We start from the raw sequence: 54592 nt of genomic DNA on the forward strand, positions 1-54592 counted from the left end.
TCATCGCTGGAGAAGCTGGCCGCGATGCGGGCGCACATGCGGGCCATCAACCTCGGTGACGAGCCGCCCGGTTCGGTGGCCGGGGCCGTGGGCATGTCGGGCCGGGAGATCGAGGAGATGTACCGGCTGCTCGCCGTCGCGAAGTACGAGGACCGGTACGTCATCCCGACCGCGGCCGTCGCGGACGCGCGGCGCCTGGAGGAATCGGCGCTCCCGGACTCGTGCAGCCTCGACTACGAGGGCGGGCCCGGCATGGGCGCCGACGGTCCCTTCGGGCAGGACTCCGGCCGCAGGCAGCTGCCCCTCGTCACCATCGAGAACTTCCACACGCTGCGGGCCCGGCAGACCGCCGACAAAGAACCCAGCGCGGCTCAGAAGGCCCACGCGGCCAAGGAGGAGGACGACAAGTGACCCGCAACGCCCTGCTCTACCAGGCCGCCGCCCTCTGCCTGGCCTACCCCGACGACGAGTTCCGCGAGCGGCTGCCCCTGCTCACCGCTGCCGCGCCCCCCGAACTCGGCGGCTTCCTCAAGTACGCCGCGGCCACCGCCCCGCGCGAGCTCGCCGCGCACTACGTCCAGGTCTTCGACTTCAAGAACCGCCACAGCCTGTACCTGAGCTGGTGGCGGGACGGCGACACCCGGCGGCGCGGCATGGCCCTGGTGCGCTTCAAGGAGGTCTACCGCGAGCACGGCCTGGAGTTCACCGGCGAGGAGCTGCCGGACTTCCTGCCCGCCGTCCTGGAGTTCTCCGCGCAGGCGGGCCCGGTGCTGCTCACCGAGCACCGCAGCGGCCTGGAACTGCTGCGGATCGCACTCACCGACTGCGGCACGCCGTACGCCGCGGTCCTCGACGCGCTCTGCGCGACGCTGCCGGGCCCCTCTCCCAAGGACCGCGCCGAAGCGCTGGCCCTCGCCCGGTCGGGACCGCCGCGCGAGGACGTCGGCCTTCAGCCCTTCGCACTCACCGGGGAGCGGCCGTCATGACCACGCTGCTGTGGGGCGTGCTCCCCTACGTCGCCTTCGTGCTGCTCGTCGCGGGCACCGTCTGGCGCTACCGCTACGACAAGTTCGGGTGGACGACCCGTTCCTCACAGGTGTACGAGTCGAAGCTGCTGAACATCGCCTCGCCGATGTTCCACTACGGCATCCTCTTCGTGCTCGTCGGCCACCTGGTGGGGCTGTTCCTGCCGCAGTCGTGGACGGACAAGGCGGGCCTGAGCGAGCACATGTACCACCTGTTCTCGCTGTACGGGGGCACGGCGGCCGGTGTCCTGCTCGTTCTCGGCATCCTGCTGCTGCTCTACCGGCGGCGCACCAACACGCCGGTGTTCCGCGCCACGACCGCCAACGACAAGCTGATGTACCTGGTGCTGTTCGCGGCGATCGTGCTCGGCATGGTCGCCAAGCTGACGCACGCCTCCGGCGACGGCTACCACTACCGGGAGTCCATCGCCCCCTGGGCGCGCAGCCTGTTCACGCTGCGGCCCGACATCGACCGGATGACGGGCGTGCCACTGCTGTACGGCATCCACGCGGTGGTCGGGATGCTCCTCATCGCACTGGTGCCCTTCACCCGGCTCATCCACATGTTCAGCGCACCCGTGCAGTACCTCTTCCGGCCGTACGTGGTCTACCGCGCCCGGGACCCGAAGCGGGTCGGGGCGCGGCCCGAGCGGCGGGGCTGGGAGCGGACGGGGTCATGAGTCCCGCCCGCCCCCGCGGCACCTACTGGGCGCCGCCCTTCTCCCCGGCACTCTTGTCGTCCTCGTCCACGATCTCGGCGTCCACCACGCTCTCCTCGGCGGGGGCCTCCGCGGCCGTCTCCTGCTGGGCGCTCCCGCCGGCATTCTCGTACATCGCCTGGCCCATTTTCTGGCTCACCGCGGCCAGCTTCTCCGCGCCGGTCCGCAGCGCCGCCGTGTCGTCGGCCCGGTTCTTGAGCAGCTCCTTCAACTCGTCGGCAGCCGACTCCACTTCGGCCTTCGTGTCGGCGGGCACGTTGTCGCCGTTCTCCCGCAGGAACCGCTCGGTCTGGTAGACGAGCTGCTCGGCCTGGTTGCGGGTCTCGGCCGCCTCGCGCCGCTTGCGGTCCTCCTCGGCGTGCTCCTCCGCCTCCCGCACCATGCGGTTGATGTCGTCCTTGGGCAGCGCGGAACCGCCCGTCACCGTCATGCGCTGCTCACGTCCTGTGGCCTCGTCCTTCGCGGAGACGTGCATGATCCCGTTGGCGTCGATGTCGAAGGTGACCTCGATCTTGGGGACGCCGCGCGGGGCGGGCGGCAGGCCTGTCAGGTCGAAGACGCCGAGCTTCTTGTTGTACGCGGCGATCTCCCGCTCGCCCTGGAAGACCTGGATGCCGACGGAGGGCTGGTTGTCCTCCGCGGTGGAGAAGGTCTCCGAACGGCGGGTGGGAATCGTGGTGTTGCGCTCGATGAGCTTGGTCATGATGCCGCCCTTGGTCTCGATGCCGAGGGAGAGCGGGGTCACGTCGAGCAGCAGGACGTCCTTGACGTCGCCGCGGATCACCCCGGCCTGCAGGGCGGCGCCGAGCGCCACGACCTCGTCGGGGTTGACGCCCTTGTGCGGGTCCTTGCCGGTGAGCTCCCTGACCAGGTCGGTCACCGCGGGCATCCGCGTGGAACCGCCCACCAGGATCACGTGGTCCACGGCGGAGAGTTTGACGCCCGCGTCCTTCACCGCCTGGTGGAAGGGCTCCTTGCACCGGTCGAGCAGATCCGCTGTCAGCTCCTGGAACTGGGCGCGGGTCAGCTTCTCCGCGAGGTGCAGCGGGCCCTCGGCCGACGCGGTGATGTAGGGCAGGTTGATGTCGGTCTCACTCGACGAGGAGAGCTCGATCTTCGCCTTCTCGGCCGCCTCGCGCAGGCGTTGCAGCGCCATCTTGTCCTTGCCGAGGTCCACCCCGTGCCCGTTCTTGAACTGGCGCACCAGGTACTCGACGATCCGCTGGTCCCAGTCGTCGCCGCCGAGCTGGGTGTCGCCGTTGGTGGCCTTCACCTCGATGACGCCCTCGCCCATCTCCAGGAGCGAGACGTCGAAGGTGCCGCCGCCGAGGTCGAAGACGAGGACGGTCTCGTCGTCACCCTTGTCGAGGCCGTACGCGAGGGCCGCCGCCGTCGGCTCGTTGATGATGCGCAGGACGTTGAGCCCGGCGATCTCACCGGCCTCCTTGGTGGCCTGGCGCTGGGTGTCGTCGAAGTACGCGGGCACGGTGACGACCGCGTCGGTGACGTCCTCGCCCAGGTAGGACTCGGCGTCGCGCTTGAGCTTCTGCAGGACGCGCGCGGACAGCTCCTGGGCGGTGTAGCGGGTGCCGTCCACGGAGCCGCTCTCCGGGAAGCGCCAACCGCCGTCGCCCATATGGCGTTTGACGGAACGCGCGGTGCGCTCCACGTTGGTGACCGCCTGCCGCTTGGCGACCTCGCCCACCAGGACGTCACCGTTCTTCGCGAAGGCGACGACCGAGGGCGTGGTGCGCGCGCCCTCCGCGTTGGCGACGACGGTGGGCTCACCGCCCTCCAGTACGGCCACCACTGAGTTCGTCGTACCGAGATCGATCCCGACCGCACGTGCCATGGTTCAGTCCCTTCCGCCGTGAGCTCACATCCCCCGTATCCAGGTCTACTCGGTTCTCCATCACAAAACTTGAGCGCGCTCTTGTCAATGCCGGGCGTGACAATGCCGCCACCCCTTTTCGGGGTGACGGCCTCGTCAACTCGGTCGCGCTCAGGCCAGCTTGGCCGAAAGCGTGATGGTGGTGCCCGACAGTGCCTGGCTCACCGGGCAGCCGCCCTTGGCCTTCTCGGCGGCCTCGACGAAGGCCGCCTCGTCGATGCCGGGCACGGTGCCCTCGACGGTGAGGTGGATGCCGGTGATGCCGGTACCCGGCTGCAAGGTCACGTCGGCGGAGGTGACCAGGCGGGTGGGCGGGTTGCCCGCGCCGGTCAGTGTGTGCGACAGCGCCATGGCGAAGCAGCTGGAGTGCGCGGCGGCGATGAGCTCCTCCGGGCTGGTCCTGCCGTTCGCCTCCTCGGCGCGCGACGGCCAGGACACCGCCTGCTCCCCGATGCCGGAGGAGTCGAAGGTGACGGTGCCCGAGCCCTCTGCCAGAGAGCCTTCCCAGACCGTGTGCGCGGAGCGCGTGGTTGCCATGATGCAGATCCCTTCAGTGCGGTTCCGTGATCGGAAGTTCCGTTGGCCCCATCCGATCACACTCCGGGCCGGAACGGGCCGCGCGGAGACGGTACGGATCAGGCCTTGCGTGCCACCGCCCCGTACATGGCGATGGCCCGGTCGTCGATGCCGTCCTGCAAGGGCCCCGGACGCCACGTGTGCACCTGGGTGACGCCAGGGTCGACGAGCTCCATCCCCTCGAAGAACGACGTGGCGGTCTCCAGATCGCGCAGCACCATGGGCATCCCCTGCTGCTCGTACTCCTCGGCCACCCGGCCGACCTCCTCGGGCGCGAAGTCCGCGGTGCCGATCGTCAGCGCGAGGAAGCTGCCCGACGGCAGCGGTTCGAGCAGCCGCCGCACCAGGCGCCGGTCGTCCGGCGGCAGAATGAAGTGCAGGATCCCGATGACCATCAGGCCGACCGGCTCGTCCAGGTCTATCAGCGCGCGGAACTCGGGGCTCTCCAGGATGGCTTCGGGATCGTGCATGTCGGCGTCGACGTAGGCGGTCGCCCCCTCCGGGGAGCTCTGCAGCAGGGCGCGGGCGTGGGCCAGCACGATGGGGTCGTTGTCGACGTAGACCACCCGGGACTCCGGCGCCACGCCCTGCACCACCTCGTGCAGGTTGGGGGCGGTGGGCAGCCCGGTGCCGATGTCGAGGAACTGCCGGATGCCCTGCTCCTGGGCGAGGTGGCGTCCGGCGCGGTGCATGAAGCGGCGGTTCTCCAGCATGTGCACCGGCAGCGCAGGCCAGTGCCGGCACATGGCGTCGCCCGCCTCGATGTCGACGAGGTAGTGGTCCTTGCCTCCCAGGATGTAGTCGTACACCCGCGCCGAGTGGGCCGTCGAAGTGTCAATACGATCACCCGCGTTGTGCATGTGCCGCTCCGCTCTTCACCGTTGTCAGTGGTTCCCAGAGGCTATAGCGGACCCGGGCCCGGCCCGCACGCGCGCGGCGCCGCGGTGAACCCGCGAGGGCCTCCCCCGGTGCCCGGGAGACCCTCGGGTGAAAACGGGCCGCGCGGGGCGCGGCCGGGTCACCGAGGTGTTCGAGCGGGGGCCGCAGGTGCGCGTCGGCCGATACGAACACGTTGTGTGCGCCGCCACGCCACAGGGGTCTCTGAGGTGCGGGAACGGGTGCGTGGCGGGGGTTCTATGGCCGGAAGTACAACTGTGCAAGACGCACCCGCGGTGACACTTTGAGGCCCCCTCGCGCACGTCAGCGAGGAGATCCTCTCAGGGGGTAAGGCCATGCGCATCAACTACTCGGACCGCGGTCCCTCTCCACTGGAACCGGAGAAGCCCGGAGCGGCCGGCGACCGGGACTCGACCTTCGGATGGTGGGGGGCCTTCAGCATCCAGAAGTTCGTCAACCAGGCCACGCTCTACCACACGCACGAGGACGCCACCGGCTGGCTGGCGTACCTCCAGCAGTTCTACGACCGCAACTTCTGGTTCGCCGACGGCGGCGCGCAGGTGTGGGCGTACGAGGAGACGTACGACAACTGGCAGGACCGCTACGGCATGGACGCGGTCGTCGCCGTCTACCACTCGGGCCACGGCGGCATGGACGGCAACGGCGTCTTCTTCGCGCCACTCGGCGCCGCCTGGGACGGCCGCAGCGACGCCGTCTCCAACCGGATGGCGCTCGGCAACGAGAAGGCGAACTACGTCTTCTGGTCCACCTGCGACTCGCTCAAGGTCACCGGCGGCCACTCCCCGATCCGCACCTGGGCCGGACCCAACGTCGGCTTCCGGATGATCTTCGGCTTCGAGACCACCAGCATCGACAGCGGAGACTACGGAAAGAAGTTCTGGGAGAAGTGGCGGGCCGGGCAGACGTACTGCGACGCCTGGCTGAACGCCAGCTGGGACATCTACCACGGTCAGGCGCCCTCGGTCTGCGCGGTCGGCTCCACCCAGGCGGAAGCCACCAACCGCCTCAACACCGAGCGCAACTTCTACCGCGACCACGTGCCGGACAACTGGTACGCGTGGCGCTGGTACTACGCCCGTGCGGGCATCAGGGAACTGCTCACCCAGCTCCCCGGACAGCAGCAGATCATCCAGCTCGCGCCCCGCGACCCGAGCGCCGAACTCGGCCGCCTCGGGCAGCTCGCCGACTTCCCGTCGGCGGCGCTCCAGGAGGTGCACGTCGAGCGGATGGGCGTGCTCAACGCGACCTCCGGCGACCGCATCATCTCCACCGCTCCGCAGGGCAACCGGTGGATCAAGCTCGCCGAGCCCAACCACCGCAACACCCAGCAGCTACCCACCGAACGCGCCGTCCAGACGGCGCGCGCGTTCGCCGAGCGGTACGCCGAGGGCGCCGAACTCGTCGTCGACAGCGTGCACGACCTGATGCAGAACTCGGGGACGAAGGACGGCTCCGAGGTCGGGCGCCCCGTCTCGCTGCAGACGCACGTGACGTTCCGGCAGGTCTTCGACGGCATCCCCGTCATCACCCCGGGCCGCGGCCTGATCCGCGTCGCCCTCGACAACGACGGCACGCCCGTGCAGGCGCAGATCGCCACGCGCCGGCCCACCGGCGTCACCCGCGAGCCGAGCACCGAGGTGTCGCCGCCCGCACCCAAGGGCGGCAGGGCCACGGCGGCGCCGCTGGAGCGCGACCCGCGCAACGCGCTCGACGCGGCGCAGCGCAGGCTCCTCGCCCACCTCGCGGCGGTCACCGCCGACGAGTCGGGCCGGGGCGCGGCGGCGGAGCGTCCGCCGCAGGTCAACGACGTCCCCGGCACATTCGAGGTCGGCTACGAGATGGAGGGCAACGAGGCGTACCCCGCCGCCCGCAAGCTGATCGAGATCAGCACACAGGGCAGCATCTTCAAGACCCGCCGCTGGGTCGTCGCGCCGCTGGCGCGGTAGGCGCGAGCGGCGGCGGACCGGGGAACCGGTTCAGCCGTTCACGGTGGCGGCCCGCTGCTTGCGGGCCGCCATCAGCGCGTACACGAGCACGCCCACGAAGAGGAACAGCACGCCCTGGTAGACGGCCGCGTAGCCGGACCCGGCGACCAGCCACATGGAGAACGCGAAGGCGACGCCCGCGAGGACCGCGTCCCGCACCAGGCGCCCGCGGTCGACGCGCTCGCGCTGCCCGGAGACCAGGAAGTAGATCTGCGCGACGGTGGCCAGGAGGTACGGCACGGTCGCCGTGAACGTGGTGATCAGGACCAGGGACTCGAAGACGCCGCTCGAACCCGCCGTGTAGTTGTAGACGGTCAGCAGCGAGGCGAGGACGACGGTGACGAGGACGCCGACGGTCGGCACCCCGCGCCTCTTCCTGCCGAACGCGCTCGGGAAGAGCCCGTCCTGGGCCGCCGCGTACGGCGTCTGGGCGCTGAGCAGCGTCCAGCCGTTGAGGGCGCCGACCATCGAGATCAGCGCGGCGACGGCGACCGCGGTGCCGCCCCAGGAGCCGCCGAACATCACGTCGACGGCGTCCGAGAAGGGCGCGGTGGAGGCCACCAGCTTGTCGTGCGCGACGGTGCCGAAGACGGCGAGGGTGCCGAGCAGGTAGACGAGGGCGGCGCCGAGGGTGCCGAGGATGGTGGCGCGGCCGACGTTGCGCCGCGGGTCGCGCACCTCGCCCGCGCTGACGGCGGCCGACTCGACGCCGAGGTAGGAGAAGAGCAGGATCGCGGCGGCGGCGGAGACGGCTCCCGTCGGGCTGTCGTCACTGGCCCGGAAGGGGCCGAGGTTGCCGCTGTCGAAGAAGAAGAGCCCGCCGACCGCCACGAGCAGCAGCGGCAGGAACTTCAGGACGGTGGCGACCAGTTGGACGGCGCCGACGTACCGCGTGCCCGCGAAGTTCGCGAGGGCGGGCAGGAGTTGCAGGACCAGGGCGGCCAGACAGGCGGTCCACCTGTGGTCGTTGACCGGGATCAGGACGTCGAGGTACCCGACGGCGGCGACGGCCAGGGCCGCGTTGGAGACCCAGGTGGTGATCCAGTACGACCAGGCGGCCAGGAACCCCGCGAAGTCGCCGAAGGCGGCGCGGGCGTAGACGTAGGGTCCGCCGGTGCGCGGGTCGCGCTGGGCGAGCCGTCCGAAGACGAGCGCGAGAGCGATGGCCCCGGCGGTCAGAACGCCGAACGCGACGAGGCTGATGGTGCCGAACGGGGCGACGGAGGCCGGCAGCAGGAAGATGCCGCCGCCGATGATGTTCCCCATGACGAGGCAGGTGGCGACCGGAAGACTGAAGCTCCGCGCGTGCTTGCTCTGCGCGCCCGCAGGCGCGTCCACCCCGGTCGACGCGTCCCCTGCTGTGTCGGTCGGCGCCGATTCTCCCTGGTGGGAGGCCGGAGCCGACGGTTCCACGGTTCCGGTGTCGTGCATGGGGTGGTGCGCCTCTCGTCGTGCCCTGCCGCCCGGCGTCGCCGGGCGGAAGCCATGGTCGGGCACGGCGGACGCTGCTCAAAATCAGTGTGTTTTGTCCTGCGCGGCATGGTCGGGAGCCGCAAAAGCTGTGCTGTCCGGCCCGTCGAACAGAGAATCGTTCAGGGGTACGGGAGCGGGGGTGAGCGCGGGCGCGGGGGCGGGAGTGGGCGCGGCCACGGGAATCTCCGGCCCCAGGGCCTCCCTCAGCCAGCGCCGCAGGACGCGGTGGACCTGCTCGGCGCCGACCAGCTCCGTGCCGTCCGCCACCGGGTCGGGGAGCACCAGCGGCGACAGCAGGAAGGGGCGGCCCTGCGCGCCGCCGAGCCCGCCGTGCGAGCCGATCTGCTCCTCGAAGGCGAGGACCTCGCCCTCCTCCGGGTCGTACCAGGAGTTGACCATGATGTCGGCGACGTGCGGGAACCCGTCGGTGCGCCGCACGGCGTCCGCGGCGCCGGGCCCGAAATCGGCGAGCGGCCCGAGACCGTCCTGGCCGGGTTCCTCGTCCAGATACACCTCGGCGCCCCGCGCCCCGAGCACGAGCGGGCCCCGCTCCGCGCTGCGGACCAGGAGGAAGCCGACCCCCGGATGGTTGGCGAGCGTGGTGAGCAGCGCCGGATGGCGGCGGTCGATCTCCTCGCGCGTCATCCGGTGCGGCACGTCGGGGAACGACACGAGCCCGAGATTGCCCGACGCGAGCACGATCGGCTCGGCGCGGCGGGCCGGCCTGTGCTGGTCGGCGCCCTCCTCTACGGGCCTGCGCAGCGCCGCCCGCACCGCCGAACGGGCCTCCGCGCCGCTGTGCGTACGCTGCGCCTTGCGCGGCACCGGCAGCCCGCAGCCGGCCCGGACCAGGTCGCCGAGGGTGAGGCCGTAGCGAGTCCGGAAGGTCTCGCCCGGGCTCTGCCCGTGATCCGAGAGCACCACGATCCGGTAGGCGCGCGGCGCGTGCTCGGCCACCTGGTCGAGCAGCGCGAGCGACCGGTCCAGGCGCCGCAGCACCTTCTCGACGTCCTTGCCGGACGGCCCCGAGTGGTGCGCCACCTCGTCGTACGCGACGAGGTCCGCGTAGACCGCGCTGCGCCCGGCGAGCATGTCCCCGATGACGGCGGCGACCACGACGTCCCGCTCGACGACGGTCGCGAAGGCGCGGATGAACGGATAGAGCCCGCCCCGGCCGACCCGCGGACGGCGCCGCTCGATCCGGGCGCGCGTGGACTCACCGATCTCCCTGAACACCTCGGCGACGAAGGAGAGGGCGGTGCGGACGGCGTTGGCGGGATCGGAGAAGTACGCGAAGTACCCGGCCCGCGACCGGTTCTCCCTCCCCCTGCGTGCCGCGATCGACAGCACGAGGGCGAGCTGCTCGGCGCCCCCGCTGAAGAGGTTGCCGCGGCTTGCGCCGTCGACGGTGAGGAGCCCGCCGTCCCCGGTGCGGCCGACGGCCCGCCGCTGCAGCTCCGCGGCGGAGGCGGGCCGGTTGCTGACCATCACCTCGCCGGTGTCCTTCTCGTACCACCGGAACGCGGGCACGTCGTGGTTGGAGCCGTGCAGGATGCCGAGCTGGCTGGCACCGGTCTGGCTGGACCAGTCGGTACGCCACGGGGTGAGCCGGTGGGTGGGACGCCCCGCCGCCGCTCCCTCTCCCTGCCCCAGCCAGCGGGCGACGGTGGGCATGAGCCCCTTGCCGACAGCCGCGCTGAGCACGTCGTGCCCGACACCGTCGAGCTGGATGAAGACGGTGCCGGGGGTCGTGGGCCCCGGGGCGCCGCCGGAACCTCGCCGGCGGCGGCGGTCGGCAAGCCGGTACAGCCGCCGGCGGTAGGCGTCGTCGTCCCGGACCGCGAGGGCGCCGCCGGTGGCCGAGGCGACGGCGGACATCACCGCGGCGACGACGACGGCGGTCTCCGCCCCCGCCTCACCGCGCCCCTCAGGGATGAGGCTCAGGGCGAGCAGGAGCAGCGACCCGTTGAGGAAGAAGGCGAGCAGTCCGAGCACGAGGGCGGGGACGAGGAGCAGGGCGCGTACGAGCAGCGGCCACACCAGGACGGAGAGCAGACCGAAGGCGCCCGCGCCGAGGGCTGCGGTGGTCGCGACGCGGGTGGCGCTGTCGCCGTTGTCCGCCTGGAGCTTGAAGTCCGGGAGGATGCCGGCGAGCACGAGCATCGTGAGCGTACTGACGGCCCACACAGCCACCACGCGCCACAGCGCGCTGCCAACTCTCCGCCATCGCCCTTGCCCCACACCAAGCCCTTTCCCACGCCACCCCGAACCGGCCCCCAGCGTGACACAGCCCGGGACCTCGCCGCGGAGTACGGGTGGGCGGGTGGGAGAAGCCGCCGCGGAGCGGCGCAGCGGTACGGGGCGCGAAGACGCAGAGCACAGAACCCCGCCGCGGAGCGGCGCAAGGCAGGAGAGGCCCCGCAAAAGCGCAGAGCACTCGAACTAGCGCCCGTCGTACCCCGCCGTAGGCATGGACAACCGCCGATGCACCCGCGCCTTCATCTGCGCGTCGTACGCCGGCTCCGCGAGCCCCGCCGTCTCCACCCGCACCCCCCGCCGCGCACACTCCGCCGTGAACTCGTCCGCCGACCGCAGCGCCAGCTCCAGGACCCGGCGGCTCGGCACCACGAAGAGGTCCACGAGGCCCGCCTCGACGTCCCCCCACAGCACCGCGTGGTCCGCGCGCAGCCCCCGTACGACGAGCTCACGAGTGATCACGTACCCCTGCGCGGCCGCCCACCGCGCGCACATCGCGTGCTGGCTGCGCGAGTCGACGAGGAAGGGGTCGGCGTCGAGCTCCTCCAGCGGCGTGAGGCTGGCGATCGCCGCGACGCGCACGGCGGCGGCATCACCACGCACGACCGTGCCGACGGCGAAACCCGCACCGGAGCCCACGACATCTCCCATGGCGTCCCCTCACCCTCGGCGTAGGCCGCCGACCCTACTCCTGGCCGTAGGCTCGGAGACAGTCGCACGAAGGAGGAACCGGGTGCCCGTCGAGGTCACATGGTGGGGTCACGCCACATGCACGGTCGAGGACTCGGGTGTCCGCGTACTGACCGATCCCCTTTTCGCCCGCCGCCTCGCGCATCTGCGGCGCCGCAGGGGTGCGCCGCCACCGCCGACCGCCGCCGTCGCCGACGTCGTGCTCCTTTCGCATCTGCACGCCGATCATCTGCACGTCCCTTCGCTCGCCCGGCTCGCGGCGGGCACCCGTGCGCTGGTTCCGCGCGGGGCGGCACGTTCGGTGCCCGGTCTGGCCCGCAGGCTCCGCCATCTCCACTTCACGGAGGTCGTGCCGGGCGACGAGGTGCGGGTCGGCGACCTGGTCGTCCGCGTGGTCTCCGCGCTGCACGACGGCCGGCGGATGCCCGTGGGACCGCACCGCTCGCCCGCCCTCGGCTACGTCGTCAGCGGCGAGGCGCGGACCTACTTCGCCGGGGACACCGGGCTCTTCGACGAGATGGCCGCCGAGGTCGGCGACATCGACGTGGCGCTGCTTCCGGTGGGCGGCTGGGGCCCCTGTCTGGGTCACGGTCATCTGAATCCGGCCCGCGCCGCCGAGGCGCTCCACCGGATCTCGCCGCGGAGCGCGATCCCGGTGCACTACGGAACGTACTGGCCGATCGGCATGGACGCCGTACGGCCGCATGAATTCCACGCACCCGGCCACGAGTTCGTCCGCCACGCGGCCCGACTCGCCCCCGGGGTGACGGTGCACCGGCTCGCGCACGGGGAGAGCGTGCTGCCGGAGGTGGCCCGGTGATATTCGACGCGGCGACCCGGATACCGCCGGAGAGCACTCAGCAGGCGCTCGGCTATCCGTCGCTGTTCCTCCTCGTGGTGATCGGCGCGCTGGTGCCGGTGGTGCCGACGGGGGCGCTGGTCAGTTCGGCGGCGGTGGTCGCCTTCCATCAGACGACGCCGTTCTCGCTGCTCGTCGTCTTCGGTGTCGCGGCGTTCGCGGCGTTCCTCGGCGATGTCGGCCTGTACTGGCTCGGGCGGCGCGGCATGCGCTCGAAGAACGGGTCGCGCTGGCTGGCGGCGATCCGCGACCGGGCGCCCGAGGAGCGCCTCGCGCAGGCGCAGGAGAAGCTCAAGGACCACGGTGTGATGGTCCTCGTGCTGTCCCGGCTCGTCCCCGCGGGCCGCATCCCGGTGATGCTGGCGTGCCTGATGGCGAAGATGCCGCTTCGTCAGTTCGCCCGCGGGGACGTCCCTGCGTGCCTCGCCTGGGCGGTGACGTACCAGCTGATCGGCATTCTCGGGGGTTCCCTCTTCAAGGAGCCCTGGGAGGGCGTCGCCGTGGCGATCGTGCTGACGGTGCTGATCAGCGTGGCGCCCGCGCTGTGGCGCAAGGTCAGGCGCACCCCGGCCTGACGCCCCGCCGGAGCCGGAGCCCCGCCCTCAGGTCGTGAGGACCCGCGACGCCCCGACCGGCAGGTCCCAGAGGTCCTCGCGGGGCCGCCCCGTCCGCTCCCAGGCCGCACGGACCCGGGTGAGGGGTTCGAGGACCGGTTCGGCGGAGAGCAGGAAGGTGCCCCAGTGCATGGGAGCCATCCGGCGGGCGCCGAGGTCGCCCGCCGCCCGGACCGCGTCCTCCGGGTCGCAGTGGACGTCCCTGAGCCACCACCGCGGCTCGTACGCGCCGATCGGCAGGAGCGCCAGGTCGATGCCGGGGTAGCGGGCGCCGATCCGCTCGAACCAGTGGCCGTACCCGGTGTCGCCCGCGAAGTAGACCCGTTGGCCCTCCGCGTCCGTGAGTACCCAGCCGCCCCACAACGTGCGGCAGGTGTCGAACAGGGTCCGCTTGGACCAGTGGTGGGCGGGCACGAAGTCGATTTGCACCCCGCGCAGTTCGGCCCCTTCCCACCAGTCGAGTTCGGTGACGTGGGTGAAGCGGCGGCGGGTGAACCAGCGGCCGAGGCCCGCAGGCACGAAGACGGGCGTGTCCCTGGGGAGCCTGTTCAGGGTCGGCGCGTCCAGGTGGTCGTAGTGGTTGTGGCTGATGACGACCGCGTCGACGCGCGGCAGGGCGCCCCAGGCGACACCGACGGGGGTGACGCGGGCCGGGGTGCCGAGGATCTTGCGGGACCAGACGGGGTCCGTGAGGACGGTGAGGCCGCCGATGCGGACGACCCAACTGGCGTGCCCCGCCCAGGTGACGGCGACAGTCCGGGCGTCGACGCGCGGCAGCGGTCCTGGTTCGAACGGCAGCCGTCCGATGTCCGCGAGCCCCTCGGGGCGCGGCCGCAGGGCCCCCTCGCGCGCGAACCGCGCCATTCCCCGCAAGCCGGGCAGCGGCGCGGTCAGCCGGTCGGCGAACGACTTGGGCCACCGTCTGACGCCGCCCGGTGCCCGCGGCGGGGCGAGCGGCTCGGGGGCCTCTTCCCGCGCGTATATCTGCGGCTGTGTCTGCTGCTCCACCTGCTGGGTCATCGAGGGGGCTCCATTCGCCGGTCTGCTGCGCCGAGGTCGTCCAGGGCCGCTTCGAACGTGCCCAACGCCCGCTTCACGTGGGGAAGTTCCAGCGGGTCGGGTGCGGCGAGCGACGCCAGGCGTTCCTCCGGGGTCGTGCCGAGGAGCGGTCCCGTGGACAGTCGTACGCGCAGGGCGTCGATGTCGTCGCCGAAGCGGTGGCCGCCCGGCGCGGGCATGCCGAGCCGTTCGACGAGGAAGTCCTCGAGTTCCTGCGCGTCGCCGACGCCGCGCGCGGCGAGCGCGGACCGCAGCGGGCCGAGGTCCGCGTACAGGTGCCGGCCCGCCTGCGGGGGCCGGGACAGGGCGCCGGCGGCGAGCAAGGCGCGGTGCGCGGCGGCAGCCACGCGCGCGTGCAGGCGGACGGCGGCGGCGAGCCGCCCGGTGATCGCGTCCGGTTCGCCGAGTGCGTACGCGGCGGCGGCCGCGGCCGGGGCGGCGAGGGTCGCGCCGAGCGCGGTGAGGACGTCGAGGGTGCGGGCGCGCAGGGCGGCGCCCGCGTCGCCCGTGGGGAAGCGGGCGACGGCGGCGGGCAGGGCGGGCGGCAGCAGGGATCCGGCGAGGTCGCACAGGACGGTCACCCGTTCGTGGTCCATCTCGGCCGGGCCGATCAGGACGGTGTCGCGGGGGTGGTGCAGGGTGTCGCGCCAGGTCTCGTCGCTGACGATGTGCAGGCCCTCACCTGCCGCCGCCTCCACCGCCTCGTGCAGCACTTCGGGGGGCGGCACGGTGGCGGTGGGGTCGTCGGCCACGGAGAGCACGAGGAGCCTGGGCCTGCCGCCCTCGGCGCGGACCCGGCGGACGGTCTCCAGGAGGGCGTACGGGTCGGGGACGCCGCCGCACTCCGCGGGCGTCGGCACGTGGTAGACGCCGCTGCCGAGCAGCCGCGCCTGGGGCGCCCACCAGGCGGGGCACGGACGGGGCAGCAGCACGTCTCCGCCGAGGGCCGCGGCGAGGGCGAGGAGCAGGGGCGGGGCGCCGGGGGCGGCGGCGGTCAGGCCGCGTTCCACGGGCAGGCCGCGCCGGGCCCAGTAGCCGCTCGCGGCGTCGAGGAGCGCGGGGCCGCCGCCCGCGGGCTCGGCCGGGGAGCGGCCCGCTGCCGCGGCGGCCGCCGCCGCGACCTCGGGCAGGACCGGGAGGCCCGGCTCGGGCGGGGGCGGCCCGTACCGGACGGGGCCGTGGCCCTCCGTCGCCGTCCGCCTCATCCGTACCTCCGTGCACTCACGTGACTCTGTTCCCCTCATGCCCCGATGACCCGGTCCGTACCCAGGACCTGCCGGAACATCGCCGCGGGCCTTCATCACCTCGTACGTCTCCGTCACCGTCACGTCCTACGTCTCCATGACAACGCGGCGCCCCACTGCGTGCCCGCCCGGGTGAGCCGTCCGGAGCGCGCGAAAGGCCCGGACCGGCCGTTTCCGGCCGGTCCGGGCCGAAGCCCGCGGTGCTCAGCGGGCCAGCGAGACCAGTTCGCGTTCCAGGCCGCGTCCCCTCGTCTCGACCAGTGCGGCCGCGACGTCGGCCAGCTTCCGGTTGGTCGTCTGGGAGATCCGCCGGAGCACGCCGAAGGCGGCGTCCGCGTCGCACCCGAGGACGTGCATGACGATCCCGGATGCCTGGTCCACGACGGGCCTGGTCCGCATGGCCGCGCCCAGCTGGTCCAGCTCGATCAGCGCGGCGCGGTACTGCCGGTCGCGCACGAAGCTCGTCGTGGCGAGGTCGCCGAGCGCCTGGGCGGGCCCGTGTTCCGCGTCGTCGAACGCGCCCGGGCGGAAGCTGAACAGGGTCAGGGTGACGGTGAGTCCGCCGCGCGGGAAGGGCAGCGTGACGCAGGAACGTACACCTGAGTCGAGCGCCATCGCGCGGTACTCGGGCCATCGTTCGTCCCGCAGCAGGTCCTCGGCGTCGACCGGCGCGCCCTTCTCCTCCGCGGCGGGAATCGGCCCGTCGCCCGACCGCAGCTGTACCGCGACGAGTCCGGCGAGGTCGGGGTGGGTGACCGCGGCGGGGTGCTCGTCACCGCGGTCGGAGACCGTCGTGCTCGCGCCGCAGCAGGCGGGCGTGCAGCGTACGGCCTGCTCGGCCAGTTCGGCTAACCTGCGGCCGGGCGACGACGATTCCGGTCGCAGCAGGTCCGGATCCGGCAAGGGGGCCATGGGTGTTCCTCCTCTCTCCTACGGCTTCCCGGCAAGGCCTCCGGAAAACGGTCCCAGCGGTTAGGTTCGACACATGTCTCAAATGGAAGAGTTCGGTGAAGAGCTCGCGGATTTTGTGCGCCGCATCAGCGAGTTGAAGGCGGCTCGTTCCGTTCCCGCGAGCGACCTCAGCACCGTGCTCGACGCGGCGATCTTCGAACTCGACCACGTGGCAGGCCAGTTGTGGCCCACGTACGAACGCCTCGCCATCAATGGGCAGTGGGACAGCGCCACGTCGGACCGGGACGAGCAGCGGCTGCTGCGGGCGCTCTTCCAGCGAATGCCGCTGCCGGTCGCGCTGATAGACAGGGAGACCGTGGTCCGTCGCATGAACTTCGCCGCGACGGGCCTCACCGGGGTCCGCGCGGGATACGCGACGGGCCGGCCGCTGACCGGATTCCTGGTGCACGCGGACCGCGTCGCGTTCCGCTCGCAGACCGCGGCGGTCGCGCGCGGCGAGGGCGACCGCAGCCTCAACGTCCACCTGCAGCACAGCCCCGGCACGCCGGTCCGCGCGACGCTCACGGCGCTGCGTCCCGGCACCGAGCCCCGCATGGCGGTCCTCGTCGTGCTGCAGCCCGCCGGGGAGCGCGCGCACGGGGGGCCGAGCGCGCCGGGCCCCGCCCCCGACCTCGGGGAGGCGACCCGGCACGCGGCACAGCTCGATCTGGCGGACGCCATGACGACGGCGCTGCTCACCGCGTCCGCCGGTGACCGTACGGCGGTCCTCGAACGGGCCGCGGCGGTCCTGCACGGGCGGTTCGCCGACTGGGTGATCGCCGACGAGGGGGCGGCACGGCCGCGGCGCGTGACGGTCCTCGGGCCGCCGGACGCACCGGTCGCCGACGTCCTCGGCCAGGACCCCGCCGCGTGCCCCCTCGTCGTGGAGGCGGCGCGCGGCGGGGCGGCTTCGCTGCAGGTGCGCCCGGAGGACCCGGACGCCTTCGGCAGGGACGCGTCCGGCGCGCACGTACTGGTCCGCGCCGAGGTCACCTCACTGCTGTGCGTGCCGCTGACCGCTCATGCGCACGGTCCGGTGGACGGCGTCCTCACGCTCTTCCGCAGCGGCCCGCGGCTCGCCTTCTCGATGGCCGAGGCGCGGGCGGTCGACGTGCTCTCCCGGCACGTGGCGCTCGCCATGCGCCGCGGCGCCGCAGCCCGCTGAGGAGGCGGACGCGCGGCGGCGCGGAGCGGCCGGTCGTCAGGCGGCGTCCCGCATGACCTGGTCGCGCAGCCGGTCGCAGCAGCGGCTGATGAGCCGTGAGACGTGCATCTGCGAGATGCCCATCTCGTCGGCGATGCGGCTCTGCGTCATGTCGCCGAAGAACCGCATGTAGAGGATGGTGCGTTCGCGCTCCGGCAGCTGGGCGATGCGCGGCTTGACGGCCTCGCGGTCGACGACGACGTCGAGCGCGGGGTCGGGGCCGCCCAGGGCGTCGCTCAGCGAGTAGCCGTCCTCGCTGCCCGGCAGTTCGGCGTCGAGGGAGAGCGCGGTGAAGCTGTCGAGCGCCTCGAGGCCGGCCCTCGCGTCCTCCTCGCTCATCTGCGCGTGCGTGGCGATCTCGGCGATGGTGGGGGCCCGGCCGGAGACCGACTGGGAGAGGTCCTGGCGGGCGAACCGCACGCGGTTGCGCAGGTCCTGGACGCGGCGCGGCACGTGCAGGGTCCACATGTGGTCGCGGAAGTGCCGTTTGATCTCGCCGGTGACGGTCGGCACGGCGTAGCTCTCGAACGCGGTGCCGCGCCGCGGGTCGTAGCGGTCGACGGCCTTGACCAGGCCGAGGGCCGCGACCTGGCGCAGGTCGTCGAGGGACTCGCCCCGGTTGCGGAAGCGGCCCGCGAGGCGCTCGGCCATGGGCAGCCAGGCCTGGACGATCTCCTTGCGCAGGGCGTCGCGTTCGGCGCCCTGGGGCAGCTCGACGAGACGCTCGAAGGCCTCGGTGGTGTCCGGGGCGTCGTCGTGCGGGTGACGCTTGGTCCGCGCGGGTACGGCGGTGCCGGTCGTCCGTGCGGGTACCGCGGTGGGGACGGTGTCCGCGGATGCCGCGGCGTCGGTCGTCCTCGCGGGTACTACGGCGGTACTGGTGTGGGATCGCATGGTGCGTCGCAACTCCCTAGAAATCGGTGCCTTGGGTGGACGGTCACCGTGGGAGTGCGTGCACGCCGGACCACGACGGGGCACACCCGGGAAGAACGACGCAGCCGCTCCCACGGACGTGCCTCCGGTCCGAAGCACTTTCTTCCGCCTGCCCCGCGCGCCCGGTGACAAACACCCGGAGGTTTTCCGCCGGTTCGATCGGAAACCCGGGCGTGATCGCCGTTTCCGAGCCGGCCGGAGGGTTCCGTCATGAGCGTCAAGGTCGCCGACCACATCCTGGAGAGGCTGCGCGCCTGGGGTGTCGAGCAGGTCTTCGGCTGTCCGGGTGACGGCGTCGACGGCCTGCTCGCCGCGTGGGGCAGGGCCGGGGGCGGGCCGCGCTTCGTACGGTCCCGGCACGAGGGGACGGCCGCGTTCGAGGCCGTCGGCCACGCCAAGTCCGGCGACCGGCTGGGGGTGTGCGTGGCGGCGTCGGGGCCCGGTGCGGTCCGCCTCCTGGGTGGCCTGTACGACGCGCGGCCCGACCACGTGCCGGTCCTCGCCGTCGTCGGCCGGACCGACCGCGGCGCGACGGACGGCCCGTATCAGCCGGAGATCGACCTGCACGCGCTGTTCAAGGACGTGGCGGGCGACTTCGTGGAGACCGTGACGGAGCCCGGGCAGCTGCCGGACGTCATCGACCGGGCGATCCACACGGCGTACGCGCGCCGCTGCCCGACGGCCGTGATCGTGCCGGCCGACGTCCAGGAGCGGGAGTACTCGCCTTCCGGCGGCGCGTGCAGGACGATCCCCTCCGTTCCCGGCCGCGACGGCCGGGCGACGACGCCCTCACCGACGGCCCTGCGGAGGGCCGCGGAGGTCCTCAACGCCGGTGAGAAGGCGGCGGTCCTCATCGGCCGGGGCGCGGCGGGCGCACGCGCCGAGGTCGAGGAAATCGCGGAGCTGCTCGGCGCGGGCGTCGCCAAGACGCTGCTCGGCAAGGACGCGCTGAGCGACGAACTCCCCTACGTCACCGGCGCCGTCGGCCCGCTCGGCACGCGCCCCAGCCACGAGCTGATGCGTGACTGCGACACGCTCCTGACGATCGGGACGGGCGTCCCCTGCGCACAGGTCCTGCCGGAGTCCGGCAAGGCGCGGGGCGTACGGATCGACGTCGATGCGTGCCCGGCCGGAACGCGCCACCCGTACGAGGTGGATCTCGTCGGCGACGCGCGGGCGACGCTGCGCGAACTGATCCCGCTGATCGACGAGGACCGCCGCGCGGTGAACCGCGAGTGGCGGGACGAGATCCGTGCCAACGTCACGCGCTGGCACGCCGTGCTGGAGCGCAGGGCCGCGCTCTCCGCCGATCCCGTCAACCCCGAACACGTGGCGCGCGCCCTGGACCCGCTCCTCCCCGACAATGCGGTCGTCACCTGCGACTCGGGCTCGGTGGCGGCCTGGTTCGCGCGCCACCTCACGCTCCGCGGCGACATGCGCGCCTCGCTGTCGGGCACGCTCGCCACCACGGGGTGCGGTGTGCCGTACGCGATCGGGGCGAAGTTCGCGCACCCCGACCGGCCCGTCATCGCCCTGGTGGGTGACGGCGCGATGCAGCGGAACGGCATGGCCGAGCTGATCACGGCGGCCGAGTACCGGCACCTCTGGGACGATCCGCGGCTGGTGGTCGGCGTGTGGAACAACCAGGACCTGAACCGGGTGACATGGGGGATGCGGGCGGTGGAGGGCGCTCCGTCCTTCCTGCCCGCGCAGTCGCTGCCTGACGTGCCGTACGCGGAGTTCGCCCGCTCCATCGGCCTGACCGGCATCCGGGTGGAGCGGCCCGAGGACGTCGGGGCCGCCTGGCGGGCCGCACTCGCCGCGCCGGGCCCCGCGGTCCTCGATTTCCGCACCGATCCCGCGGTACCGCCTCTCCCGCCGCACGCGACGTGGGCCCAGCTTGAGGCGACGGCCACGGCGGTCGTCAAGGGGGACGCGGACCGGGTGTCGATGGTGCGTCAGGGGCTGAAGGCGAAGGTGCAGGAGTTCTTGCCGAGTGCGGGGGCCGGGAGCGGGGGCGAGGAGCGGTAGGGCGCCGGGCACGGCGGTGCGGCGTCCCGCGACGACGTCCACCTCGTCCGGGTTCCGTACGGGCGGCAGCAGCAACTCCTCGTACCGGCCGAGTGCCAGGACCACGCCCAGCATCACCAGCGGGATGAATACGGCGAGTACCGCCATGACCCCTGCCCTCCCAGATGGATGTGGGGGGTGTCACGGGGCGGGTTCCCTGGCGCGGTGGAGCAAACCTCCACGGGGCGGCAAGGCATAGCACGAGGGTGCAGGGGTACTGCGGCGGAGCACCACGACGAACGAGGCACGTACGACGGACGTTTGCAGGAAGGGCTCAGCCATGGCTGATTTCGTAAGGGACGTCATGACGCCGGGCGTCGTGGCGGTACGCCCCGACGCTTCTCTCGTCGAAGCGGCGCAGTTGATGCGCGCCCAGGACATCGGCGATGTGCTGGTCGCCACGGACGGCCGGATCCTCGGCGTGCTCACCGATCGGGACATCGCGCTGCGCGCCGTGGCCGACGGCGCCGATCCGCTGACGGTCAGCGCGCAGGCGGTGTGCACGCCCAACCCCGTCGTGGTGGCGCCCGACGACCCGGTGTCGGACGCGGTCGGGCTGATGCGTGATCACGCGGTGCGCCGTCTGCCGGTCGTCGAGGACGGCAACCCGGTCGGGATGGTGAGCCTCGGCGATCTCGCGCTGGCCCAGGACCCGTCGTCGGCGCTGGCCGACATCAGCAGGGCCGCCCCGGACGGCCGGCCGGGCATCGTCTGAGAGCCCCTGAGAGCCGGGGAGCGCCCACGGATCAGCCGGGCCCGGTCGGCTCAGGCCGGATCAGCTCAGGCCGGATCAGGTCAGGCCGGATCAGGTCAGGCCGGATCAGGTCAGGCAGGTCGTCGCGGCGAGACGCAGGGACGCCGCGCCGCCCCGGGCGCCGTCGCCGGTCTCCACGTGCTCCCGGGCCCACCAGTCCGCGTCGCCGTCCTCGATGTAGCGCAGCAGGATTCCCTCGCGCAGCGCCCAGGGGCAGACCGTCACCGCCTCGATCCCGGTCAGCTTCATCGCCGTGTGGGCCACCACCGCGCCGGCCACGCACTGTTCGGCGCGCGCCGCCGAGATCCCGGGCAGCTGCGCGCGCCGGTCGGTGGGCAGCCCGGCCAGTTCCTTCAGCGCCTCGCCGAGCGCGCGGCGGTCCAACTGCCGTTCGACGAACGGGCCGTACCTGCCGGGTGCCGCCCCGCACAACCGGGCGAGCTGCTGGAACGTGCGGGACGTGGCGACCGCCGTGTGCGGCATCTCCCAGCGGATCCGGGCGGCCACGTCCCGCAACTGGTGGCGCACCTGGCGGCGGACGGCCTTGAGGTGCTCGGGGCGGGGCGGGTCCTGGCCGTCGAAGAGCTCCCGGGTGAGGCGTCGCGCGCCCAGCGGCAGCGAGGCCGCGTAGTCGGGCAGGCGACTGCGGCCGAAGGCCACCTCCAGGGACCCGCCGCCGATGTCGAAGAGCACCAGCGGCCCGGCGCGCCAGCCCATCCACCGCCGGGCGGCGAGGAACGTCAGCTCCGCCTCGGCCTCACCCGAAAGGGTGCGCAGCCGGACCCCCGCCCCCGACTCCACCGCCTGGAGCACCTCGGCCCGGTTCGGGGCGTCACGCACGATCGACGTCGCGAAGGCGAACGGTTCCGCGACGCCCCACCTCCGGGCCTCGTCCTGCACCTCGCGCACCGCGTCGACCAGCGCCCTGACCGGCTCATCGCCGAGCCGCCCGTCGCCGTCCACGTGCTCGGCGAGCCGCAGCCGCCGCTTCGCCGTGTGGACCGGCAGCGGCACCTGGCCGTCGGCGTCCGCGACGACCAGGCGCACCGTGTTCGATCCGACATCCACCACGCCAACTCTCATGCACACACGCTTCCCTCTGTGCGCGGGAGCAAGCAAGCGGCGGACGTCACACCAGGGGCCACACCATGAGTCACACCGCGAGTCACACCTGACGTCCCAGGAGGCTCAGCAGCTTCGTCTGCTCGTCGGCGTCGGCCGGCGGCTCCACCGCGGGGGCGAAGAGCCCGCTCTTCTGCAACTCGTCCGCATACGGCGACACTTCCCGCAGCGCGAAGGCGACCACATCCTCGGGCAGCTTCTCGTCGGCGCCGATCGCGCGGGACAGGTCCCAGGCGTGCACCACGAGGTCGGTGGTCATCTGACCGCAGTAGAACGTGGCGTCGGTGGGCCCGAAGGAGAGGTGGACGGTGCGCTCCAGGGCGCCCGGCTCCAGGAAGGCCGCGCGGGCGGCGGCGGACGCCGTGTCCCAGGACGCCACCGGGTCGGGGCCGAGCATGTCGCCGTCGAAGGCGTCGCCGACGGATTCGGTGGTGGCGCCGTCCCTGACCAGGGCGGGCACCCACAGCTGCTCGACCGTCAAGTGGTTCACCAGGTCGCGAACGGTCCAGTCGGTGCAGGGCGTGGGTGCGTCCCACTGGTCGGCGCGGATGGCGTGCACGCGGTCGGCGAAGAGGTCGAGCGCCTCGCCGTGCCGGTCGAGGACGACCGGCCGCGCCTCGCCCACCCCGCTTGTCGTGTCTGCGTGGTCGCTCATGAACCCGTGGTTCCCTTCTCCCGGTCGCGCGCGCCCGCGCGGGTCCGTCCGTCCGCCACCGACCTGCGCGGATGGCGGCGAAGGTACTCGCCCTCCAGTTCCGCCATGCGTTCGTTGTGGGTGCGCAGGGCGTCGTTCGAGCCGTGCAGCAGGGTGCTGTGGCGGGTGCGGTGGATCGTCTCCAGCTCCTTGATGAGCTGCTGGTCGTCCAGCCGACCCGGGTCGACTCCGGTCATGGATCGCTCCGATCGTTCAGTCGCGTCGCTCCCAGCGCCGGGTACCCGTTCAGCCCGTACTACCCAGGATGCACCGCAAGCGGTCCGCGCGCGCACCGCGCGGCGCGAGTGGCGGGCACGGGACGCCGGGACACGCGCGCGACGGCGGTTCCGCCGGGGGAGGCAGAGGGCACTGTTTCCGCGTCCATCCGGTCGGCAGAGCAATACGGCAGGCAATACGGCAGAGCAATACAGCGCAGTTTCCGAAGAGCAGTTCCGACCGGAAGGACCGCCCACGTGCCCCACCGCACACCGAGACGCCGCCTCTTACCGCTCCTCGCCCTCGGCACGGCCGCCACCCTGGCGCCCGGCCTCGTCACGACACCCGCCTCCGCCGCACCACGACAGGCCGCAGAAGGCCGGCCGCTCGCGCGGTTCACGGACCAGAAGCCGGACTGGAAGCGCTGCGGCGCCGATACGCCCGCGCGCTTCAAGTGCGCCACCATCAAGGTGCCGCTCGACTACCGCTCCCCCGGCGGCGGCACCATCGACCTCGCGATATCCCGGCTCGCGGCGGGTGACGCCACCAAGCGCCGCGGCGTCCTGCTGTCCAACCCCGGCGGTCCTGGCGGTCCTGGCCTGGACCTCCCGCTCTACCTGGCCGAGAAGATGCCGAAGTCCGTGAAGGACCGGTACGACCTCATCGGGTTCGACCCCCGCGGCATCGGCCGCAGCACACCGGTCGACTGCGGCCTCGACGAGAGCGAGCGGGACTGGCCGCGCACCTACCGGCCGTTCCGCGAGAGCGTCGCCCGGGCCAGGTCGGTGGCGGACAAGTGCCGTGCGAAGGCGGGCGGCACCCTCGCGCACATCACCACCCGCAACACCGCACGGGACATGGACGTCCTGCGGGCCGCCCTCGGCGAGAAGAAAATCTCCTACTTCGGCGTCTCGTACGGAACGGCACTCGGCGCCGTCTACACCCAGCTGTTCCCCGGACGCGCCGACCGGTTCGTCCTGGACAGCGCCATTGACCCCGAACGCATGTGGCGCGAGATGTTCCGGATCTGGGCGCCGGAGGTGGAGCCCGCGTTCGAGCGGTGGTCGCGGTGGACCGCCGAGCACTCGGCGACGTACGGCCTGGGCAGGAGCGGGGCCGAAGTCCGCGCCACATTCTGGGGGTTGGTGAAGCGGGCCGACCGTGACCCGATCGTCGTGGGCGACGACAAGGTCACCGGCACCGACATCCGCGCGATCCTGCGGCGCGAGTTCTTCACCGTCCGCAGCGCCGCCGAGCTCGTCGCCGTCCTCAGGGACGCCGCCGCGGGCAAGCCGGTCCCGGAGTTCCCGACGGTGCCCGAGGACACGGACAACGGGGTCTCGGCGCTCTGGGCCGTCGTGTGCGGCGACTCCGCGTGGCCGCGCGACCCGGGCACGTACCTCCGTGACTCGGCCCGCGACGCCGCCCGCCATCCGCTCTTCGGGGACTTCGCCTCGAACATCTCGCCGTGCGCCTTCTGGGACGGCCCGGTGGAGCCGGTCACCCGGGTGGACAACACGGTCGACGCGCTGATCCTGCAGAACGAGTGGGACTCACAGACGCCGCTGACGGCCGCGCGCAGCATGCACCGCGCGCTCAAGGGCTCCCGCATGGTGACCGTCGACGAGGGCGAGGGCCACGGCGTCGCATACGGCATGGCTCCGGGCCCGACCAACCGGTGCGCGCAGGACACCGCCACGGCGTACCTGGTCACGGGCGTCCTGCCGGGCAAGGACGTGACGTGCCGGGCGGTGCCGGGCGCCGCGCCGACGAAGCCGGTACGCCCGGCGTTCGGCTGAGGCACCCGGGCCCGCCGCCGGTGGATCCTGCGGCGGGCGGCGGGTCTACCGCACGCGGTCGACCCGCCGCTCGTCCCACACCGGCTCCGGGGTCTCCCTGACCTGCCCGTCGCTGCCGAAGACCAGATAGCGGTCGAAGGAGCGGGCGAACCAGCGGTCGTGGGTGACGGCGAGGACCGTGCCCTGGAACGCTTCGAGGCCTTCCTGGAGGGCCTCGGCGGACTCCAGGTCGAGGTTGTCGGTGGGCTCGTCGAGGAGCAGGGCCGTGCAACCCTCCAGCTCCAGGAGCAGGATCTGGAAGCGGGCCTGCTGGCCGCCGGAGAGCCGCTCGAACTTCTGCTCGGCCTGCCCCGTCAGCTCGTACCGCCGCAGCCGGGACATCGCGGCGCCGCGGTCCTGCGCGTGCTCGCGCCACAGGATGTCCAGGAGCGGGCGGCCGACCAGCTCGGGGTGGGCGTGGGTCTGCGCGAAGTGCCCCGGTACGACGCGCGCGCCGAGCTTCCAGGTGCCGGTGTGCGCCACCGGGTTGTCGGGGTCGCCCGCGAGCAGCCGCAGGAAGTGCGACTTGCCCGAGCCGTTCGAGCCGAGGACGGCGACCCGCTCGCCGTAGAAGACCTCCAGGTCGAAGGGTTTCATCAGACCGGTGAGTTCGAGGTTCTCGCAGGTCACCGCCCGCACGCCGGTGCGTCCGCCGTGCAGGCGCATGGTGATGTCCTGCTCACGCGGCGGCTCGGGCGGCGGGCCCGCCTCCTCGAACTTGCGGAGCCTGGTCTGTGCCGCGTGGTAGCGCGAGGCCAGCTCGTGGCTGATGTCGGCGGCCTGGCGCAGCGTGCGCACCAGCTTCTTCAGCTGCTCGTGCTTCTCGTCCCAGCGGCGGCGCAGCTCCTCGAAGCGCGCGAAGCGCTCCTTGCGGGCCTCGTGGAACGTCTCGAAGCCGCCGCCGTGCACCCAGGCGTCCGCGCCCCCGGGGCTCTGCTCGACGCTGACGATCTTCTCGGCGGCGCGGGCGAGCAGCTCCCGGTCGTGGGAGACGAACAGGACGGTCTTGCGGGTCTCCTTCAGCTGCCCCTCCAGCCAGCGCTTGCCGGGGACGTCGAGGTAGTTGTCCGGCTCGTCGAGGAGCAGCACCTCGTCGGTGCCGCGCAGCAGCGCTTCGAGGACGAGGCGCTTCTGCTCGCCGCCGGAGAGCGTGCGGACCTCGCGGAACTGTGCCTTGTCGTAGGGGACGCCGAGCGCGGCCGTGGTGCAGATGTCCCACAGCGTCTCGGCCTCGTACCCCTGGACCTCGGCCCAGTCGGAGAGCGCCTGCGCGTATCCCATCTGGGCGGCCTCGTCGTCGACCGTCATGATCGCGTGCTCGGCGGCGTCGACGGCCTTCGCGGCGTCCCTGATCCTCGGGTGGGAGACCGAGACGAGCAGGTCGCGCACGGTGGTCTCGTCGCGCACGGAGCCGACGAACTGCGGCATCACGCCGAGGCCGCCGCTCACGGTGACGGTGCCGCCGTGCGGCTGGAGCTCGCCGGAGATCAGCCGGAGCAGGGTGGTCTTGCCCGCGCCGTTGGCCCCGACGAGGGCGACGACGGCGCCCTCGCCGACCCGGAAGGAGACATCACCGAGCAGCGCCCGCCCGTCCGGCAAGTAGTACTCGAGGTGTGCGGCTTCCAGATGTCCCATGTGCGGGATTGTCCGTGGCGGACCGCCGCTCGGGCAAACCGTTTCGGGGGCCGGGCGGGCAGGGGCTCCTCGCACGGCTCCCACCTGCGGCTGCGGCTTCGCCCTGGCGGGCGCCTGATTCGCGGCGCTCGGGGTAAGCGGGCGCCATGAGCTCTGACACCCCGGACGTCTCCGGCCTCGACCTGTCCCGGCCCGCCGCCGGGCACCGCCCGTTCAAGGCCCGCCTGGTCTCCGTCGACAGCCGGCTGTTCGACGCGGTCGCCAAGCGGCACTGGCCCGGCGCCGACCGGCTGCTGCCCCGGCTGAGTCAGAGCGCCAACCACGGAGTGCTGTGGTTCGCGGCGGCCGCCGGGATCACCGCGACCCGCACCCCGCGGGCCCGGCGCGCCGCCGTGCGTGGCGTGGCCTCGCTCGCGCTGGCCTCCGCGACCATCAACACGCTGGGCAAGCGCTCGGTGCGCCGCGCCCGGCCGCTGCTCGACGCGGTGCCGCTGATCCGGCAGCTCAAGCGGCAGCCGATCACCAGCTCCTTCCCGTCCGGCCACTCGGCGTCCGCCGTCGCCTTCGCCACGGGTGTGGCGCTGGAGTCGCGGGCCTGGGGCGCGGCCGTCGCGCCGCTCGCGGCCGCCGTGGCGGTGTCCCGGATCTACACCGGGGCGCACTTTCCGAGCGATGTCGTGGTCGGCGGGGCGCTGGGCGCGGGCGCGGCGTTCGCGGTGCGCGGTCTGGTGCCGACGCGGGCGCAGCTCGCCCCGCCCGGCCGCCCGCGGGTGACGGCGCCCGCGCTGCCGGGCGGCGCGGGCCTGGTTCTCGTCGCCAACGCGGCGGCGGGCACCTCCCAGCGGGTGAAGGCGCTGCACGACGCCCTGCCCGATGCGGAGATCGTCGTCGCCGAACCGGCCGACCTCGGCGCCGAGCTGGAGAAGGCGGCGGCCCGCGCGACGGTCCTCGGCGTGTGCGGCGGCGACGGCACCGTGAACGCCGCGGCCACCGTCGCCCTGAACCACGGGCTGCCGCTTGCGGTGCTGCCCGGCGGGACGCTCAACCACTTCGCGTACGACCTCGGGGTCGAGGACGCCCGTGATCTGTCCGGCGCGGTGGAGGCCGGCGAAGCGGTCGCCGTCGACGTCGGCCGCTTCACGTCGGGGGACGGCACCGGGGCCGAGGGGCGCGTGGAGCGGTACTTCGTCAACACGTTCAGCCTCGGGGTGTATCCGAAGCTGGTGCGGTTGCGCGAGCACTGGTCGAAGCGCATCGGGGGCAAGCCCGCGTCGGTGCTCGCGGCCTGGAAGGTGCTCCGCTCGGACGAGCGGCCGATGGTCGCGCAGTTCCGGGGCAGGGAACGGGCGTTGTGGCTGCTCTTCGCGGGCAACTGCACCTACCACCGGCCGGGGTTCACCCCGGGCCGCCGCCTCGACCTGGCGGACGGGCTGCTCGACGTGCGGATCGTGCACGGCGGGCGCAAGCCGGGCGCCCGGCTCCTCGCCGCCGCGCTGACGGGCTCCGAGGTGCGCTCCCCCGCGCAGGCGGCCGTGCGGCTGCCCCGGCTGCGGGTGGACGGGCTCAGCGCGGGCACGGTCGTGGCGTACGACGGTGAAGTGACGCGGATCCAGGGCTCGCTGACGATCGACAAGCTGCCCGAGGCGCTGACGGTCTACCGTCCGCTGAGCCCCATACGCTGACCACCGCGTCGACCACATCCTGAGACGGTGGTCTCAATATTCGGCATAGCGGCGTACATTCCCCGTACACGTACTCCGGTACACGCACACGAAGGGGTTCCGCCATGCCGCAGGAGACCGCCGTCTACACGCACGGGCACCACGAGTCGGTGCTGCGTTCCCACACCTGGCGCACCGCCGCCAACTCGGCCGCGTACCTGGTCGGTTCGCTGCGGCCGCACATGAACGTCCTCGACATCGGCTGCGGGCCCGGCACCATCACCGCGGACCTGGCCGAACTGGTCCCCGAGGGCCGGGTCACGGGCGTGGACCGGGCACCCGGCATCCTGGAGACGGCGCGCGCCACCGCCGCGGGACGGGGCCTGGAGAACGTCGGGTTCGCCGTCGCCGACGTGCACGACCTCGACTACCCCGACGACACCTTCTGCGTCGTCCACGCCCATCAGGTGCTCCAGCACGTGGGCGATCCGGTGCGGGCGCTGCGCGAGATGCGGCGGGTCTGCAAGCCGGGCGGCATCGTGGCGGTACGCGACGCGGACTACGCGGCGATGACCTGGTACCCGCAGGTGCCCGCGCTGGACGACTGGCTGGGGCTGTACCGGCGGGTGGCCCGCGCCAACGGCGGCGAGCCCGACGCGGGACGCCGTCTCAAGGCGTGGGCGCTGGCGGCCGGCTTCACGGACATCACCACGACCGCGGGCACCTGGTGCTACAGCTCCGAGGAGGAGCGGACCTGGTGGAGCGGGCTGTGGGCGGACCGCACACTGGCTTCCACCTACGCCGAGCGCGCGGTGGACGGCGGGCACACGGACCGGGAGGGGCTGCGGGCCGCCGCGGAGGCCTGGCGGGAGTGGGGCGCCCACGAGGACGCCTGGTTCACCGTCCTGCACGGGGAGATTCTCTGCCGGAAGTGACGCGAGCGCATGCCGTCGGACCCCCGCCTGCGCAGCGGCGGGGGCCCGGTCCGGTCACTCCCTGGGCAGCAAGGGGCCGAGCGGTCCGAGATCCAGGTTCAGGTCCTCGGGCCGCAGCCCGTACCGGTCCCGGAGTTCGGCCATCCGGTCCTCCAGGAGCATCAGTGTGAGGCCGACCCGCTCCTCCTGGTCCTCGGTCAGCTCACCGGTGTCGAAACGGCGGATGGCTTGCCGCTCCATCAGCTGCCGCAGGAGTTCGACGACGGTCAGGACCAGTTTCACGAGGTCCCGCTCGACGGTGTCGGGATCCAGGTCCATGCGTTTGCGGCGGTCTGGCTCCATGGTTCACTCCGTCTCCGGCCACGGCGCCGGCACTTGCTCGTTCACCGAGCTGATCAACGCGTTCAGGTCGATGCGTACGAGGTCGACATCGGCGATCCGCAGGGTGATGTCGCCCGCGATGACGACGCCGCCCGCGAGCAGCCGGTCGAGCAGATCGACCAGCGCGACTTCCCGGCGCTCCACGACGGTCATCGGGCACCGTCCTTCTCGTCGCCGGTGAAGGAGTACGCGGCCCACGGCCCCGTCAGCTCCACTCGCAGGCCGCTCCCCCGCTCCTCGTCCTTGGTGCGGTCCACCAGCTCGACGAACTCCTCGGAGTCGGCGCGGGGCACGAGGTAGGCCGCGTTCAGGACGTTGCGGCCCGGCGTGCGGGAGAGCTCCGGGTTCTGCGGGGCGTGCAGCCGGGAGTCGTCGGCGCGCCGCGCGAGCGTCTCGTGCAATTGGCGTGCGAAGGCCTCGGCGCGCTGCCAGTTCTCCTCCTGGGCCGTCCGCTGGCTGCGCCGCATGCGCAGGTAGTCGCGGCCGCTGCCGGGACCGGCCGGCCGGGGCGCGGCGGCGGGAGCCGCCGACGCGGCGGGCTCCTCGCTCTCCATGTGCACCTTCACGCCCCATTCGACGCGCCCGTCGATCCGCTCCAGTACGCGGTGGAACCGCTCCGCCCCCTCCTCCAGCATGGCGCGCACGCCGCTGTCGTCCCGGAACACGGTCGCGAGGCGCAGCGGCAGCGGGCAGGTGACGGAGGTGAGCCCGTCGATCACCCGCTGGTGCGCGCGGGCCGTCGCGGCGAGCCAGTCCAGGTCCTCCAGGTGCGCGCGCAGCGGTGCCTCGGCGAAGTCCCGCTCCGGCACCGGGCCCACGAGGGCGACCAGGCCCTCGTGGGTGAGCTGGCGGGGCGGGATGCCGCCGACCCCCGTGAGGTCGGCGGCGAGCGGTGCGGCGAGCGGGCGGCAGACCGCGTAGACGTACCGCAGGTCGTCGTGGTGCGGTCCTTCGTGGTGCAGGCCGTCGCCGTGCGGGTCATCGTTCACGGCGTTCATGTGTCTCCTTCTCGGCCGGCTCCAGGGATTGGCGCTCCTCCAGTTCTGCCAGACGCTGCCTCAGTTCGGCGTTCTCCCGGGAGAGTTCGGCGCGCCGCGCCCCCGTGGAGAGCGCCGGATCGTCCTCCCACCAGTCGATGCCCATCTCCTTGGCCTTGTCGATGGAGGCGACGATGAGGCGGAGCTTGATGGTGAGCAGCTCTATGTCGAGCAGGTTGATCTTGATGTCACCCGCGATGACGATGCCCTTGTCCAGGACGCGTTCGAGGATGTCTGCGAGGTTGGCCCCTCCGCCGTTGCTGCCGTAGGGGCCGGGCAGTCCGCCGCCCGCGGAGGTGGTCATCGACGGTCCCGTCCGCCGCCGGCCGCCTCGGCGTACTCGCGCTGCTTCTCGTCCTCGGCGTCGGGCTCGGTGTCGGCCTCGTCCTCGTCCTCTTCGTCGTACTCGGCCTCCGGCTCGCCCTCGACCTCTTCCTCGGGCTCGTCCTCGTCCTCGTACTCCTCGACGGGCTCGTCCTCGCGGTCGGCCTCATCCTCGCCCTCTTCGGCCTCCTCGTCGTACTCGGCCTCCGGCTCGCCCTCGACCTCTTCCTCGGGCTCGTCCTCGAGCTCCTCGTCGGCCTCGGCCTCGGCCCCGTGCTCGTCCTGCCCGTCGTGCTCGTCCCGCTGGTCTTCTTCCTGCCGGTCCTCGTCCTCCTCGGCCACCACGTCCTCGTGGCTGCGGACGACCTCGCCGTCGCGGATCTCGCCGCGCCAGCCGTCGCTCGCCTCGCCGCGGATGGTGATGTGCCGGGCGAAGTGCTTGAGGTCCAGGCGTGCCCTGCGGCCCTGGGCGCGCCAGATGTTGCCGGTCTTCTCGAAGAGCCCCTTCGGGTAGTACTCGATGACCAGCAGTACCCGGGTGAGGTTCGCGCCGAGCGGGTGGAAGGTGACGACGCCCTTGGTCGTGCCCTTGGCGCCCTCCGACGTCCAGCTGATCCGCTGGTCCGGCACCTGCTCGGTGGTATGCGCCTTCCAGCTCCGGTTGGACCAGAAGACCTTGAGCTTCCAGTCGGACTCCGTCTCGTTCGCCACGGTGGCGCCCTTGACGCCCTTGGCGAAAGTGGAGAACTCCTGGTACTGCGTCCACTGGTCGTAGGCCTCCCGGACCGGGACACCGACGTCGACGTACTCCAGGATGACGGTGGGCTTCTGCCCCGCGCCGCCCTTCTTCCGTCCGCCGCCGCCGATGCCCTTGACGGCCTCGGTGACCTTGTCCTTCAGGTGGCCGCCGCCGAGCTCCAGCGCGCTGCGCACCGGGCCCTTGCCCTCGGAGACCTTCTTCCCCGCCTTCGCCGCCAGCTTGCCGAAGCCGGGGCTGTTGCCCTCGGCTATGTCGTTCAGCTTGACGGTGGCGTCACCGAGCCGGTGGCCGACACCGACGAGCAGGCGTTCGGCCTGCGCCATGAGGTAGGCCTGCGCCTCTTCCTTCAGGCGGTCGGCGGCCGGGCTGTGCGTGATGTTGTTCAGCGGTGACTCAGCCATGGTCGCTGCCTCCCTTCGTCCTGCCGCCGCCCGTGCGGGCGGTCGAGGCGGCCCTGCGGGCGCCGCCGCGCGCCCCCGCGGTGGACTTCTTCTGGGCGGTCTTACGGGCTGTGTTCTGCGCGGTCTTCTTGGCCGGCGTCTTCTTCGCCGCGGTCTTCTTCGCGGCGGACTTAGCGCCCTGCTTCGACTCGGACCGCTTCGCCGGCGCCTTCCTGCGCGGCTCGGACCGCTCGGACTCCGCGTCCTCGTCCCGGTCCCGGCCCTCCTCTTCGCCCTCTTCGCCCTCGTCGTCGTCGCGCTCGGCGGCTCCCTTGACGTCGTCGGGCACCACACCGGAGATGCGGTCCTGGACGTCGGCGGTGCGGTCGTGCAGACGGTCGGCGAGGCCTTCGAGCTGCCGGTTGAGGAGCGATCCGGTGGCAGCCTTGCCCACGCCCCGCAGGTCCTGGCGCAGCTGGTCGCCGATCTCCTTGAACTGCGGGTTGTTCTGCAGCTGCTGGGTGACCATCTCACCCAGCGCCTTGGGGCTCAGATTGAGCCGCTTGCCGGCCACCATGGTGCCGACGGCGAACGCCAACTTCGCCTTCTTCGTGCGTCCGAGGACGTATCCCGCGCCCACGGCGAGGCCCACTGCCATTCGGTTCATACTCAGAAGTCCCGTCCTGTGCTCTGCTGCAGCCGGTCGAGGAGCTCGTCCTCGTGCCGCTCGAACTCGGCCTCGTCGATCTCTCCCGCCTCCAGGAGTTCCTCGAGGCGGGAGAGTTCACGACGGATCGCCGAGGGGTCGTAGTACTGCCGCTCCGCCTCGTCGACCACCTGCCTGAGCACCCAGAGGGAGCCACGGGCAGGGGCCAGAGGCAGCAGGAGCAGTTCACCGATCAATCCCATGCGTCACGTCCCTGCGTCACTTCCCTCGCGTCACTGCGCGGGGTCGGCGGGCCCCGGGTCCACGAAGCTGTACGGGGGCAGCGGACCGTGCACCCGCAGCTCCAAGTGGGGCTGCGCGGCCTTGAGTTCCTCCACCGCGGCGAGGAAGCCCTCGGAGGACTTGCGGTTCACCAGGAACGAGACGTTCGCCAGCCACCCGGTGCCCTCGGGGCCGTCGCCGACCGCTTCGGCGGCCGGTTCCAGCGCGCGCCGCACCGCACCGGCGTCGCTCGTCTCGCGGGCCCGCACATGGGAGGTGATCGCCTCGCCGAGCTGGAGCTTCTGCTCGTGGGTGCCGCCGCCCTGGCGCTGGTTGGCCTCGACCATGGCGCGCAGCTCCGGGTTCTCGGCGAGCACCTGGTGCAGCACGGCCTCCTCGTTGTGGGTGGCCTTCACGTTGTACTCGACCCTGCCGTCGAGGGCCCTGAGGCGCTCCTCGTAGTGGTCGGACCGCTCCCCGAGGACGGAGATCACCGTCTCGTCGTCGGGGGCGAGGCTGCCGAAGCGCATCGGGAGCACGGAGCCCGCGGCGCCCGCCTCCGACAGGACGTTCTGGTGCGCGAGCAGGTCGCGCCGCTTCGGCTTGAGGTCCTCGGGAGCGTCGCTCACGATGGCGGCGAGCTCACCGTTCTTCAGGACGCGCACCGGGCAGGCCGGCCGGCCGATGCCCTCCATGCCGTCCGGCAGCGCCGGGTGGGAGCTGCTCGCGATGCCGTAGACGTACGTAGTCACTCCTTCTCCTCCTTCCGGCGGGACGTGGTGGAGCGCCGGGCCCGCGGCCGGTCCTCGCTCTGGCGCTGGCCGTCCTCACGGGACTGCTTGAACGCGTCCGATATGGTCTCGGCCGCTCCGGAGAGTGCGCCCTTCGACTTGCCCTTGGCGCCCGACTCCGTGATCTCACCCACGAGGTCGGGCAGCCCGGGGTCCTTCTTCCGTCCGGATTCCAGGTCGAGGCGGTTGCACGCCTCGGCGAACCTGAGATAGGTGTCGACGCTCGCGACGACGACACGGACGTCGACCTTCAGGATCTCGATGCCGACGAGCGAAACGCGTACGAAGGCGTCGATGACGAGTCCTCGGTCGAGGATGAGCTCCACGACGTCGTACAGGCCACTGGTGCCGCCTCCGCCGCCGGACTGTTGTGCCGGGACTACGGTCATGCCGACTGTGCCTCCTTGGCTCTTGCCTCTTGGCTTCTGCCGCTTGGCTGTTGCCCTTTCGGCTGTTGCCTCTTGGCTGTTGTCCGGTGTCTTGCCTGTGGTGTCTGGTGTCTTGTCTGTGGTGTCTGGCGTCTTGTCTGTGGTGTCTGGCGTCTTGTCTGTGGTGTCCGGCCTTGTCCCTCGGGCCTTGTTCCCCCGCGGTACGCGGGGGCGGCGGCCTAGTGGCCGCCGGTGCCGCGGGGTTCCGAACGTCCGCGCTCGTAGCGGCGCAGCCGCCGGTAGCCGGTGAGTTCGCCGCGCGGGTCCAACTGCACCTCGTAGCTGGCGAGGAGACTCATCGTGTCGGGGACACGGGAGAGTTCGAGGACCTCGACCTCAAGGAGCCAGCCGTCCTCGGTGCGTTCGAAGGACGACACCGACTCGGGCGTCATGCCGGTCAGCTCGGCGAGCTGCTCGCGGGCGCCCCGCAGGACGGCCATGGGGCCCGGCAGCGCGTTCCCGCCGCCGTCGTTGTCCGATGCCCCTCCCTGCGAGGACGTGCCCCGCGAAGTCCTGGCCTCCGACGCTTCGGACTCCGACGCCTTGGACTCCGGCGCCTTTTCGCCTGATGCCTTGCTGTCTGTCGTCTTACGTGTCGTATTGGCCATGTTCACCTCCTCCATCGAGTTACCGCTTGAGCCTTGGCCAAACGTGATCGCTGAGTATCCGGCGCGTACCCGGCCGGGGCGCCGCGGGACGCTCAACCGCGCAGCGCGCGCAGCTTGCGACGGGCCGGACCGAGCGCCCGCCCCGAGCGCAGGACTCCGGCCCACGGCTCGCTGCGGGCCTGCTCCACGGCGTTGTCGATGGTCCAGCGGCGGGCGTGCACGGACGGGTCGTCGAGCTGCTGCCACGCGAGCGGTACGGCCACCGGGGCGCCCGGCGCGGCCCGTACCGAGAAGGGGGCGACAGCGGTCTGCGCGTACGCGTTGCGCTGCACGTCGAGGTAGAGCCGGTCGCCGCGCGCCTGCTTGCGGGCGGCCGTGGTGAACCGCTCGGGGTGGGCGGCGGCGAGGGTCTCGGCGACTTCCCTGGCGAAGTCGCGCACGTCGTCGAAGTCGTGATGGCCGTTCAGCGGCACGATCACGTGGAGTCCGCGCGAGCCCGTCGTCATCAGCACGGACGGCAGACCCATGTGGTCGAGGAGCTCACCGAGGAGCCGGGCCGCGTCCCGCACGGTGTCGAAGTCGTCCTTCGCGGGGTCGAGGTCGAAGACCATCCGGTCGGGGTGGTCGATCCGCCCCGTACGGGAGAGCCAGCGGTGCAGCGTGAGACAGGCCTGGTCGGCAAGGAACAGGAGCGTCGCGGTGTCGTCGCACACGGTGTGCGTGACGGTGCCGCCCTCCTTGGCCACCTCGGCGCGGGTGATCCAGTCCGGATAGTGGTCCGGGGTGTCCTTCTGCATGAACCGCGGGCCGTCGACGCCGTCCGGGTGGCGTTCCAGCATGAGGGGACGGCCGCGCAGGTGGGGCAACATGTAAGGGGCGACGGCCCGGTAGTAGTCGAAGAGATCCTGCTTGGTATGGCCGCCGGCCTCCGCACGGCCGTCGTCCTTCGCGTGCCCCGGGCCGTCGCGGGCAGGGAAGAGGACCTTCTGCGGCCGGTGCAGCTCTACGGTGCGGCGGCCGGCCCGCACCGTCCGTACGTCGCTCATGGGGCTCCCTTCGCCACGCTTCGCCGGTTCCGACGTCTCGGCCGGGTACCCCGGGCGGCGCCCGGTAGTCGTGCCCTGCCGCGTCGGGGACGGTGGTGTTCACCCTGGTGGAGAGGGTGGCTGGCACCACCGGGAAGTGGGGGGACGACGGGCGTGTCCGGGCGGCTCGGGGCCGGAAGGATCGGAGGTACCGACCAGCCGTCCCGCTCCCGTGAGGCCCGCCATGACGCACAACTCCGACACGACGCACGCGACGTACGACTCCGGCGCTCCCGCACCCCGAAACGAGCCGCCCCGCCTCCCCCGCCACCGTCCCGCGCCCCGCTCGCGCGAGCCGCGGTTCCTGGCCCGCATGCTGCCGGGGACGGACGAGCCACCCGCTCCCGACGCCGTCGGGGCCGCCTTCGCGCTCTGGCTCACCGCGGTCGCCGCGGGCGTTTTCGCGACGGTGCTCGCCGCCGTCGCAGCGGCGTCCGGGGACGGTCCCGGCGCCGCTTCCGGCCGGCTCGCGGGCACGGGCGCCGACGGTCTGCCGCTCCGTATGGCGGTCCTCGCGGCGGCCGTCCTCGTCGCGGTGCGCATGCGCCGGGGCGTCGGCTGGGCACGCCCGGCCCTCGCCTGCGGACTCGGCGCGCCCGGCGTGATCTCCGTCCTCGCCGGGCCCGCCCGCCACCTGGCAGAACTGCACGCCCCGGCCGACGCCTTCCGGGACGCGGGGGCCGTCGGCGTCCTGCTCGGCGCCAGCAGTGCACTGCACCTCGCGGCCGTGCTCGCGGCGACCGTACTGATGTTCCGCCCCGCGGCGAACGCCTGGTTCAGAGCGGCGCGGGGCCGCTGACCGCTCTCACCGTACGACCGCCTCCTCCACCAGCAGCCGCGCCGCCGCCGTGATCGACTCCGCGTCGATGCCCGCGGCGTGCAGCTGCTGCTCGGGCGACGCCGAGCCCGGCATCGTCCGCACCGCGAGCCGCACCAGGCGCGGCACCGGCCCGCCGTCGGTGAACGCGTCGAGGACCGCGTCGCCGAGACCGCCCTGCTCGCGGTGGTCCTCGACGGTCAGCAGGCAGCCGGTGCGCTCGGCCGCCTCGCGCAGGGTGCGGCGGTCGACGGGCTTGACGGAGTACAGGTCGATGACGCGTACGGGGATGCCCTCACGCTCCAGTGTCTTCGCCGCGGCGAGCGCCTCGTGGACGGTGACGCCCGCGGCCACCACCGTCAGCCGGTCGGCGTCGCTGGAGCGCAGCACCTTGGAGCCGCCGACCGGGAACTTCTCGTCGGGACCGTAGATGACGGGGGACTTACCGCGCGAGGTGCGCAGATAGCTGATCCCGTCGAGCCCGGCCAGCTGCGCGACGAGCTCCGCCGTCTGGTGGGCGTCGCACGGGTAGAGCACCGTGGAGCCGTGCACCGCGCGGGAGAGGGCGAGGTCCTCCAGGCCCATCTGGGACGGGCCGTCCTCGCCGATCGCGACGCCCGCGTGCGAGCCGACGAGGTTGATGTCGGCGCCGCTCACCGCGGCCATGCGCACGAAATCGTGGGCGCGGGTGAGGAAGGCCGCGAACGTCGACGCGTACGGCACCCAGCCGCGCGCCGCCAGCCCCACGGCGGTGGCGACGAGTTGCTGCTCGGCGATGTAGCACTGGAAGTACCGGTCGGGGTGTTCCTTGGCGAAGTACTCCGTCCGGGTCGAGTCGCCGACCTCGCCGTCCAGGGCCACCACGTCGCCGCGCGCGGTGCCGAGCGCGGCGAGCGCCTGACCGTAGGCGTCGCGGGTCGCGACGGAGTCGCCCGGCTCGTACCGCGGCAGTTCGAGCCGGCCGTCGCGCACCGGCTGCATCGCCCGCGCGTCGGCCGGCCTGCGCATCTCCACCCGTACGTCGCGTACGCCGCCCAGCTCCTCGACGGCCGCGTCGGCGTCCGGCAGCGGCTTGCCGTGCAGCCCCTCGCGGTTCTCCACGGAGGCGACGCCCTTGCCCTTGACGGTGCGGGCGAGGATCACGGTGGGCTGTCCGACGGTGGAGCGCGCTTCCTCACAGGCGCGGTCCACGGCGTCGACGTCGTGGCCGTCGGTCTCGACGACGTGCCAGCCGAACGCCTTGAAGCGGTCGGCGTAGGCGTTCAGATGCCACTCGTGGCGGGTCGGACCGCGCTGGCCCAGACGGTTGACGTCGACGATCGCGGTGAGGTTGTCGAGGTGCTCGTACCCGGCGTGCTCGGCGGCCTCCCAGACGGAGCCCTCGGCCAGCTCGCTGTCGCCGCACAGCACCCACACGCGGTAGGGGACGCGGTCGAGCCGCTTGCCGGACAGGGCCATGCCGACGCCGACGGGCAGCCCCTGCCCCAGCGATCCCGTGGCGACCTCGACCCAGGGCAGGGCGCGCGGCGTGGGATGCCCCTGGAGGCGGCTGCCCTGCCCGCGGAAGGTGAGCAGTTCCTCGTCGGTGAGCGCACCGGCCGCCTTGTACGCGGCGTACAAAAGTGGCGACGCGTGGCCCTTGGAGAGGATGAAACGGTCGTTGCCCGGGTGGTCGGGCCGCTCGAAGTCGTAGTGCAGATGACGGCTGATGAGCACCGCCATCAGGTCGGCGGCCGACATCGACGACGTGGGGTGCCCGGAGCCCGCGGCGGCCGCGGCCCGGACGGAGTCGACGCGCAGCTGCCGGGCGAGGGCGTCCAGTTGCTCTGTGCTGTGGGGCATGGGGGGTCCTCCTTGGACGGCGGGTACGGCGAGCGGTTCTCGGTGCGGTGGTCACCCGGCCTCGGTGCCCGGGCCACCTGCGGTGATGCGGCGTCCAGCGGCACCCATCATGAGCGGACCGGACCCGCGTGAGCGGGTCAGCGACGACCGCTCGGCGCGCCGCGCCGGTGTGGCGCCGGGCACGGCGTGGCGCCGGGTACGGCGTGCCGGGAGCGGCTGACGGGGAACCTCCCGCGGTTTCGCGCCCCCCGCGTGCCCCTGCGCGGCGGACGCCAAACTCCCGTACGGGACGGGGCGGGGCACTCCGGCCGCGGGCGCCCGAAAGTGCGGTCCGGACGCCGGGCCGTCGCCGTTTGCCCCCGCGCCCGGGGGTTACCCGCAGTCGTATCCGTCCAGCTCCGCACGCCGCTCTCCGGAGGTGCACCCCCATGCCCGAGTACGGATACTTCCTGGCGACCGAGGAGTTCGGTCCCGCCGAACTCGTCGAACAGGCCCGCATGGCCGAGCAGGCCGGATTCCAGGCGCTGTGGATCTCCGACCACTACCACCCGTGGAACGCGGCGCAGGGCGAGAGCCCGTTCGTCTGGTCGGTGATCGGCGCGCTCACCGAGGCGGTGTCCCTGCCCGTCCAGACGGCGGTGACCTGCCCGACCGTGCGGACGCACCCGGCGGTCGTGGCGCAGGCGGCGGCGACCAGCGCGGTCATGTCGGGCGGGCGCTTCCGGCTCGGCGTCGGCACGGGCGAGGCGCTCAACGAGCACATCGTGGGCGGGCCCTGGCCGCCGGTCCACGTCCGCCTGGAGATGCTGGAGGAGGCGGTCCAGGTGCTGCGGAACCTCTTCACCGGCGAGGAGGTCAACCACCGCGGCACGCACTACACCGTGGAGAACGCCCGCCTGTACACGGTGCCGGACGAGCCGGTCCCCATCGACATCTCGGGCTTCGGCCCCAAGGCGACCGCGCTCGCGGCACGCGTCGGCGACGGCTTCATCACGGTGGCGCCGGACGAGACGCTCGTCTCCCACTACCGCAAGGGCGGTGGGGGCGGGAAGCCGGTCAGCGGCGGTCTCAAGGTCTGCTACGGCCCCGACCGCGAGGCGGCCGTGCGCCGGGCGCGCGAGCTGTGGGGAAGTCAGCTGCTGCCCGGTGAGACGGCCCAGCTGCTGCCGACCCCGCGCCACTTCGAGCAACTGGACCCGCTGGTCACCGAGGCGCGGGCCGCGTCGTCCTTCACCTGCGGCGATGACGTCGACGAACACGTCGGGGCGCTCTCCGCGTACGCCGACGCCGGGTTCGACCGCGTGTACGTGGGCCAGATCGGCCCGGACCAGCGGGGCTTCTTCGACTTCTACCGCACCAAGGTGCTGCCGCAGGTGCAGAGCGCGGCGCCCGCCTCTCCCGAGGACGGAGGGGTCCGCTGACGCCCGGCGGTGCGACGGGCCACCACCAGCCCCCTACCGGGGCCCATCCCCACACTCCAGGAAAGATGCGATGAAGCACGAAGTTCCGATCGAACGGCCCGCCGTCTCCGCGTACACGGTGCCCGCGGACGCACCCGAGGCGGACGGGACCTTCGCCTGGGACACCACGACCATGGTCGTCGCCGAGATCACCGCGGGCGACGCGACGGGCACCGGCTGGACCTACGCCCCCGCCGCCGTGGCCGCCCTCATCGACGAACAACTCACGCCCGCCATCCGGGGACTCGACGCCCTCGACATCCCCGCGGCGCACGACGCGATGACGAAGGCGGTCCGCAACACCGGCCGCCCCGGCGCCGCCTCCTGCGCGATCTCCGCGGTCGACATCGCCCTGTGGGACCTGAAGGCCCGGCTTCTGGAGCTGCCTCTCGTACGGCTTCTCGGGGCGGCCCGCGACGAGGTCCCCGTCTACGGGAGCGGCGGCTTCACCACGTACCACGACACGCATCTGGCGGCCCAGCTGAACGGCTGGGTGCACGGGCAGCACATCCCGCGCGTCAAGATCAAGGTCGGGGAGGGCTGGGGCCGGGCGGCCGCCCGTGACGTGTCCCGGGTCCGCACCGCGCGCGATGTGATCGGTCCGCAGGCCGAGTTGTACGTCGACGCGAACGGCGGCTACACGCGCAAGCAGGCGGTACGCGTGGGCAAGGTGCTCGCCGAATACGGCGTGGGCTGGTTCGAGGAGCCGGTCTCCTCGGCCGACCTGCGGGGGCTCGCGCTGGTCAGGGACGCGCTGGTGTGCGACGTGACGGCGGGCGAGTACGGGTACGACCTGCCGTACCTCGCCCGCATGATCCCCTCCGTGGACTGCCTCCAGGTGGACGCGACGCGCTGCGGGGGCCTCACGGAGTGGCTGCGCGCGGCGGCCCTCGCGCAGGCGCACGGCCTGGAGGTCTCGGCGCACTGCGCGCCGCACGCGCATGCCGCGGTCGCCGCGTGCGTGCCGAATCTGCGGCACATCGAGTGGTTCCACGACCATGTGCGGATCGAGTCGATGTTCTTCGACGGCGCGCTCGACCCCACCGGGGGTGTGGTCCGCCCGGACGGCGGTGTCGGGCATGGTTTGCAGCTGCGCACGGGTGACGTGGAGGAGTTCCGGATCGTGTGAGCGGGCCGGGGGAATACCGGTCGCGCCGGGACGGGCCGCCCTGACAGGCTCGCGCGATGGAGAGACACACACGATCGCCGACTCCGCCGCCGTGTGACACGGGCGGGCGCACGGAGGCGTTGCTCATCGGGGGCCGGTCCGGCGTCGGCAAGTCGTCGGTCGGCTGGGAGGTGGCGGCGCGGCTGCGGGCGGCGGACATCGGCCATGCCCTGATCGAGGGCGACCTCCTCGACGCGGTCCACCCGGCTCCCCCGGGCGACCCGCAGCGCTCGGGGATCACGGAGCGGAACCTCGCCGCCATCTGGGCCAACTACCGGGAGCTGGGCTGCCGCCGGCTCGTCTACACGAACACGGCGGGCGTCCTCCCCAGCGAGGAGCACCTGTTCACGAAGTCGCTGGACGGGCCGCGCCTCATCCGCGTCCTCCTGACCGCGACGGACACCACGGCGGAACGCCGCCTCAGGGCCCGCGAGTTGGGCTCGGAACTCGACCAGCAGCTGCACCGCAGCGCACTCATGTCCCGCCACCTGGACGAACACGTGCCCCCGGACACCCACCGCATCCCCACGGACGACCGCGACCTGGGGGACATCGCGGCGGACGTGCTGAGGGCGACCGGGTGGCTGTGATCCGGCACCCCGCCCGCTCGCTCGGCCGCTGACACGCGGGGCCCGGGAGACCCCGGGCCCACTACTCGCGGCGGGCGGGATCCTCGGAGTCGTCGGCACGGTCGGCCGCGGGGTCCGGGGCGGACGTGGGCGCGGTGGCGGGGACGGTCGGCGGCTTCGGCGGGAGCGGCGGTACGCGCGGCCCGCCGGGCGTGAGGGGCTCGCCGGGGGCCGGGGGTGCGGGGGCGGCGGGGCCGCCGGAAGAGGGCTCGTCCGTGGCCGCGGGTTCGCCGTGGTCCGGGGACCCGACTGGCGCGGTGGCTCCGCTGGGAGCGGCAGGTCCGACAGACTGCGTGGAGCCACCGGGGGCCGCGGGACCACCAGCGGCGGGACCGGCCGCAGCCGCGCTTTCGCCGCGATCCACGGAACCGCTCGCCGCCGTGGCGCCGCCGGCAATCACAGATCCGCCAGAAGCCACACGGCCGCCCGAAGCCGCAGGCCCGCGCGCAGCCGTAGCGCCGCCGGAAGCGGGACCGCCCGGCGCCGCAGAGCTGTCAGCACCCGCACCGGCTTCTGGCGCGCTGCTGTCAGCACCCGCAGCCCCGCCCCGCCCCGCACGCCCGCCGTGGGCCACCGCACCGCCCGGGGACGCCGCCACACCCGGAGCCTCGGGGGCGCCCGCAGTCGTGCGACCGCCGGGAGTCGGAGGGCCGCTCGGGAGTGGAGGGCTGTGCGGAGTTCCGAGGGCGCCGGGCGCCGGGAGGTCACCCGGTGTCCCGAGCCCGCCCGGGCCAACGTCCCCGTCGCCGCCCGCGCCCGGGAGCGCGCCGTCGGCGGGAGCCGGAGCGCCCCGCCCCCGCCCCTGCCGCGCCGCGCCCCGCAACAGCACCGCCGCCACGAGAAGCACCGCGCCCACGATGAGGGACGCCGCCCAGGCCGGCAGGCCGAGGTCGATGGCGAGGCCCGCGGCCAGGGCGATCGCGGCGCCCGCGTAGAGCGCGGCGGCGCCGGACGCGGCGTAGAGCGTGGCCTTGCGCCGGTGCTTCGCGGTCCGCTCGCGGAACTCCTCCCGCAGTTCGGCGCGGATCGTGCGGACCAGTTCGTCGGTCAGGCCTTTGTCGAGGCCGGTCAGTGGGTTCTCGGGGCCAGTCATTGCGCCCGGGTACCCGGACCCGTCGGCACGTAACGACCGGGGGTCCGCCGTACGTGACGCAGGCCACGCCATGGCGGGGTGCCCCGCTGGGTAGGCGGCGCGTGATCGCCCGGGTTCGCACTCGGGAAGCACCATCGGAAACACGGAGGTATCCATGTCCTCGAAGCGACGCCGCAAGAAGAAGGCCCGCCGCAAGAACGGCGCGAACCACGGCAGCCGCCCCCAGTCCTGACGGACGGGCGCGAGCGCGAGCCCCGGAGGGCGGCACCGGACGGTGCCGCCCTCCGACGCGCTTGAGGGGCAAGAGAGTTGGCGGGCCGGAGACCGCCACACGTTCTCGGTGGAGGCGGTGGCGGGCGAGCGGGCAATCATGAAATCGTGGTGGGGCCGTTGGCAGGTCGGAGAGGTGAGGGCGTTCCAATCATGGAGATCCTGGGAACCACGCTGCGGATCTGTGTCGAGGATCTGGAGTCGTCGGTCACGTTCTACGAACGGCTGACGGGCGCCACAGCCATGCGCTTCGAGCGCGGCGGCGTCTCCGTCGCGGCGATCGGCTGCTTCCTGCTGATGAGCGGCCCCGAGCAAGAGCTGGAGGTGCTCCGCAAGGTCTCGGCGACCATCGCGGTCAAGGACGTCGACGAGGCGTACACCGTCCTGAACGCGTCCGGCGCGCGGGTCATCGCGGGCCCGGTGCCGACGCCCGCGGGACGCAACCTCATCGCGCTGCACCCGGACGGCGCCGTCTTCGAGTACGTGGACCGCCGCGTCGCCGAGAGCTGAGAGCCTGTCTTTGAACCCCCCGCGTCACTTCGCCGGACGCATCCGGAAGTCGTACCGCTCCGGCACCTCCTCACCCGTGGCCGCCGTCCACAGCTCACCCAGCGTCTCGGCACCCTCGCGCAGGTCCGCCGCCTCGAAACCGGAGTCGAAGACGGCACGTACCGCCGCCATGTCGCCCTCGGCGTATAGGAGTTGGGCCTCCAGGAGGCGGAAGCGGCCCTCGGCGCGGGTGGCGTCGCCGAGGCGGGTCCAGACCGCTCGGGCCGCTTGGACGCGGTCCGCCGCGAGCAGTGCGGTGATCGCCTCACGGCCGAGCGCGGCCGTGGCCGCCGTCCAGACCGCGCCGTCGTCGCGCCGCTCCTGGCAGAGGTCGTCGAAGGCCTCCGCGTACCGGTCGGCGGCCCGCTCCGTGTTGCCCTCCGCGTGGTCGGCGACGGCGAGGCAGCGCAACAACGGCCAGCGGGAAGGCGCCAGTTCGAGGCCGCGCTCCCAGCTGCGGACGGCTTGCGCCCGGTCGCCCGCGTGCCACTGCGCGATGCCGAGGTGGTACTCGGCGAGCGGTCGCGCGGGCGCGGTCTCCAGCATGTCCCGCCAGTGCCGGGCGACCGGCGTCGGCCCGGGCGGCGCGACCCTGCGCGGCTCGGGAACCGCGCCGGTGCGCAGCAGCTCGACCCACGGCGCCTGCTCGGGGCCGAGCGTCGACTCGGCGAAGGGCGTGCCGGGCAGCTCGTACTCGGCGCGCAGGACTTCGAGCGCGCCCCAGCCGGAGCCGACGGCGAGCGTCTCGCCGGGTTCGGTGTCGGCGCCGCCGCCCCGCCACGCCTCGTACGCGGCGTCGACGGACGCGCGCGGCAGCGCATCGGCGAGCCGCGCCGCCACCTCGTCGCGCGCCCCGGCCCAGTCGCCGTGCACGCGGTCCGCGGGCGCGGAGAGCGGCCCGTACGACTCCAGCCAGCTGAACTCGGCCCCGGCGTCCAGGCGTACGTGCTCCAGCTGGGTGCGCGCGAGGCCCGACTGGATCTCCGCGTAGCCGCCGGTACCCGGCTCGGTGAGCCACTGCTGCCAGCGCCGCCCGCCCGTGCCGGTGCCCCAGACGAAGAGCTTGCGGCCGCGCGGCAGGTCCGTGGAGATCTGGACGAGGCCGTGCCCGGTGTCGTCGAGCGCGGCGATCCAGCGCCGGGCGCCGTCCGGCACGTCGTAGAAGTAGTCGGCGGGGTACTCGCTGCGCAGCGGATACGTGCGGTCGGCGCCGTCGGACTTCGGCACCGGCACCTTCCGCAGCCCGCCCGGGTACGCGAAGCGCCAGGCCTCGTCGGCGGGGGCGAGCACCCTGCGCTCCTCGGGCACCGCGATGTTCGACCACCAGTAGACGGGCACCGGCTTCTCGTGCGGGTTGCGGACGCGGACGCCGACGTGGAGGAAGTCGGAGTTCTCCGGCAGCCACAGGTCGACCTGGAAGGGCACGTCGCGCAGCCGCTCCCACTCCCACAGGCGCAGCATCTCGCCGCCGTCGGGCGCCCGTACGCGGGCCGCGTGGACGGGGGCGCAGGACAGGGTGGTGTGGCCGGTGGCGCCGATGTTCCATTCGATGCCGCCGGAGACCCAGGCGCCGTTGAGCGCGAAGGCGGCGGGCTGCAACACGGGGTTGCTGTACAGGAGTTCACGCCCGGTCGGCTTGTGCAGGAGGGAGTGGACGCGACCGCCGTACCCGGGCAGGACGGTGGCGCGCAGCCGGTCGTTCTCGACGACGATCACGTCGAGCGACGTCTCGACGCGTTCGCGCCCGTACCCGTCGAGGACCCGGGTGGGCAGCGGCGATCCCAGCGGCTCGTACCCGAGCTGCCGTGCCATGTCGCGCGGCAGCCCTTCCTTGTCGCGCTCGTCGAGGGTGTGCGCGTGCCGCAGCGGCAGCAGGGGCGGCAGCGGGTTCTCGGGCCCCGGCTCGGCTGCGGGCAGGGTCAGGACGTCGCGTCGCACGGTGGTCTTCACGATCACCATGGAACACGTTCGGCGGGGTGTCGGCCAGAGGCCTCCCTGGCCAGGATTGCGCAAAGGCCGCCGGGGCAGGGGCGTCCCGCGGGCGGTCAGGCCGGGTTGAGGGCCTCCACGATCACGTCGGTGAGCATGTCGCCCGCCTTGCCGTCCGGGTCGAGGTCGGGGTCGTAGATGGTGACGTTGAGGCCGACGCAGCGGTGTGAGGTGACGAACGGCCGGAGCAGCTCTAGGAGTTCGTCGGCGAAGAGCCCGCCGGGGTCGGGGCTGTCGACGGCGGGCATCACCGAGGGGTCGAGGACGTCCGCGTCCAGGTGGACCCAGAATCCGTCGAGTTCGGGCACTTCCAGGGTCTGGGCGACGGCGCGGGCGACGTTCTCGGCGCCCCACTTCCTGAGCTCGCCGACGGTGGCGTTGCTGATCTTCAGGTCGGTGAACTCCGCCCGGTCCTCGTCCCCGTCCCGCAGGCCGAAGATGCACACGTCCTCGTCGCGCAGGTAGGGCCGCAGTCCCTCGATGTCGGTGAGGTCGTCCTGGCCGCGGCCGGTGGCGAGGGCGAGTTCCTCGCCGCCCGCGGCGCCGATCCGGTCGGAGTTGCCGGGGTGGCGGAAGTCGGCGGAGCCGTCCAGGGACGCGATGCCGTACCGTCCGATGCGGCGCAGCGCGAGGGCGGCGCCCAGCTGGATCGAGCAGTCGCCGCCGAGCACGACGACGAAGTCCTCACCGCGCACGTGGCGTTCGATGCGGTCGGCGAGCTTGCGGGTGTAGTCGGCGATGGCGGCCGCGTTGAAGACGCCGTCGCCCTCCTGCCACTGGCCGCGGTCGTAGCGCGGCGGCACCACGACGCCTCCTTCGAAGGCGCCGAGACGGCGCAGGATTCCCCGCTCCCGCAACGCGCCGGCCAGTTTGTAGCAGCCGGGCACGGTGCCGGGGGCGGGCGGGCGCAGGCCCAGGTTGGAGGGGGCGTCGACGACCACGATATTCCGCATGCCGCCCATCCTCCGCGACCTGCACCGGACCTTTCAACCTGCCGGGGGGCCAACGGGCAGGAGGAGGCGGAAGATGGGCACGGGGCACACCTTCCGGGTGGTTGTCCGAGGCAGGTGGGACGCGCCGGAGGAGGCATCGCGGGCCGCTCGGCCCCTCGGTCGCGGCGAACTCCGTTTGGCGCAAATGACGTTCATGCCGGGGAGCCCGCCATGTCCGCGGTGACCGCCCAGCGTTCGTGGTCGCGCCAGGCCCCGTCGATGAAGAGGAAGTCGGGCGAGAACCCTTCGAGCCGGAACCCGGCGCGGCGTACCAGCGCGATCGAGGGGGTGTTGCCCGGTTGGATGTTGGCCTCGAGGCGGTGCAGGCCCAGTTCGCCGAAGGCGTACGTCAGGACGAGCCCGAGCCCCTCGCTCATCAGGCCGCGCCCGGCCGCGTGCGCGAAGGCGCCGTAGCCGAGCGCGCCGCTGCGGAAGGCGCCCCGGACGATGTTGTTGATGTTGATGAAGCCACCGATGTCACCGCTGCCGCGCTCGTACACCAGGAACCCTTCCCTGGCCGGGTCCTCGACGAGCGGCCCGACGTACTCGCGGTAGGCGTCGTCCGTGCGGGGCGGGAAGAGCCAGGGGTGGTGCAGTTCCTGGCTCTCCCGCGCCCGTGCGGTGAATTCCGCACGGTCCGCGAGGGTGATGGGGCGTATGCCCACTCGGGGGCCTTCGGGAAGACGGTTGACTGCGAAACGGTCGGGCATCCGCTCACGCTATCCGCAGCCGCCGGTTCCCGGCCCGCGGGGCCCGGCCGACGCCGTCTCCGGGGGCGGGAGCCTCCGTCATCTGCGTCTGCGCATGAAGTACGCCCCGCACAGCGCTCCGATCAGGCCCGTGCCGAGCAGCGCCATCCACAGGGGCACCGTGACTTCGGGGATGAGCAGCCTGATCTTGGTGCTGCGGGTGTTCTCGAAGATGAAGACGAGGGTGAGGACGACGACCGCGGCGACGGCCACCCTGCCGGGTGTCATCAGCCCGCCGCCCGGTCCTTCGCCCCGGGAGCCGCCCGCGGAGGTGTTGGGGCTCATGCTGTGGACCCTTCCGTCGGAGGTACGCCGGCCTCCCCCGCTCCCCAGCATGGGCAGCCGGGAAGCGGAGCGCGCGGTGGGGGTGCCTCCGGGGCCGGGCCGTGGGCCGTACGGGTGACGGGAGGGGCCGCAGCGACCCGCGGGACGACCTCAGGGGCGGACGACCGGCAGATCGAGGACGCCCGTGTCCTGCGGGGCACTCGTCACCGTGACGGGCTTGACGCCCCTGTTGCCGCCGTACGCCCCGTCGCTCGCGGCCACCACGAACTGCAACCGGTGGCCCTTCTCGTAGCGGTGCACGATGCCGGGCAGCGACACCGTGAACGGCTTCGTGACGTCCGGCACCCGTACGGGCGCGACGAGGCGGTGGACGAGGGTCTTGCCGCCGTCGGGGGCGACGTCGTACAGCTTGGCGAAGAGGACGAGCTTGTCGGCCGCGTCACCGGAGTGCTGCACGCGCTCGGTCTTCGGCGAGATCACCTTCAGGGTCGCCCGGGGCACTCCGACCACGTCCACCGCGTCGGTGAAGGGCTCGGTCGTCCAGTCCAGGTAGGTGCCCCTGGTGTCGTGCGGCGCCGGGTCGGGCAGGCCGAGCATTCCGGCGAGCGAGGACTCGGAGTGGCTCGTGGGGACGAGCCAGTTGCGGTACTCGCGGCTGCCGCGGGCCACCTTCTTCCGGTTGTCGACGAGTTTGCCGTCGCCGGAGAGGTACAGCGTGCGGTTCAGGGCGGGCACCTTGGGGGCGGTCCCGTAGGTGTGCTGCGGGTCGGTGATCCAGTCGCGGTAGTAGGCGAACGCGGGGCCGGTGTCGACGTCCTTCTTCCGGTGGAGGTAGCGGTCGAACCAGGCGAGTACGCGCTTGCCGACGTAGGAGGTCTCCAGGTTGCCCGCGCCCATGTCGAGTTCGCCGGACGCCGGGTCGCTCGTGCCGCCGCTGTGCCCGGCGGCCTGCCAGATCATCTTCGCCATGGTGCCCTGCGCCTTGAGCGTCCGGTACGTCGCTTCCGCCTCGTTGAGGTTGAAGAGGCTGTCGACCTGCCCCTGTACGAGGAGTGTCGGGGTCCTGACCTTGTTCAGGTACGACACCGGGGAGACGCCGCGTGCGAACTTCTGGAGGGCTTGCGTCCTGTCCGCCGGGTAGCGGCCGGAGTTCAGGGTGCGGATCGTCTCGCAGGCCTTGGTGACGAAGTGCAGGCAGCCGAGCTTGTTGACGCGGGAGGGGTCCAGGTTCGGGACGAGCAGCGGCTGCCCCTCGCCGATCAGGTAGAAGCCGTTCATCCACTGCCACTTGGCGGCGCCGGGGACATCGCGGTCGGACGCGTTGTTCGGGTCGAGGGAGTACGAGAGGTCGTTCCAGGTGATCATCGGGACGAGGGCGTCGACGCGGTGGTCCACGGCGGCCGTCGCCAGTTGGATGGCCCCGCCGTAGGAGCCGCCGATCATGCCGACGCGCGGGTCGCCCTCGGCGTCGGCGGTCACGTAGTCCGCCTTGGTGCCGTCGTCGGCGGCCCGGGTGCCGCCGAGGAAGTCGACGAGCCCGGCCGCCGCCCTGCCGTCGATCTCGGGGTCGTCGAGGGAAATCAGACACCCGGACTTGCCGAAGCCGAGTCCGGAGTAGACGAGTGAGACGTAGCCGCGCTCGGCGAAGGCCTTGCCTGCCGCGGCGGTCCCGCCGTCGGACTTGCTGCCGCCGAAGCCGTTGGTCGAGAGCACGGCGGGCGCCGGGTGCGCGGCGTCCACCCCGGTGGGCCGGTACAGGTCGGCGTCGATGGTGCAGCTCCTGTCGCCCGCCCGGAGCGTGAACTTCAGGGCGGTGACGGTGTACTGGCCGGTCGCGCTCGCCGGGGCGGGCCCGCTGAGCGCGAGCGGCGCGGCGAGCGCCGCCGCGGTGGCGAGGGTCAGGGCACGGCGACGGGGCAAGGGGACCTCCACGCTGAGGACGGTCGGCGGCCATCGGCTTACTGACCGGTAAGTACCGGCCACGTCATGGTGTGACACGTGTCATATGGAGGTCAACGCCCGTGACAGCGGTTTCTGCCGGAGATTCCGTGGAGGGTCAGCCGATCGGTTCCGGCGGGTCCGGCGTCAGGCCAGGGCGGGCTCGTCCAGCGTCAACGTCCCGTCGTCCGCGTCGAGTTCCGCCGCCACCCCGAACGGCACCGTCAGCGCCCCCGCGCAGTGCCCGAACCCGAAGTCGTCGATCAACGGCACTCCGAGCCCGCCGAGCCGGTCGGTGAAGAGCGCCCGCAGCTCGTCCCGCGGCCCGCACTCCTCCCAGGAACCCAGCGCGACACCTCTCACACCGTCCAGCCAGCCCGCACGCAGGAGTTGGGTGAGGATCCGGTCGAGGCGGTACGCCTCCTCGCCGGTGTCCTCCAGCAGCAGCAGGCCACCGCGGGCGGAGGCCCGGGCCGGCGGAGTGCCGAGGTCGGCGGCGAGCAGCGACACGCAGCCGCCGAGCGTGACGCCCCTGGCGCGGCCACCGGTCAGGGTCGCCGCGTGCGGCGATGCCGCCCGGATCACCTGGGCCTCCTCGGGCTTGAAGAGCGTCGTCCGCAGATGGTCCCTGGCCCGCGCGCTCCCGAGGAAGTCGGCGGCGGTGGTCATCGGGCCGTGCAGGGTGGCGGTTCCGACGCGTGTCGCGAAGGCCTCGTGCAGCGCGGTGACGTCGCTGTAGCCGAGGAACACCTTGGGCCCGGCGCTCCGCGTCGCCGCCCGCACCGCGGCCCAGTCGACGAGGTCCACCATGCGCTGGGCACCGTACCCGCCCCTGGCGCAGAACACGGCGGCCACGGACGGGTCGCACCAGGCCCTTTCCAGGTCGCGGGCGCGGCCGGCGTCCGCACCCGCGAGATATCCGAACTCCGGGTGGCGATCGAGCACATGGGGCATGACGACGGGGTCCAGGTCCCAGCCGCGCAGGATGTCCAGGCCCGCTTCGAGCCGGTCGCCGGGGATGGGGCCGCTCGGCGCGACGACGGCCACCCGCGCGCCGGGCGTGAGGCGTGCGGGCCGTATGAGAGGTTTCACTTGGCGATCTCCAGGAGCGGCACCGGTGCGGCCAGGTCGATCCTGAACACCTGTGCGTAGAGGGAGAGTTCGGCCTCCAGGGCGCGGACCATGGTGTCGGCGCGGCGGAACCCGTGCCCTTCGCCCTCGAAGGCGATGTAGGCGTGCGGGGTGCCGCTCTCCTCCATCCTGGCGAGGAACCGCTCGGCCTGGGCGGGCGGGCACACCACGTCGTCCAGGCCCTGGAGCAGCAGGAACGGCGCGGTGATCAGTTCGGCGTGCAGCGCCGGTGACCGCTCCGCGTACCGTGCGGGGACCTCGTCGAGCCGGCCGACGAGGGACTCCAGATACCGCGATTCGAAGTCGTGGGTCTCCCCCGAGGCGAAGGCGGCGAGGTCCAGGACGGGGTAGGTGATCGTGCCGCAGGCGTAGACGTCGGTGCTGGTCAGTGAGACGGCCGTGGTCCAGCCGCCCGCACTGCCGCCGCGGATGGCGAGCCGGTCGCGGTCGGCGGTGCCCTCGTCGGCGAGGGCGAGCGCGACGGCCGCGCAGTCCTCGACGTCACCGATGCCCCACTGTTCGCGCAGCCGGTTGCGGTAGGCGCGCCCGTACCCCGTGGAGCCGCCGTAGTTGACCTCGGCGACGCCGATGCCGCGCGAGGTGAAGTAGGCGATGGCCAGGTCGAGGACGAGTGGGGCGCGGCCGGTGGGGCCGCCGTGCGCCCACACCACGTAGGGCGGCAGCTCGTCGTCGGGCGCGACGTGGCCGGGGTGGTGGGGCGGGTAGATGTGCGCGTGGATCTCGCGTCCCGCCGGGCCGAAGAAGGTGCGGATCTGCGGTTCGGGGTAGTACGCGGGGTCCACCGGGTCGTCGTGGGCGGCGCCGACGACCCGGGCGTGGCCGGTACAGGTGTCCAGTTCCACGACCTCGTACGCGCTGCGCGGGCTCGCGGCGACGCCGACCACGCGGGAGCCGTGCGCGGCGACGGACGCGGACCACTCCGTCCAGGGGCCCGCCGCGTCGACGACCTCGCCCGTCTCGGGGTCGAGGATGCCGAGCGCGGTGTCGCCCCTGCCGTGCACGACGGCTATCAGTCCGCTGTCCAGCGGCGCGAACCAGTTCAGGCCGGTCTGCCAGAGGGGCCCGGCGAACTCCTCCTGGCGGGGGCAGAGCGGCTGGGCCCCGGCGGCGTCGTCCGGGTCGGCGCGGTAGAGGTTCCACCAGCCGGTGCGGTCGCTTGAGAAGAGCAGCCGTCCGTCCCTGGCCCACTCGACCTGCACGACCGACTCGTCGGGGCCGCCCGCGAAGGTCCGTGCCGCACCGAAGGTGCCGTCCTCACGCACCTCGGCGAGCATCAGCTCCGTGCCGTCCCACGGCATGCGGGGGTGGTCCCAGGCGATCCAGGCGGCGCGGGTGCCGTCGGGCGAGAGGCGTGGGCCCGTGACGAAGCGGTGCCGTGCGTCGGACAGTTCGCGTACGGCCGCCCGGTCCCCGGCCGCCGAGCCGTCCAGCGGCACCGCGGCGATGACGCGCCGCACATCGGTGGGCGCCCGGCCGGTGAACTCCTCCAGGACGCACCAGACTTCGCCCCGGTCGACGTGGACGACCGGCTCCGCCCAGCGCAGCCCGCCGCCCACGTCCGAGACCGGGGTCAGGGGTCTCGGCACCGCGCCGGGAGCGTCCGGCTCGTACGCGTACAGGCGCTGGTCGGCGAAGTCGACGAAGACCACAAGCGGCCCCTGCGGCCGCTCGGCGCCGGCCCACGGGCGGCCGCCGTACTCGACGACGCGGCTGCGCACGTTCCACGGCGCGGGCAGTACCGTGCGCTCCTCGCCGTCGGGCAGCCGCCGCACCAGCGCACGCCGGCCCCCCTCGGTCGGCCGCGGCTCGGTCCACCAGGTCTCGGCGCCCACGAAGCCCACGTACCCCGGAGCCCCGTCGTGGGTGGCGGCGAGCTCGGCGTCGATCGGCGACGGCCATGATCCGTACGCCCGGGTCTGCATCATGTCCTTCTCTTCCCCCATTTTTGCTAGGCCGTACGCAGAAAGCGGTCGAGGACGCGGACGCCGAAGTGCAGCGCGTCGACGGGGACGCGTTCGTCCACTCCGTGGAACAACGCCTGGTAGTCGAAGCCCTCCGGTGTCCTCAGCGGCGAGAAGCCGTACCCCGTGATGCCGAGCCGCGAGAACTGCTTGGCGTCCGTGCCGCCCGACATGCAGTACGGCACGACATGGCCCTCCGGCGCGAACTCCTCGACGGCCGCCCGCATCCGGGCATACGTCGGCGAGTCGACCGGTGCCTGCAGCGCCACCTCGCGGTGGTGGAACTCCCAGTCGACGTCCAAGCCGGTGAGCAGGTCAAGCGTGCGGCAGAACTCGTCCTCTCCCCCGGGAAGAAACCGGCCGTCGACATACGCCACCGCTTCACCAGGAATCACATTCACCTTGTAACCCGACCGCAGCATCGTCGGGTTGGCGCTGTTGCGGACCGTCGGCGCGACGAGGTCGGCGGTCGGGCCGAGCTTCTCCAGGAGGGCGTCCACGTCGAAGCCGGGCGCCTCGGTGTCGGTCTCCAGGCCGTAGAGCGTGGCCAGTTCGACGAGCGAGGCACGCACGGTCGGGGTCAGCCGCACCGGCCAGTGGTGCTCGCCGATGCGGGCGATGGCGCCGGCCAGTCTGCTCACCGCGTTGGCCGGGTTGACCTTGGAGCCGTGACCCGCCTTGCCGCGGGCGGTGAGCTTGAGCCAGCCGGTGCCGCGCTCGCCCGCCGCGATGGGGTAGATCTGGTTGCCCCGCCCGTCGTGGAAGGTGAAGGCGCCCGACTCGCTGATGCCTTCCGTACAGCCCTCGAAGAGCGCGGCGTGCCGGTCGGCGAGGAATCCGGAGCCGTCGGCGGCGCTGGCCTCCTCGTCGGCGGTGAAGGCGATCACGAGGTCGCGCCTCGGCCGTACTCCCGCGCGCGCCCAGTTGCGTACGACTGAGAGGATCATCGCGTCCATGTTCTTCATGTCGATCGCGCCGCGCCCCCATACGACGCCGTCGCGGACCTCCCCGGAGAACGGGTCGACGCTCCAGTCGGCGGCCTCGGCGGGCACGACGTCCAGGTGGCCGTGGACGAGCAGCGCGTCGGCGCCCGGGTCCGTGCCCTCGATGCGGGCGACGACGTTGGTGCGGCCCGGGGTGCGCTCCAGGAGCGTCGGTTCAAGGCCCGCGTCGGCGAGGCGTTCGGCCGCGTACTCGGCGGCGGGCCGCTCCCGGCAGTCGCCGCCGCCGCGGTTCGTGGTGTCGATGCGGATGAGCTCGGAGGTGAACGTCACGACCTCGTCGAGCGCCCGCGCGTCCACCCGGCTCCCGGGCTCCTGATCCTGATCCTGATCCAGTGTCTGCTGCTGGCTAGCCATACTGTTCCTCCACGGCGGCAGAGGCGATCGTCGTAACCGCCTTGAAGGTACGGATTCCCTCGTACATGGTCTCGCTGTCGTAGGCGACCTTGCGCTCCCCCGTACGGCGCACGCCCGGTACGACGGTCGACGCCATGGACAGGTGCTCGGCGTCGAACTCGACCTCCACGGTGAACGGCCCGCCCGCCACCGGTTCGTGACGCACGGCCAGCGAGGCCGCCTCCTTGGCCGCGGCCCGGATGTCGGCGGCGGTACGGGCCGGGGTGCGGCAGACCGCCGCGTACCGCGAGACGTGG

Annotated in this window: 54 protein-coding genes (2 of these 54 cut by a window edge); 18 read left to right on the forward strand and 36 right to left on the reverse strand. The window is 72.8% G+C overall.

What is annotated here, in order from left to right; genetic code table 11:
• The 3 genes in view from narH to narI are tightly spaced (each overlapping or abutting the next) and all read left to right on the forward strand, a layout consistent with a single transcriptional unit that may run on beyond the window.
• Positions 1 to 411, forward strand: partial view of a nitrate reductase subunit beta gene (gene narH / locus ACFVYR_RS02780; RefSeq protein WP_384247842.1) — the final stretch only. 1224 nt of this gene lie to the left of the window's left edge; only the last 411 of its 1635 coding nucleotides appear in the window; its start codon lies off the left edge, out of view; it ends in the stop codon at positions 409 to 411.
• Positions 408 to 986, forward strand: coding sequence for a nitrate reductase molybdenum cofactor assembly chaperone (gene narJ / locus ACFVYR_RS02785; RefSeq protein ID WP_384247844.1), 579 nt, complete (start codon positions 408 to 410; stop codon positions 984 to 986). Before narH ends, narJ begins: the two co-directional genes overlap by 4 nt.
• Positions 983 to 1705 carry a respiratory nitrate reductase subunit gamma gene (gene narI, locus ACFVYR_RS02790; protein WP_384247846.1) on the forward strand — a complete coding sequence of 241 codons (723 nt, stop codon included), beginning with the start codon at positions 983 to 985 and terminating at the stop codon, positions 1703 to 1705. The genes narJ and narI overlap by 4 nt, the downstream gene beginning before the upstream one ends.
• 22 nt (positions 1706 to 1727) lie before the next feature.
• On the opposite strand, the gene dnaK is transcribed toward narI, so the two are convergent.
• The 3 genes from dnaK to ACFVYR_RS02805 form a co-directional block, all read right to left on the reverse strand.
• Entirely contained in the window at positions 1728 to 3596 is a 1869-nt protein-coding gene (gene dnaK, locus ACFVYR_RS02795; RefSeq protein WP_384247848.1) for a molecular chaperone DnaK, read from the reverse strand.
• 150 nt (positions 3597 to 3746) lie between these two features.
• A complete protein-coding gene (locus ACFVYR_RS02800) occupies positions 3747 to 4172 on the reverse strand; it encodes an OsmC family protein (RefSeq protein ID WP_384247850.1) in 426 nt (141 codons plus the stop codon).
• Positions 4173 to 4270: 98 nt separating this feature from the next.
• Positions 4271 to 5071: an SAM-dependent methyltransferase gene (locus ACFVYR_RS02805; RefSeq protein WP_384247852.1), complete on the reverse strand. Its 801-nt coding sequence runs from the start codon at positions 5069 to 5071 to the stop codon at positions 4271 to 4273.
• Positions 5072 to 5443: 372 nt separating this feature from the next.
• Between ACFVYR_RS02805 and ACFVYR_RS02810 the strand changes: the two genes are divergently transcribed.
• Positions 5444 to 7075: a DUF6345 domain-containing protein gene (locus ACFVYR_RS02810; RefSeq protein WP_384247854.1), complete on the forward strand. Its 1632-nt coding sequence runs from the start codon at positions 5444 to 5446 to the stop codon at positions 7073 to 7075.
• Positions 7076 to 7105: 30 nt separating this feature from the next.
• On the opposite strand, the gene ACFVYR_RS02815 is transcribed toward ACFVYR_RS02810, so the two are convergent.
• The 3 genes from ACFVYR_RS02815 to ACFVYR_RS02825 all read right to left on the reverse strand — a co-directional run bounded on the left by ACFVYR_RS02815 (position 7106) and on the right by ACFVYR_RS02825 (position 11494).
• Complete coding sequence (locus ACFVYR_RS02815) at positions 7106 to 8545, reverse strand: amino acid permease (protein WP_384247855.1); 1440 nt, start codon at positions 8543 to 8545, stop codon at positions 7106 to 7108.
• A gap of 84 nt (positions 8546 to 8629) precedes the next feature.
• The gene (locus tag ACFVYR_RS02820; protein ID WP_389611180.1) at positions 8630 to 10774 is read right to left on the reverse strand and encodes an alkaline phosphatase family protein; all 2145 of its coding nucleotides are present in this window, start codon (positions 10772 to 10774) and stop codon (positions 8630 to 8632) included.
• Between the two features lie 255 nt (positions 10775 to 11029).
• Entirely contained in the window at positions 11030 to 11494 is a 465-nt protein-coding gene (locus tag ACFVYR_RS02825; protein WP_384247858.1) for a hypothetical protein, read from the reverse strand.
• 82 nt (positions 11495 to 11576) lie between these two features.
• Here ACFVYR_RS02825 and ACFVYR_RS02830 point away from each other — a divergent pair, with 82 nt between their 5' ends.
• On the forward strand, positions 11577 to 12353 hold the full coding sequence (locus ACFVYR_RS02830; RefSeq protein WP_384247859.1) for an MBL fold metallo-hydrolase: 777 nt from the start codon (positions 11577 to 11579) through the stop codon (positions 12351 to 12353).
• Positions 12350 to 12967 (forward strand): DedA family protein, encoded by a 618-nt coding sequence (locus ACFVYR_RS02835; protein ID WP_384247860.1) that lies wholly within the window; start codon positions 12350 to 12352, stop codon positions 12965 to 12967. Before ACFVYR_RS02830 ends, ACFVYR_RS02835 begins: the two co-directional genes overlap by 4 nt.
• A 27-nt stretch (positions 12968 to 12994) precedes the next feature.
• Here the strand turns inward: ACFVYR_RS02835 and ACFVYR_RS02840 are convergent, their stop codons facing one another.
• From ACFVYR_RS02840 to ACFVYR_RS02850, 3 genes are all read right to left on the reverse strand, one after another.
• Complete coding sequence (locus ACFVYR_RS02840; protein WP_384247862.1) at positions 12995 to 14026, reverse strand: MBL fold metallo-hydrolase; 1032 nt, start codon at positions 14024 to 14026, stop codon at positions 12995 to 12997.
• Entirely contained in the window at positions 14023 to 15270 is a 1248-nt protein-coding gene (locus ACFVYR_RS02845; RefSeq protein WP_384247863.1) for an aminotransferase class I/II-fold pyridoxal phosphate-dependent enzyme, read from the reverse strand. Before ACFVYR_RS02845 ends, ACFVYR_RS02840 begins: the two co-directional genes overlap by 4 nt.
• Before the next feature lie 243 nt (positions 15271 to 15513).
• The gene (locus ACFVYR_RS02850) at positions 15514 to 16221 is read right to left on the reverse strand and encodes an ANTAR domain-containing response regulator (protein ID WP_384247864.1); all 708 of its coding nucleotides are present in this window, start codon (positions 16219 to 16221) and stop codon (positions 15514 to 15516) included.
• Between the two features lie 73 nt (positions 16222 to 16294).
• Here ACFVYR_RS02850 and ACFVYR_RS02855 point away from each other — a divergent pair, with 73 nt between their 5' ends.
• A complete protein-coding gene (locus ACFVYR_RS02855) occupies positions 16295 to 17425 on the forward strand; it encodes a PAS domain-containing protein (protein ID WP_384247866.1) in 1131 nt (376 codons plus the stop codon).
• A 36-nt stretch (positions 17426 to 17461) separates the two neighbouring features.
• On the opposite strand, the gene ACFVYR_RS02860 is transcribed toward ACFVYR_RS02855, so the two are convergent.
• Positions 17462 to 18358 carry an RNA polymerase sigma factor SigF gene (locus ACFVYR_RS02860; protein WP_384247867.1) on the reverse strand — a complete coding sequence of 299 codons (897 nt, stop codon included), beginning with the start codon at positions 18356 to 18358 and terminating at the stop codon, positions 17462 to 17464.
• A gap of 249 nt (positions 18359 to 18607) precedes the next feature.
• Here ACFVYR_RS02860 and ACFVYR_RS02865 point away from each other — a divergent pair, with 249 nt between their 5' ends.
• Entirely contained in the window at positions 18608 to 20428 is a 1821-nt protein-coding gene (locus ACFVYR_RS02865; protein WP_384247868.1) for a thiamine pyrophosphate-requiring protein, read from the forward strand.
• 319 nt (positions 20429 to 20747) lie between these two features.
• Positions 20748 to 21182: a CBS domain-containing protein gene (locus ACFVYR_RS02870; protein ID WP_384247870.1), complete on the forward strand. Its 435-nt coding sequence runs from the start codon at positions 20748 to 20750 to the stop codon at positions 21180 to 21182.
• Between the two features lie 105 nt (positions 21183 to 21287).
• Here ACFVYR_RS02870 and ACFVYR_RS02875 read toward each other — a convergent pair whose 3' ends face one another.
• The 3 genes from ACFVYR_RS02875 to ACFVYR_RS02885 form a co-directional block, all read right to left on the reverse strand.
• Positions 21288 to 22304 (reverse strand): Ppx/GppA family phosphatase, encoded by a 1017-nt coding sequence (locus ACFVYR_RS02875; RefSeq protein WP_384247871.1) that lies wholly within the window; start codon positions 22302 to 22304, stop codon positions 21288 to 21290.
• A gap of 82 nt (positions 22305 to 22386) precedes the next feature.
• Positions 22387 to 22998 (reverse strand): TIGR03086 family metal-binding protein, encoded by a 612-nt coding sequence (locus ACFVYR_RS02880; protein WP_384247873.1) that lies wholly within the window; start codon positions 22996 to 22998, stop codon positions 22387 to 22389.
• A complete protein-coding gene (locus ACFVYR_RS02885; RefSeq protein WP_384247874.1) occupies positions 22995 to 23234 on the reverse strand; it encodes a DUF6158 family protein in 240 nt (79 codons plus the stop codon). Before ACFVYR_RS02885 ends, ACFVYR_RS02880 begins: the two co-directional genes overlap by 4 nt.
• Positions 23235 to 23510: 276 nt before the next feature.
• Here ACFVYR_RS02885 and ACFVYR_RS02890 point away from each other — a divergent pair, with 276 nt between their 5' ends.
• Positions 23511 to 25052, forward strand: a complete 1542-nt coding sequence (locus ACFVYR_RS02890) for an alpha/beta hydrolase (protein WP_384247875.1) — start codon at positions 23511 to 23513, stop codon at positions 25050 to 25052.
• A gap of 45 nt (positions 25053 to 25097) precedes the next feature.
• On the opposite strand, the gene ACFVYR_RS02895 is transcribed toward ACFVYR_RS02890, so the two are convergent.
• Positions 25098 to 26726, reverse strand: coding sequence for an ABC-F family ATP-binding cassette domain-containing protein (locus ACFVYR_RS02895; protein ID WP_384247876.1), 1629 nt, complete (start codon positions 26724 to 26726; stop codon positions 25098 to 25100).
• A gap of 146 nt (positions 26727 to 26872) precedes the next feature.
• Between ACFVYR_RS02895 and ACFVYR_RS02900 the strand changes: the two genes are divergently transcribed.
• Positions 26873 to 28408 (forward strand): bifunctional phosphatase PAP2/diacylglycerol kinase family protein, encoded by a 1536-nt coding sequence (locus ACFVYR_RS02900; protein ID WP_384247878.1) that lies wholly within the window; start codon positions 26873 to 26875, stop codon positions 28406 to 28408.
• A 104-nt stretch (positions 28409 to 28512) separates the two neighbouring features.
• Positions 28513 to 29322: a class I SAM-dependent methyltransferase gene (locus tag ACFVYR_RS02905; RefSeq protein ID WP_384247879.1), complete on the forward strand. Its 810-nt coding sequence runs from the start codon at positions 28513 to 28515 to the stop codon at positions 29320 to 29322.
• Positions 29323 to 29376: 54 nt separating this feature from the next.
• On the opposite strand, the gene ACFVYR_RS02910 is transcribed toward ACFVYR_RS02905, so the two are convergent.
• The 11 genes from ACFVYR_RS02910 to ligD form a co-directional block, all read right to left on the reverse strand.
• On the reverse strand, positions 29377 to 29664 hold the full coding sequence (locus ACFVYR_RS02910) for a gas vesicle protein K (RefSeq protein ID WP_384247880.1): 288 nt from the start codon (positions 29662 to 29664) through the stop codon (positions 29377 to 29379).
• 3 nt (positions 29665 to 29667) lie between these two features.
• The gene (locus ACFVYR_RS02915) at positions 29668 to 29856 is read right to left on the reverse strand and encodes a gas vesicle protein (protein WP_055567556.1); all 189 of its coding nucleotides are present in this window, start codon (positions 29854 to 29856) and stop codon (positions 29668 to 29670) included.
• Positions 29853 to 30701: a GvpL/GvpF family gas vesicle protein gene (locus ACFVYR_RS02920; RefSeq protein WP_384247882.1), complete on the reverse strand. Its 849-nt coding sequence runs from the start codon at positions 30699 to 30701 to the stop codon at positions 29853 to 29855. The genes ACFVYR_RS02915 and ACFVYR_RS02920 overlap by 4 nt, the downstream gene beginning before the upstream one ends.
• Complete coding sequence (locus tag ACFVYR_RS02925; RefSeq protein ID WP_384247883.1) at positions 30682 to 31044, reverse strand: gas vesicle protein; 363 nt, start codon at positions 31042 to 31044, stop codon at positions 30682 to 30684. The genes ACFVYR_RS02920 and ACFVYR_RS02925 overlap by 20 nt, the downstream gene beginning before the upstream one ends.
• Complete coding sequence (locus tag ACFVYR_RS02930) at positions 31041 to 32225, reverse strand: SRPBCC family protein (protein WP_384247885.1); 1185 nt, start codon at positions 32223 to 32225, stop codon at positions 31041 to 31043. Before ACFVYR_RS02930 ends, ACFVYR_RS02925 begins: the two co-directional genes overlap by 4 nt.
• The gene (locus tag ACFVYR_RS02935) at positions 32218 to 32871 is read right to left on the reverse strand and encodes a DNA primase (protein ID WP_384247886.1); all 654 of its coding nucleotides are present in this window, start codon (positions 32869 to 32871) and stop codon (positions 32218 to 32220) included. The genes ACFVYR_RS02930 and ACFVYR_RS02935 overlap by 8 nt, the downstream gene beginning before the upstream one ends.
• Positions 32872 to 32873: 2 nt before the next feature.
• Positions 32874 to 33113 carry a gas vesicle protein GvpG gene (locus ACFVYR_RS02940; protein WP_384247887.1) on the reverse strand — a complete coding sequence of 80 codons (240 nt, stop codon included), beginning with the start codon at positions 33111 to 33113 and terminating at the stop codon, positions 32874 to 32876.
• 30 nt (positions 33114 to 33143) lie between these two features.
• Positions 33144 to 33884, reverse strand: coding sequence for a GvpL/GvpF family gas vesicle protein (locus tag ACFVYR_RS02945; protein WP_384247889.1), 741 nt, complete (start codon positions 33882 to 33884; stop codon positions 33144 to 33146).
• Positions 33881 to 34312 (reverse strand): gas vesicle structural protein GvpA, encoded by a 432-nt coding sequence (locus ACFVYR_RS02950; protein WP_384247890.1) that lies wholly within the window; start codon positions 34310 to 34312, stop codon positions 33881 to 33883. The genes ACFVYR_RS02945 and ACFVYR_RS02950 overlap by 4 nt, the downstream gene beginning before the upstream one ends.
• Before the next feature lie 218 nt (positions 34313 to 34530).
• Positions 34531 to 34965 (reverse strand): gas vesicle protein, encoded by a 435-nt coding sequence (locus ACFVYR_RS02955; protein ID WP_384248026.1) that lies wholly within the window; start codon positions 34963 to 34965, stop codon positions 34531 to 34533.
• Positions 34966 to 35051: 86 nt separating this feature from the next.
• The gene (gene ligD, locus ACFVYR_RS02960) at positions 35052 to 36005 is read right to left on the reverse strand and encodes a non-homologous end-joining DNA ligase (RefSeq protein ID WP_384247891.1); all 954 of its coding nucleotides are present in this window, start codon (positions 36003 to 36005) and stop codon (positions 35052 to 35054) included.
• A 223-nt stretch (positions 36006 to 36228) separates the two neighbouring features.
• Between ligD and ACFVYR_RS02965 the strand changes: the two genes are divergently transcribed.
• The gene (locus tag ACFVYR_RS02965; RefSeq protein ID WP_384247893.1) at positions 36229 to 36843 is read left to right on the forward strand and encodes a hypothetical protein; all 615 of its coding nucleotides are present in this window, start codon (positions 36229 to 36231) and stop codon (positions 36841 to 36843) included.
• Positions 36844 to 36849: 6 nt separating this feature from the next.
• On the opposite strand, the gene ACFVYR_RS02970 is transcribed toward ACFVYR_RS02965, so the two are convergent.
• The gene (locus ACFVYR_RS02970; protein ID WP_384247894.1) at positions 36850 to 38703 is read right to left on the reverse strand and encodes a transketolase; all 1854 of its coding nucleotides are present in this window, start codon (positions 38701 to 38703) and stop codon (positions 36850 to 36852) included.
• A gap of 428 nt (positions 38704 to 39131) precedes the next feature.
• On the opposite strand from ACFVYR_RS02970, the gene ACFVYR_RS02975 reads away from it, so the two are divergent.
• The 3 genes from ACFVYR_RS02975 (at position 39132) to ACFVYR_RS02985 (ending at position 41921) form a co-directional block, all read left to right on the forward strand.
• Entirely contained in the window at positions 39132 to 40124 is a 993-nt protein-coding gene (locus ACFVYR_RS02975) for a TIGR03557 family F420-dependent LLM class oxidoreductase (RefSeq protein WP_384247895.1), read from the forward strand.
• A gap of 70 nt (positions 40125 to 40194) precedes the next feature.
• On the forward strand, positions 40195 to 41292 hold the full coding sequence (locus tag ACFVYR_RS02980) for an enolase C-terminal domain-like protein (RefSeq protein WP_384247897.1): 1098 nt from the start codon (positions 40195 to 40197) through the stop codon (positions 41290 to 41292).
• A gap of 56 nt (positions 41293 to 41348) precedes the next feature.
• On the forward strand, positions 41349 to 41921 hold the full coding sequence (locus tag ACFVYR_RS02985; RefSeq protein ID WP_384247898.1) for a hypothetical protein: 573 nt from the start codon (positions 41349 to 41351) through the stop codon (positions 41919 to 41921).
• Positions 41922 to 41982: 61 nt separating this feature from the next.
• On the opposite strand, the gene ACFVYR_RS02990 is transcribed toward ACFVYR_RS02985, so the two are convergent.
• Positions 41983 to 43053, reverse strand: a complete 1071-nt coding sequence (locus ACFVYR_RS02990) for a phage holin family protein (RefSeq protein WP_384247899.1) — start codon at positions 43051 to 43053, stop codon at positions 41983 to 41985.
• Between the two features lie 154 nt (positions 43054 to 43207).
• Between ACFVYR_RS02990 and ACFVYR_RS02995 the strand changes: the two genes are divergently transcribed.
• Together ACFVYR_RS02995 and ACFVYR_RS03000 are read left to right on the forward strand one after the other, a co-directional pair.
• Positions 43208 to 43285 (forward strand): 50S ribosomal protein bL37, encoded by a 78-nt coding sequence (locus tag ACFVYR_RS02995; RefSeq protein ID WP_370443954.1) that lies wholly within the window; start codon positions 43208 to 43210, stop codon positions 43283 to 43285.
• 191 nt (positions 43286 to 43476) lie between these two features.
• A complete protein-coding gene (locus ACFVYR_RS03000) occupies positions 43477 to 43833 on the forward strand; it encodes a VOC family protein (RefSeq protein ID WP_384247901.1) in 357 nt (118 codons plus the stop codon).
• A gap of 24 nt (positions 43834 to 43857) precedes the next feature.
• Here the strand turns inward: ACFVYR_RS03000 and ACFVYR_RS03005 are convergent, their stop codons facing one another.
• The 9 genes from ACFVYR_RS03005 to ACFVYR_RS03045 form a co-directional block, all read right to left on the reverse strand.
• Positions 43858 to 45831 (reverse strand): DUF5107 domain-containing protein, encoded by a 1974-nt coding sequence (locus tag ACFVYR_RS03005; protein ID WP_384247903.1) that lies wholly within the window; start codon positions 45829 to 45831, stop codon positions 43858 to 43860.
• Positions 45832 to 45917: 86 nt separating this feature from the next.
• The gene (locus tag ACFVYR_RS03010; protein ID WP_384247904.1) at positions 45918 to 46814 is read right to left on the reverse strand and encodes an arginase family protein; all 897 of its coding nucleotides are present in this window, start codon (positions 46812 to 46814) and stop codon (positions 45918 to 45920) included.
• A gap of 191 nt (positions 46815 to 47005) precedes the next feature.
• On the reverse strand, positions 47006 to 47563 hold the full coding sequence (locus tag ACFVYR_RS03015) for a GNAT family N-acetyltransferase (protein WP_384247906.1): 558 nt from the start codon (positions 47561 to 47563) through the stop codon (positions 47006 to 47008).
• Positions 47564 to 47641: 78 nt separating this feature from the next.
• The gene (locus tag ACFVYR_RS03020; protein ID WP_384247908.1) at positions 47642 to 47887 is read right to left on the reverse strand and encodes a hypothetical protein; all 246 of its coding nucleotides are present in this window, start codon (positions 47885 to 47887) and stop codon (positions 47642 to 47644) included.
• Between the two features lie 150 nt (positions 47888 to 48037).
• Positions 48038 to 49807 carry a CocE/NonD family hydrolase gene (locus tag ACFVYR_RS03025; protein ID WP_384247910.1) on the reverse strand — a complete coding sequence of 590 codons (1770 nt, stop codon included), beginning with the start codon at positions 49805 to 49807 and terminating at the stop codon, positions 48038 to 48040.
• Between the two features lie 165 nt (positions 49808 to 49972).
• Positions 49973 to 50917, reverse strand: coding sequence for an LD-carboxypeptidase (locus tag ACFVYR_RS03030; RefSeq protein ID WP_384247912.1), 945 nt, complete (start codon positions 50915 to 50917; stop codon positions 49973 to 49975).
• The gene (locus ACFVYR_RS03035; protein ID WP_384248028.1) at positions 50914 to 52899 is read right to left on the reverse strand and encodes an LpqB family beta-propeller domain-containing protein; all 1986 of its coding nucleotides are present in this window, start codon (positions 52897 to 52899) and stop codon (positions 50914 to 50916) included. Before ACFVYR_RS03035 ends, ACFVYR_RS03030 begins: the two co-directional genes overlap by 4 nt.
• Before the next feature lie 26 nt (positions 52900 to 52925).
• Positions 52926 to 54296: a M20/M25/M40 family metallo-hydrolase gene (locus ACFVYR_RS03040; protein WP_384247914.1), complete on the reverse strand. Its 1371-nt coding sequence runs from the start codon at positions 54294 to 54296 to the stop codon at positions 52926 to 52928.
• Positions 54289 to 54592, reverse strand: partial view of a M55 family metallopeptidase gene (locus ACFVYR_RS03045; RefSeq protein WP_384247916.1) — the 3' end only. The gene runs 530 nt beyond the window's last position; only the last 304 of its 834 coding nucleotides appear in the window; its start codon lies off the right edge, out of view; its stop codon occupies positions 54289 to 54291. Before ACFVYR_RS03045 ends, ACFVYR_RS03040 begins: the two co-directional genes overlap by 8 nt.

Source organism: Streptomyces sp. NPDC058284, from assembly GCF_042881135.1.
Lineage (GTDB): Bacteria > Actinomycetota > Actinomycetes > Streptomycetales > Streptomycetaceae > Streptomyces.

Excerpts from the sequence above, each read along its gene's own strand:
- narI (WP_384247846.1), top strand. The coding sequence starts at position 983 with ATGACCACGCTGCTGTGGGGCGTGCTCCCCTACGTCGCCTTCGTGCTG.
- dnaK (WP_384247848.1), bottom strand. The coding sequence starts at position 3,596 with ATGGCACGTGCGGTCGGGATCGATCTCGGTACGACGAACTCAGTGGTG.
- ACFVYR_RS02800 (WP_384247850.1), bottom strand. The coding sequence starts at position 4,172 with ATGGCAACCACGCGCTCCGCGCACACGGTCTGGGAAGGCTCTCTGGCA.
- ACFVYR_RS02805 (WP_384247852.1), bottom strand. The coding sequence starts at position 5,071 with ATGCACAACGCGGGTGATCGTATTGACACTTCGACGGCCCACTCGGCG.
- ACFVYR_RS02810 (WP_384247854.1), top strand. The coding sequence starts at position 5,444 with ATGCGCATCAACTACTCGGACCGCGGTCCCTCTCCACTGGAACCGGAG.
- ACFVYR_RS02815 (WP_384247855.1), bottom strand. The coding sequence starts at position 8,545 with ATGCACGACACCGGAACCGTGGAACCGTCGGCTCCGGCCTCCCACCAG.
- ACFVYR_RS02825 (WP_384247858.1), bottom strand. The coding sequence starts at position 11,494 with ATGGGAGATGTCGTGGGCTCCGGTGCGGGTTTCGCCGTCGGCACGGTC.
- ACFVYR_RS02840 (WP_384247862.1), bottom strand. The coding sequence starts at position 14,026 with ATGACCCAGCAGGTGGAGCAGCAGACACAGCCGCAGATATACGCGCGG.
- ACFVYR_RS02845 (WP_384247863.1), bottom strand. The coding sequence starts at position 15,270 with ATGAGGCGGACGGCGACGGAGGGCCACGGCCCCGTCCGGTACGGGCCG.
- ACFVYR_RS02850 (WP_384247864.1), bottom strand. The coding sequence starts at position 16,221 with ATGGCCCCCTTGCCGGATCCGGACCTGCTGCGACCGGAATCGTCGTCG.
- ACFVYR_RS02855 (WP_384247866.1), top strand. The coding sequence starts at position 16,295 with ATGTCTCAAATGGAAGAGTTCGGTGAAGAGCTCGCGGATTTTGTGCGC.
- ACFVYR_RS02860 (WP_384247867.1), bottom strand. The coding sequence starts at position 18,358 with ATGCGATCCCACACCAGTACCGCCGTAGTACCCGCGAGGACGACCGAC.
- ACFVYR_RS02865 (WP_384247868.1), top strand. The coding sequence starts at position 18,608 with ATGAGCGTCAAGGTCGCCGACCACATCCTGGAGAGGCTGCGCGCCTGG.
- ACFVYR_RS02870 (WP_384247870.1), top strand. The coding sequence starts at position 20,748 with ATGGCTGATTTCGTAAGGGACGTCATGACGCCGGGCGTCGTGGCGGTA.
- ACFVYR_RS02875 (WP_384247871.1), bottom strand. The coding sequence starts at position 22,304 with ATGAGAGTTGGCGTGGTGGATGTCGGATCGAACACGGTGCGCCTGGTC.
- ACFVYR_RS02880 (WP_384247873.1), bottom strand. The coding sequence starts at position 22,998 with ATGAGCGACCACGCAGACACGACAAGCGGGGTGGGCGAGGCGCGGCCG.
- ACFVYR_RS02885 (WP_384247874.1), bottom strand. The coding sequence starts at position 23,234 with ATGACCGGAGTCGACCCGGGTCGGCTGGACGACCAGCAGCTCATCAAG.
- ACFVYR_RS02895 (WP_384247876.1), bottom strand. The coding sequence starts at position 26,726 with ATGGGACATCTGGAAGCCGCACACCTCGAGTACTACTTGCCGGACGGG.
- ACFVYR_RS02900 (WP_384247878.1), top strand. The coding sequence starts at position 26,873 with ATGAGCTCTGACACCCCGGACGTCTCCGGCCTCGACCTGTCCCGGCCC.
- ACFVYR_RS02905 (WP_384247879.1), top strand. The coding sequence starts at position 28,513 with ATGCCGCAGGAGACCGCCGTCTACACGCACGGGCACCACGAGTCGGTG.
- ACFVYR_RS02910 (WP_384247880.1), bottom strand. The coding sequence starts at position 29,664 with ATGGAGCCAGACCGCCGCAAACGCATGGACCTGGATCCCGACACCGTC.
- ACFVYR_RS02915 (WP_055567556.1), bottom strand. The coding sequence starts at position 29,856 with ATGACCGTCGTGGAGCGCCGGGAAGTCGCGCTGGTCGATCTGCTCGAC.
- ACFVYR_RS02920 (WP_384247882.1), bottom strand. The coding sequence starts at position 30,701 with ATGAACGCCGTGAACGATGACCCGCACGGCGACGGCCTGCACCACGAA.
- ACFVYR_RS02925 (WP_384247883.1), bottom strand. The coding sequence starts at position 31,044 with ATGACCACCTCCGCGGGCGGCGGACTGCCCGGCCCCTACGGCAGCAAC.
- ACFVYR_RS02930 (WP_384247885.1), bottom strand. The coding sequence starts at position 32,225 with ATGGCTGAGTCACCGCTGAACAACATCACGCACAGCCCGGCCGCCGAC.
- ACFVYR_RS02935 (WP_384247886.1), bottom strand. The coding sequence starts at position 32,871 with ATGAACCGAATGGCAGTGGGCCTCGCCGTGGGCGCGGGATACGTCCTC.
- ACFVYR_RS02940 (WP_384247887.1), bottom strand. The coding sequence starts at position 33,113 with ATGGGATTGATCGGTGAACTGCTCCTGCTGCCTCTGGCCCCTGCCCGT.
- ACFVYR_RS02950 (WP_384247890.1), bottom strand. The coding sequence starts at position 34,312 with ATGACCGTAGTCCCGGCACAACAGTCCGGCGGCGGAGGCGGCACCAGT.
- ligD (WP_384247891.1), bottom strand. The coding sequence starts at position 36,005 with ATGAGCGACGTACGGACGGTGCGGGCCGGCCGCCGCACCGTAGAGCTG.
- ACFVYR_RS02965 (WP_384247893.1), top strand. The coding sequence starts at position 36,229 with ATGACGCACAACTCCGACACGACGCACGCGACGTACGACTCCGGCGCT.
- ACFVYR_RS02970 (WP_384247894.1), bottom strand. The coding sequence starts at position 38,703 with ATGCCCCACAGCACAGAGCAACTGGACGCCCTCGCCCGGCAGCTGCGC.
- ACFVYR_RS02975 (WP_384247895.1), top strand. The coding sequence starts at position 39,132 with ATGCCCGAGTACGGATACTTCCTGGCGACCGAGGAGTTCGGTCCCGCC.
- ACFVYR_RS02980 (WP_384247897.1), top strand. The coding sequence starts at position 40,195 with ATGAAGCACGAAGTTCCGATCGAACGGCCCGCCGTCTCCGCGTACACG.
- ACFVYR_RS02985 (WP_384247898.1), top strand. The coding sequence starts at position 41,349 with ATGGAGAGACACACACGATCGCCGACTCCGCCGCCGTGTGACACGGGC.
- ACFVYR_RS02990 (WP_384247899.1), bottom strand. The coding sequence starts at position 43,053 with ATGACTGGCCCCGAGAACCCACTGACCGGCCTCGACAAAGGCCTGACC.
- ACFVYR_RS02995 (WP_370443954.1), top strand. The coding sequence starts at position 43,208 with ATGTCCTCGAAGCGACGCCGCAAGAAGAAGGCCCGCCGCAAGAACGGC.
- ACFVYR_RS03000 (WP_384247901.1), top strand. The coding sequence starts at position 43,477 with ATGGAGATCCTGGGAACCACGCTGCGGATCTGTGTCGAGGATCTGGAG.
- ACFVYR_RS03005 (WP_384247903.1), bottom strand. The coding sequence starts at position 45,831 with ATGGTGATCGTGAAGACCACCGTGCGACGCGACGTCCTGACCCTGCCC.
- ACFVYR_RS03010 (WP_384247904.1), bottom strand. The coding sequence starts at position 46,814 with ATGCGGAATATCGTGGTCGTCGACGCCCCCTCCAACCTGGGCCTGCGC.
- ACFVYR_RS03015 (WP_384247906.1), bottom strand. The coding sequence starts at position 47,563 with ATGCCCGACCGTTTCGCAGTCAACCGTCTTCCCGAAGGCCCCCGAGTG.
- ACFVYR_RS03020 (WP_384247908.1), bottom strand. The coding sequence starts at position 47,887 with ATGAGCCCCAACACCTCCGCGGGCGGCTCCCGGGGCGAAGGACCGGGC.
- ACFVYR_RS03035 (WP_384248028.1), bottom strand. The coding sequence starts at position 52,899 with ATGCAGACCCGGGCGTACGGATCATGGCCGTCGCCGATCGACGCCGAG.
- ACFVYR_RS03040 (WP_384247914.1), bottom strand. The coding sequence starts at position 54,296 with ATGGCTAGCCAGCAGCAGACACTGGATCAGGATCAGGATCAGGAGCCC.